At 65.3% G+C, this 48,323-nt stretch carries 46 protein-coding genes and 1 pseudogene; 16 read left to right on the forward strand and 31 right to left on the reverse strand.

Annotation, left to right across the window (positions count from 1 at the left end; all coding sequences use genetic code 11):
• Window positions 1-341 precede the first annotated feature (341 nt).
• The 5 genes from IEW15_RS16580 to IEW15_RS16600 are packed head-to-tail and all read right to left on the reverse strand — an operon-like array spanning window position 342 to window position 5,188.
• Complete coding sequence (locus tag IEW15_RS16580; protein ID WP_188579908.1) at window positions 342-1,292, reverse strand: IS481 family transposase; 951 nt, start codon at window positions 1,290-1,292, stop codon at window positions 342-344.
• A gap of 57 nt (window positions 1,293-1,349) precedes the next feature.
• Window positions 1,350-1,625, reverse strand: a complete 276-nt coding sequence (locus tag IEW15_RS25975) for a hypothetical protein (RefSeq protein WP_229708180.1) — start codon at window positions 1,623-1,625, stop codon at window positions 1,350-1,352.
• Window positions 1,612-2,940 carry a coiled-coil domain-containing protein gene (locus IEW15_RS16590; protein ID WP_188579909.1) on the reverse strand — a complete coding sequence of 443 codons (1,329 nt, stop codon included), beginning with the start codon at window positions 2,938-2,940 and terminating at the stop codon, window positions 1,612-1,614. The genes IEW15_RS25975 and IEW15_RS16590 overlap by 14 nt, the downstream gene beginning before the upstream one ends.
• The gene (locus IEW15_RS16595; protein ID WP_188579911.1) at window positions 2,941-3,762 is read right to left on the reverse strand and encodes a hypothetical protein; all 822 of its coding nucleotides are present in this window, start codon (window positions 3,760-3,762) and stop codon (window positions 2,941-2,943) included.
• Window positions 3,746-5,188: a hypothetical protein gene (locus IEW15_RS16600; RefSeq protein ID WP_188579913.1), complete on the reverse strand. Its 1,443-nt coding sequence runs from the start codon at window positions 5,186-5,188 to the stop codon at window positions 3,746-3,748. The genes IEW15_RS16595 and IEW15_RS16600 overlap by 17 nt, the downstream gene beginning before the upstream one ends.
• 697 nt (window positions 5,189-5,885) lie before the next feature.
• Here IEW15_RS16600 and IEW15_RS16605 point away from each other — a divergent pair.
• The 5 genes from IEW15_RS16605 to IEW15_RS16625 all read left to right on the forward strand — a co-directional run bounded on the left by IEW15_RS16605 (window position 5,886) and on the right by IEW15_RS16625 (window position 10,841).
• Window positions 5,886-6,674 (forward strand): ABC transporter ATP-binding protein, encoded by a 789-nt coding sequence (locus IEW15_RS16605; RefSeq protein ID WP_188579915.1) that lies wholly within the window; start codon window positions 5,886-5,888, stop codon window positions 6,672-6,674.
• 27 nt (window positions 6,675-6,701) lie between these two features.
• Window positions 6,702-7,418 carry an ABC transporter ATP-binding protein gene (locus IEW15_RS16610; RefSeq protein ID WP_188579917.1) on the forward strand — a complete coding sequence of 239 codons (717 nt, stop codon included), beginning with the start codon at window positions 6,702-6,704 and terminating at the stop codon, window positions 7,416-7,418.
• The gene (locus tag IEW15_RS16615) at window positions 7,415-8,278 is read left to right on the forward strand and encodes a branched-chain amino acid ABC transporter permease (RefSeq protein ID WP_188579919.1); all 864 of its coding nucleotides are present in this window, start codon (window positions 7,415-7,417) and stop codon (window positions 8,276-8,278) included. The genes IEW15_RS16610 and IEW15_RS16615 overlap by 4 nt, the downstream gene beginning before the upstream one ends.
• Window positions 8,278-9,258 (forward strand): branched-chain amino acid ABC transporter permease, encoded by a 981-nt coding sequence (locus IEW15_RS16620; protein WP_188579920.1) that lies wholly within the window; start codon window positions 8,278-8,280, stop codon window positions 9,256-9,258. The genes IEW15_RS16615 and IEW15_RS16620 overlap by 1 nt, the downstream gene beginning before the upstream one ends.
• Window positions 9,259-9,434: 176 nt before the next feature.
• Window positions 9,435-10,841, forward strand: a complete 1,407-nt coding sequence (locus tag IEW15_RS16625; RefSeq protein WP_188579922.1) for an SLC13 family permease — start codon at window positions 9,435-9,437, stop codon at window positions 10,839-10,841.
• A gap of 13 nt (window positions 10,842-10,854) precedes the next feature.
• Here IEW15_RS16625 and IEW15_RS16630 read toward each other — a convergent pair whose 3' ends face one another.
• Window positions 10,855-12,099 carry an RtcB family protein gene (locus tag IEW15_RS16630; protein WP_188579924.1) on the reverse strand — a complete coding sequence of 415 codons (1,245 nt, stop codon included), beginning with the start codon at window positions 12,097-12,099 and terminating at the stop codon, window positions 10,855-10,857.
• 225 nt (window positions 12,100-12,324) lie between these two features.
• On the opposite strand from IEW15_RS16630, the gene rtcR reads away from it, so the two are divergent.
• Both rtcR and IEW15_RS16640 read left to right on the forward strand, forming a co-directional pair.
• Entirely contained in the window at window positions 12,325-13,956 is a 1,632-nt protein-coding gene (gene rtcR, locus IEW15_RS16635) for an RNA repair transcriptional activator RtcR (RefSeq protein ID WP_188579926.1), read from the forward strand.
• Between the two features lie 113 nt (window positions 13,957-14,069).
• Window positions 14,070-14,924, forward strand: a complete 855-nt coding sequence (locus IEW15_RS16640; RefSeq protein ID WP_188579928.1) for a nucleotidyltransferase domain-containing protein — start codon at window positions 14,070-14,072, stop codon at window positions 14,922-14,924.
• On the opposite strand, the gene IEW15_RS16645 is transcribed toward IEW15_RS16640, so the two are convergent.
• Window positions 14,897-15,349, reverse strand: a complete 453-nt coding sequence (locus IEW15_RS16645) for an Rrf2 family transcriptional regulator (protein ID WP_188579930.1) — start codon at window positions 15,347-15,349, stop codon at window positions 14,897-14,899. The two genes, IEW15_RS16640 and IEW15_RS16645, sit on opposite strands and share 28 nt — an antisense overlap.
• Before the next feature lie 225 nt (window positions 15,350-15,574).
• Window positions 15,575-16,795 (reverse strand): ABC transporter substrate-binding protein, encoded by a 1,221-nt coding sequence (locus tag IEW15_RS16650; protein ID WP_188579932.1) that lies wholly within the window; start codon window positions 16,793-16,795, stop codon window positions 15,575-15,577.
• Between the two features lie 510 nt (window positions 16,796-17,305).
• Between IEW15_RS16650 and IEW15_RS16655 the strand changes: the two genes are divergently transcribed.
• Window positions 17,306-17,509 (forward strand): DUF1127 domain-containing protein, encoded by a 204-nt coding sequence (locus IEW15_RS16655; RefSeq protein ID WP_188579934.1) that lies wholly within the window; start codon window positions 17,306-17,308, stop codon window positions 17,507-17,509.
• A 463-nt stretch (window positions 17,510-17,972) separates the two neighbouring features.
• Here IEW15_RS16655 and IEW15_RS16660 read toward each other — a convergent pair whose 3' ends face one another.
• The 14 genes from IEW15_RS16660 to IEW15_RS16720 all read right to left on the reverse strand — a co-directional run bounded on the left by IEW15_RS16660 (window position 17,973) and on the right by IEW15_RS16720 (window position 35,581).
• Window positions 17,973-19,808, reverse strand: a complete 1,836-nt coding sequence (locus tag IEW15_RS16660; RefSeq protein WP_188579936.1) for an AMP-dependent synthetase/ligase — start codon at window positions 19,806-19,808, stop codon at window positions 17,973-17,975.
• The gene (locus IEW15_RS16665; protein WP_188579937.1) at window positions 19,805-20,677 is read right to left on the reverse strand and encodes an ABC transporter ATP-binding protein; all 873 of its coding nucleotides are present in this window, start codon (window positions 20,675-20,677) and stop codon (window positions 19,805-19,807) included. The genes IEW15_RS16660 and IEW15_RS16665 overlap by 4 nt, the downstream gene beginning before the upstream one ends.
• An 80-nt stretch (window positions 20,678-20,757) precedes the next feature.
• Window positions 20,758-21,984: an ABC transporter substrate-binding protein gene (locus IEW15_RS16670; protein WP_188579976.1), complete on the reverse strand. Its 1,227-nt coding sequence runs from the start codon at window positions 21,982-21,984 to the stop codon at window positions 20,758-20,760.
• A 93-nt stretch (window positions 21,985-22,077) separates the two neighbouring features.
• Complete coding sequence (locus IEW15_RS16675) at window positions 22,078-23,121, reverse strand: branched-chain amino acid ABC transporter permease (RefSeq protein WP_188579939.1); 1,044 nt, start codon at window positions 23,119-23,121, stop codon at window positions 22,078-22,080.
• Window positions 23,122-23,165: 44 nt separating this feature from the next.
• On the reverse strand, window positions 23,166-24,044 hold the full coding sequence (locus tag IEW15_RS16680) for a branched-chain amino acid ABC transporter permease (RefSeq protein WP_188579941.1): 879 nt from the start codon (window positions 24,042-24,044) through the stop codon (window positions 23,166-23,168).
• Between the two features lie 72 nt (window positions 24,045-24,116).
• Entirely contained in the window at window positions 24,117-24,932 is an 816-nt protein-coding gene (locus IEW15_RS16685) for an ABC transporter ATP-binding protein (RefSeq protein WP_188579943.1), read from the reverse strand.
• A 288-nt stretch (window positions 24,933-25,220) separates the two neighbouring features.
• The gene (locus IEW15_RS16690) at window positions 25,221-26,264 is read right to left on the reverse strand and encodes an MBL fold metallo-hydrolase (protein ID WP_188579945.1); all 1,044 of its coding nucleotides are present in this window, start codon (window positions 26,262-26,264) and stop codon (window positions 25,221-25,223) included.
• A gap of 310 nt (window positions 26,265-26,574) precedes the next feature.
• Window positions 26,575-28,371 (reverse strand): acyl-CoA dehydrogenase, encoded by a 1,797-nt coding sequence (locus IEW15_RS16695; protein ID WP_188579947.1) that lies wholly within the window; start codon window positions 28,369-28,371, stop codon window positions 26,575-26,577.
• Between the two features lie 465 nt (window positions 28,372-28,836).
• Window positions 28,837-29,253, reverse strand: coding sequence for a phasin family protein (locus IEW15_RS16700; RefSeq protein WP_188579949.1), 417 nt, complete (start codon window positions 29,251-29,253; stop codon window positions 28,837-28,839).
• Window positions 29,254-29,476: 223 nt separating this feature from the next.
• The gene (locus tag IEW15_RS16705; RefSeq protein WP_188579951.1) at window positions 29,477-31,423 is read right to left on the reverse strand and encodes an asparagine synthetase B family protein; all 1,947 of its coding nucleotides are present in this window, start codon (window positions 31,421-31,423) and stop codon (window positions 29,477-29,479) included.
• Window positions 31,424-31,616: 193 nt separating this feature from the next.
• Window positions 31,617-32,123 carry a DUF934 domain-containing protein gene (locus IEW15_RS16710; protein ID WP_188579953.1) on the reverse strand — a complete coding sequence of 169 codons (507 nt, stop codon included), beginning with the start codon at window positions 32,121-32,123 and terminating at the stop codon, window positions 31,617-31,619.
• Complete coding sequence (locus tag IEW15_RS16715; protein ID WP_188579955.1) at window positions 32,107-34,122, reverse strand: DUF2849 domain-containing protein; 2,016 nt, start codon at window positions 34,120-34,122, stop codon at window positions 32,107-32,109. Before IEW15_RS16715 ends, IEW15_RS16710 begins: the two co-directional genes overlap by 17 nt.
• Before the next feature lie 260 nt (window positions 34,123-34,382).
• Window positions 34,383-34,802 (reverse strand): adenylate/guanylate cyclase domain-containing protein, encoded by a 420-nt coding sequence (locus IEW15_RS25980; protein ID WP_229708182.1) that lies wholly within the window; start codon window positions 34,800-34,802, stop codon window positions 34,383-34,385.
• Window positions 34,796-35,581 carry a hypothetical protein gene (locus IEW15_RS16720; RefSeq protein ID WP_229708183.1) on the reverse strand — a complete coding sequence of 262 codons (786 nt, stop codon included), beginning with the start codon at window positions 35,579-35,581 and terminating at the stop codon, window positions 34,796-34,798. The genes IEW15_RS25980 and IEW15_RS16720 overlap by 7 nt, the downstream gene beginning before the upstream one ends.
• A 243-nt stretch (window positions 35,582-35,824) precedes the next feature.
• Here IEW15_RS16720 and IEW15_RS16725 point away from each other — a divergent pair, with 243 nt between their 5' ends.
• Window positions 35,825-37,591, forward strand: coding sequence for a hypothetical protein (locus IEW15_RS16725; protein ID WP_188579957.1), 1,767 nt, complete (start codon window positions 35,825-35,827; stop codon window positions 37,589-37,591).
• A gap of 104 nt (window positions 37,592-37,695) precedes the next feature.
• Window positions 37,696-38,022 carry a hypothetical protein gene (locus tag IEW15_RS16730; protein ID WP_229708184.1) on the forward strand — a complete coding sequence of 109 codons (327 nt, stop codon included), beginning with the start codon at window positions 37,696-37,698 and terminating at the stop codon, window positions 38,020-38,022.
• 33 nt (window positions 38,023-38,055) lie between these two features.
• On the opposite strand, the gene IEW15_RS16735 is transcribed toward IEW15_RS16730, so the two are convergent.
• Window positions 38,056-38,805, reverse strand: coding sequence for a maleate cis-trans isomerase family protein (locus IEW15_RS16735; protein ID WP_188579960.1), 750 nt, complete (start codon window positions 38,803-38,805; stop codon window positions 38,056-38,058).
• A gap of 185 nt (window positions 38,806-38,990) precedes the next feature.
• Here IEW15_RS16735 and IEW15_RS16740 point away from each other — a divergent pair, with 185 nt between their 5' ends.
• Entirely contained in the window at window positions 38,991-39,752 is a 762-nt protein-coding gene (locus IEW15_RS16740; protein ID WP_188579962.1) for a TetR/AcrR family transcriptional regulator, read from the forward strand.
• A 137-nt stretch (window positions 39,753-39,889) separates the two neighbouring features.
• On the opposite strand, the gene IEW15_RS16745 is transcribed toward IEW15_RS16740, so the two are convergent.
• The 8 genes from IEW15_RS16745 to IEW15_RS16780 form a co-directional block, all read right to left on the reverse strand.
• Window positions 39,890-40,150: a hypothetical protein gene (locus IEW15_RS16745; protein ID WP_188579964.1), complete on the reverse strand. Its 261-nt coding sequence runs from the start codon at window positions 40,148-40,150 to the stop codon at window positions 39,890-39,892.
• The gene (locus IEW15_RS16750; RefSeq protein ID WP_229708185.1) at window positions 40,150-40,854 is read right to left on the reverse strand and encodes a VOC family protein; all 705 of its coding nucleotides are present in this window, start codon (window positions 40,852-40,854) and stop codon (window positions 40,150-40,152) included. Before IEW15_RS16750 ends, IEW15_RS16745 begins: the two co-directional genes overlap by 1 nt.
• Before the next feature lie 25 nt (window positions 40,855-40,879).
• Entirely contained in the window at window positions 40,880-42,169 is a 1,290-nt protein-coding gene (locus IEW15_RS16755; RefSeq protein WP_188579966.1) for an alpha/beta fold hydrolase, read from the reverse strand.
• A gap of 5 nt (window positions 42,170-42,174) precedes the next feature.
• Window positions 42,175-42,648, reverse strand: coding sequence for an acyl-CoA thioesterase (locus tag IEW15_RS16760; protein WP_229708186.1), 474 nt, complete (start codon window positions 42,646-42,648; stop codon window positions 42,175-42,177).
• A 56-nt stretch (window positions 42,649-42,704) separates the two neighbouring features.
• The gene (locus IEW15_RS16765) at window positions 42,705-43,862 is read right to left on the reverse strand and encodes an FAD-dependent monooxygenase (protein WP_188579969.1); all 1,158 of its coding nucleotides are present in this window, start codon (window positions 43,860-43,862) and stop codon (window positions 42,705-42,707) included.
• Window positions 43,863-43,989: 127 nt separating this feature from the next.
• Window positions 43,990-45,672 carry an AMP-binding protein gene (locus IEW15_RS16770; RefSeq protein WP_188579970.1) on the reverse strand — a complete coding sequence of 561 codons (1,683 nt, stop codon included), beginning with the start codon at window positions 45,670-45,672 and terminating at the stop codon, window positions 43,990-43,992.
• 111 nt (window positions 45,673-45,783) lie between these two features.
• Window positions 45,784-45,957: a hypothetical protein gene (locus tag IEW15_RS16775; protein WP_188579971.1), complete on the reverse strand. Its 174-nt coding sequence runs from the start codon at window positions 45,955-45,957 to the stop codon at window positions 45,784-45,786.
• 3 nt (window positions 45,958-45,960) lie between these two features.
• The gene (locus IEW15_RS16780; protein ID WP_188579972.1) at window positions 45,961-46,485 is read right to left on the reverse strand and encodes a TetR/AcrR family transcriptional regulator; all 525 of its coding nucleotides are present in this window, start codon (window positions 46,483-46,485) and stop codon (window positions 45,961-45,963) included.
• A gap of 135 nt (window positions 46,486-46,620) precedes the next feature.
• On the opposite strand from IEW15_RS16780, the gene IEW15_RS16785 reads away from it, so the two are divergent.
• The 5 genes and pseudogenes from IEW15_RS16785 (at window position 46,621) to IEW15_RS16795 (ending at window position 48,315) form a co-directional block, all read left to right on the forward strand.
• On the forward strand, window positions 46,621-47,082 hold the full coding sequence (locus IEW15_RS16785; RefSeq protein WP_188579973.1) for a type 2 periplasmic-binding domain-containing protein: 462 nt from the start codon (window positions 46,621-46,623) through the stop codon (window positions 47,080-47,082).
• Window positions 46,980-47,249, forward strand: a pseudogene (locus IEW15_RS26775) (C4-dicarboxylate TRAP transporter substrate-binding protein); the annotation flags it as partial. The gene IEW15_RS16785 and the pseudogene IEW15_RS26775, both read left to right, overlap by 103 nt.
• Before the next feature lie 118 nt (window positions 47,250-47,367).
• Window positions 47,368-47,505, forward strand: a complete 138-nt coding sequence (locus tag IEW15_RS25985; protein WP_229708187.1) for a hypothetical protein — start codon at window positions 47,368-47,370, stop codon at window positions 47,503-47,505.
• A gap of 220 nt (window positions 47,506-47,725) precedes the next feature.
• Entirely contained in the window at window positions 47,726-48,004 is a 279-nt protein-coding gene (locus IEW15_RS25990) for a TRAP transporter small permease subunit (RefSeq protein ID WP_229708188.1), read from the forward strand.
• The gene (locus IEW15_RS16795; RefSeq protein ID WP_188579975.1) at window positions 48,001-48,315 is read left to right on the forward strand and encodes a hypothetical protein; all 315 of its coding nucleotides are present in this window, start codon (window positions 48,001-48,003) and stop codon (window positions 48,313-48,315) included. Before IEW15_RS25990 ends, IEW15_RS16795 begins: the two co-directional genes overlap by 4 nt.
• Window positions 48,316-48,323: the final 8 nt, after the last annotated feature.

The raw sequence follows: 48,323 nt of genomic DNA on the forward strand, positions 1-48,323 counted from the left end.
CACCTCACCCGAGGGAATCAGCCCCGCAGCGCGGGGGCAAGCGGACATCGACAGGGTTGGAGCCCATTCTGCAACAGGCTCAACAATGGCAACCAACCCTCCGGCAGGCGACGGACACCGGAATGGTGCAGTCCGCGACCGATCTCAGGTCTATAATCCACGAACTGCGACCTGGACCAAGCGGGACACCGATACCGGGCGCTTCATGGACGGCAAACGCGACGGCACCCCATTCAAGGGGGTTCGTAAAGAGAAGTGAAGACAGCCCGCCAGCTCCGCGCAGAAGCGGAGTTGGCGGGCTTTTTTTCCCATCTGGCACGCAAACGCTCGCGGTTCCAAGGTTAGGTGTTTGGTCCCGGCATTTGATGGTGCGGGTTTAGGTTGAAGCGATCTGGCTCGGTTGTCCGGCATTTGCAGATGTACTCGTATGGCGTGAGCCCGCGGAGGATCTTCAATCGACGCTCATAATTGTAGGCGTCGATGAAGTCGTGGAGGTGAGCGGTCAGTTGGGCATGGCTGTCGTAATGGTAGCGTTTGACGGTCGCCTCTTTGATGGTCCGGTTCATGCGTTCGACCTGACCGTTGGTCCACGGGTGCTTCACCTTGGTTAGGCGATGCTCGATGCCATGTTCGTCGCAGACCCGATCGAAGATATGGTGGAAGGCGTATTTATGGTGCGCCATATTGGTGAACTGGATGCCATTATCGGTCAGCACCGTGTGGATCGCATAGGGGATCGCTTCGATCAGGTTGCGCAGGAACTGGGCAGCGATCACCTTGCCGGCTTTCTCGTGCAGCTCGACAAAGGCGAACTTGCTGGTTCGGTCGATCGCGACGAACAGGCGCAACTTGCCCTCGGCGGTCTGCACTTCGGCGATGTCGATGTGGAAGTAGCCGATCGGATAGGTCTTGAACTTCCGCTTCGGCTCCTTGTCTCCAGTGACTTCGGGCAATCGGCTGATCCCGTGCCGTTGCAGGCAGCGATGCAGGGACGAGCGGGTCAGGTGCGGGATCGTCGCCTGCAGGGCGTAGAGGCAGTCATCCAGTGGTAGCAGCGTGTGCTTGCGGAAGGCGACGATGATCGCTTCCTCCTCGATGCTCAGCACCGTCGAATGAGCATCTTTCGGGCCCGTCGGCAGATCCTTGACCGCCGTGCGCTTCTTCCACTTGGCAACTGTCTTCTGGTTGATGCCATAGCGCTTCGCCAGCACCCTCAGGCTCTCTTGACTATGTTGTATCGCTCGATGGACTGCCGCTGTCGTGCGGGCGCTCCCGTGTAAAATTTGTCCCATAGTGCATCCTTCCATTCCTGGCTGAATAATGCACCATCAAATGCCGGGACCAAACATCTAGGTCATCACCTGCGCCTCGGCCAGCAGACGCTCGCGCTCGATCCGCGCCACGGCCAGATCGTCGCGCATCCGGGCGATGGTGCGGGCATCACGCGCGAACACCGCCGATGCCACGATGATCAGGCAGAACACCAGCAGCAGCATGATCTCGGCCATGGTGAGGCCAAGCACGATGCCACGGCGATAGGATGCGGCATTGCCCCGCACCCCACCATCGGATGGGCCGCCATCGGCTGGGCCACCATGGGAGAAGCCGGCATCACTGCGCCGCATCGTCGGCGGCCCTTTCGGCCTGCAATGCATCCAACTGTCCGCGCACGCTCTGGATGGTTTCGAACATGGCGACCGTCTCGGCCGACTGGCTGTCGGCCCGCGCCGCCAGCGCCACCACGCGCTGCGACGTCGCCTGCATCACCGCGGCCACCTCGCGCAGCAGGGCGTCACGCGCATCGTCGCGGGCGGCGTCGCGCACCCGATCGGCGGCCGTGGTGGCAGCCAGCCCCGACACCGCGCCCATGATGCGTGCGGCCTCAGCCTCGTGGCGGTGGGCCTGGGTCTCGCTTTGCGTATTCAGGGCGCTCAACGCCGCGGCGGTCTGGCCCAATGTGGCCTCCAGCCGGCTCATCAGCGCATCGCGGGCCTCGTCGCGCCGGGCGACATCCGCATCACGGGCGGCGGTCTGGGCGTCGCTGCGTGCCAGAACCGTCGCCAGTGCCTCGGTGTTCTCGCGCGTGCTGGCGCCGACCGACCGGGCAGCGGCGGCAAGCGCCTCCACCGCCGGCTCAAGCCGGATCTGGATCACCTGTTCCGGTGTCTGCATCGCGGTCAGCCGCTCGGCGGTCGCGGCAAGCGACGACGACACCCGTCCGGCATTGGCCGACAGCCCGTCGGTATCATCGGCCAGCTTGCGCGCGGCACCCCCCAGCGTGTCGGACACCCGGGTGGTCAGAGTGTCGAGTGTGGCACGCGACGATTGCGAGGCGGCCTCCAGCGGCTGGGCCACGCGCTGGCTGGTCTCGGTAATCTCGGCCAGCAGGCGTTCGGAAACCGTGCGGGTGGTGGTGAGGATCTCGTCGAAGCCTTCCGCCATCACCTGTTCGGTGGCACGGCGGAAATGCGACAACTCGCGCACCGTGTCGTCGAGTTCGCGGCGCAGCCGGCGCGCGGCGTTGGACATCTCGATGCGCGCCACATGCTCCACCTCCACGGGATCCGGCCGCATCTGGTTGAACATCACCCGCAGCAGCACCCCGGCGATGGTCGAGCCCAGAGCGATGCCGAAATTGCGGATGATGTCGTCGGCCGAGCCATCGGCCGTGAACTGATAGAGCGACACGCCAAGACTGGTGAGCGTGAACAGGAAGCCCATGTAATACAGGTTGTCGCCCGCCTGATCGCTGCGCAGCCGCAGCCGCCGGAAGGCCATCAGACAGCCGGCATAGATCAGCATCATCGCGACCGGCAGGCCGGTCACTGGAACCGGCCCCAGCATCAGCAGCTTGGCCGTGCCGATGAAGCCCATGCCGGCGATCACGAACAGCCCGAAAACGACCGGACCGGTCAGGGTCTCGGCGCGATGCTCCGCCATTCACCCGGCTCCTTGCAATTTGCGCGCCCGCGTGAAACTGCCGCCATTCTCGCTCACCCATCGGGCCCAGAACTCGACATGGGCAACGCTGTCGATCCGTGCCGTCGCCCGTTCCAGATAGAACAGAGTCACCGCAGCACCGTTCAGATCGGTGCGATAGCGGCGATGGGCCGGAGAGGCCGCAAAGCGGCTAAACGACAGATCGCCGCGATACTGTGAATAAGATGGCGTGTTCTCGATCATGTCCGATACCACGACCAGGGTCTTGGGCAGATCCTTCACCGCCCGGCCGGTGAAACTGTCGACAGCAATCTGCTGGATGGCCGCCATGATCGGCGAGACCGCGCCCTCGACCGGCGCCAATCCCTCGTCGAGTGCCTCGGCAAGCGGCGTCTCGAACGCGGCGACCCAGCGCTTGCGGGCCATGGCCGGATTGGCTGTCCACTCATCCAGGCCACTGCCGTCACCCGGATTGCAGCGGCTGAACAGCAACCGGCTTTCGGCCGCCTCCGGCATCAGAACCCGCAGATCCACCCGGCTATGTTCCGGGGCGGTGGTGGCGAGGTCCGACAGATGCGCCAGCACCTCGCGCCGGGTGAGGTCGGGCAGCGGGTCGGAACTGTCGATCAGGATCACGGTGATCGCCCGCGGCCCATCGACCGGGCACAGGGTCACCGGGTCCAGATCGGGCTGCGGCGTGCTGGTCGCCCAGAGATAGGCGCCGCCCCCCAGGATTCCGCATACCGCCAGGGTCACCACGGCAAGCCAGATCAGGCCGCCGACATCACGGGCGGCGCCACGCCGTCTACGCCGCCGTGCCATCCTCGGCCTCCCGCACCAGGGTATCGAGCTGGCGGTATTTCTCCACGGCCTGCGCGAAGGCATCGTTGATCTCGACGATGCCCGCCTCCAGCACCTGCTGGGCACTGCGGATCGCCGCGTTCAGCGCCTCGCGGTCGGTCTCGTCCAGCCTTGAGATCGTGGCCGGGATGCGCTGAAGCCCTATGCCCTCGGAAAACCGTGGTGGCGGCGCTGTCGTGCGCGCCGCCTGATTGGCGCCGCGATAGATCCGGAGCAGAGCGGTGCCGGCGGCATCCAGGGTCACCTGCGACTGTTCGAACAGGTTTTGCAGGCGCTGGCGGTTGGCGATGATGGCGTCGTAATCCTTGCGCCGCTCCGACAGGTCGCGGCTCACCTCGCCCAGCGTCTCGGTATAGTCCTTGCGGATGTCGTCGAGGGTGTCGATCAGGGCGATCTTGCGGCTGGTATAGGCGGCGCGGGCCGCATCCAGCCGGGTCTGCACGCCGGCATAGCCCGGATAGGGGTCGCGGAACTGCCAGCCATCGGCAAAGGCCAGCACCGAAAAAAGCAGGCCGATGCCGAACAGGATCCACGACTGGATGTCGGCCATCACCAACGGCGCCTCGACCAGCCGCCGCATCACCTCGCGCCCGGCATCATCGGCCAGCACCTCCGCCGCTTCCCGGTAATGGGCCAGGGCCAGATTGATCACTGTCGCAAGCATCACATACAGCAGCAACGCCAGAATGCCGATGCCTTTGATGACGCCGTGGCGATGCGCAAGGCAAGACACGCCCCAATAGGCCAGTGCGAAGGCGACACCGATATTGAGTGCCGCGAAGAAGAATGCTTGCGAGGCGCCACCAAGCAGCCCCGCCTGATTGCCGACCGCCAAAAAGCTGCCATTGGCGATCGTCTCGATCAGCAGCAGCAGCACGATAACGGCAATCGACAGGCTGTGACGCAGGGGGGTGTGCACCCGCGCCACCCGTTTCAATCCGTGGCGGGATCGGAAGTCGTCGCGCTCGGCCTCGGTCTCGCGCAGATGCCGGCGCAGACCGTGAAGCTCGTCCAGCCCCTTCGCCGCCTCGGCGCGGAATTCCGACAGACATTCCGGCGCGGCCATCCGGATCTCGTTGAAGCGGTCCTCGAAAGCCAATCCGGCCAGCCGCTCGGAATAAGTGTGAAGCTGTTCCTCATAGATTTCATAGGCGCGGTTGTTCTGGGCGTTCACCTCTTCCGCCACCCGCGCTTCCATGTCGTCGGGGACCAGGCTGTCTGTCGGTGGCTGCTCCGCCGCCCCTCGCGCCCGCCCTTCGGCCTCCAGCCGCATTTCGGTGGCGACACGGGTCACGTCCAGTGCCGGAAAGACCTGCAGCGAGGGTCGATTGACATGCACCGGTCGGTGCAGGGTGCCGGTCAAACGGCTCAGTGCCGACTTCAGCATGTATGACAGCCCATCGTTGCCATAAAGGAGACCTGTGCAGCACCCGGCAACCCGGTGGCGAATGCGCTTCAGCGCTGCATTATATGTCGGCGAATTCGCCGCGATACAGCAATCTTAAGTCGCATGTTATGACATATATTTCATGTTATGGATGTGGACGTGACGGTCGAAAGGCCGGCTCTGCCCTGCATGCGGCGGTCGGCGCCGTGCCTGCCCCCACAGGATGATCGCAATGAGAAGCTGCGCTTCGGTATACCAATTCTTGAACAAAGTGAGGTCGAAGGACGGTCTGCCGGCGCACAAAATTTCTTTTGCGGTGCACAACGGCATGATTCTGATCCACCGCCCAGACCGCGACATGCCCCTCTGAAATAAACAGGACGCAAACTGCCGCCTGAATTGGCGAAACATGCGGCCGAAACCTCGGAATCGATGTCGAACGCAGGGCGCTGGTTTCGGTGTTGCCACCACGCGGCGGTTTGGTTACTTAGGTCCGAAGCCTTCCAGGGAGGGCACGGATCGGCCCGGTGCTGGGGGGAAATGATGCACCGCAAGCCTGTCCGATCATGTAACGGCTGGACGCGCGAAACCTGAGCGCGCAGCATTCCATCAGGGGCAACCGTCGCCCGCCGTCCGGCCCCCGCGGGACGATGCGGCGACATGCGGCCAACTTCGACATATGGAAGCGATGTCGGCCTTGATTTCCGTACAAAACCTCGTGAAGCGCTTCGGGGGCCTTGCGGCCGTCGATGACTGCTCGCTCGACGTGCCGAAAGGTTCCGTGACCGGCCTGATCGGGCCCAATGGTGCCGGCAAGAGCACGCTGTTCAACATCATCGCCGGTGCGCTGCCGCCGACCAGCGGCCGCGTGCTGCTGGAAGGCCGCGACATCACCGGCATGAAGCCGCACCGGCTGTTCGACATGGGCGTGGTGCGCACCTTCCAGATCCCGCATGAGCTGGGCCGGATGACGGTGCTCGAAAACCTGATGATGGTGCCGCCGGATCAGGCGGGCGAAAGCCTGATCGCCGCCTGGACCGCCTGGGGCCGGGTGAAGCGACAGGATGCCGTTATCCGCCGCAAGGCGATGGAGGTGCTCGACGTCCTGGAGATCACTCATGTTGCCGGCGAGCTGGCGGCCAACCTGTCCGGCGGGCAGAAGAAGCTGTTGGAACTGGGCCGCACCATGATGGTCGACGACTGCAAGCTGGTGCTGCTGGATGAACCGGGCGCCGGTGTCAACCGCACCCTGCTGGTCAAGCTGGCCGATGTCATCCGCACGCTCAACCGCGAGCGCGGCATGACCTTCTGCATCATCGAGCATGACATGGACCTGGTGGCGGAACTGTGCGATCCGGTGATCGTGATGGCGCAGGGCACCGTGCTGACCCAGGGGACCATGGCCGAGATCCGCGCCAACCAGACGGTTCTGGATGCGTATCTGGGATCGGCCGGTGATCCGGAAGCCTTCCGCCGCAAGGCGTGACGCACACGCAGTCGAACGAGGAACAGAATGGCTCTGCTCGAAGTCGAGGGCGTCCGCGGCGGCTATGGCGAAGTGGACATCCTGAACGGCATCAACATGCGGGTGGATGAGGGCGAGATCGTCGTCATCATCGGCCCCAACGGTGCCGGCAAGTCGACGGCCATGAAGGCGGTGTTTGGCCTGGTGAAGATCCGCCAGGGCCATGTCCGCTTTCAGGGCACCGATATCACCAATCTGCGGCCCGACCGCATCGTCCATCACGGCATGTGCTATGTGCCGCAGGAGAACAATGTTTTCCCGACCCTGACGGTTCAGGAAAACCTGGAAATGGGCGCCTTCATCCGCCGTGATGATTTCCGCCCCACCATGGAGCGGATCTATGACCTGTTCCCGGTGATGCGCGAGAAGCGCCGCCAGCCAGCGGGATCGCTGTCGGGCGGCCAGCGCCAGATGGTGGCGATGGGCCGGGCGCTGATGCTGGAACCCAAGCTGCTGCTGCTGGACGAACCGACCGCGGGCCTGGCGCCGGCGGTCATCGATCAGATGTTCCAGAACATCATCAAAATCAACAAACTGGGCGTCGGCATCCTGATGGTCGAGCAGAACGCCAAGCAGGCTCTGGCCATGTCGCATCGCGGCTATGTTCTGGTCCAGGGCCGCGACCGCTTCACCGACACCGGGTCGGCCTTGCTCGATAATCGCGAGGTGGCCGAGATGTTCCTGGGCGGAGGTCAGGCAGAATGACCGATCTTATTCAGCTCACCATCTATGGCATTGTTCTGGGCAGCATCTTCGCGCTGGGCGCGGTGGGCCTGTCGCTGATCTATGCCATCCTGCGCTTTCCACATTTCGCCCATGGCGACTTCATGACGCTGGGTGCCTATCTCTCATTGGGCATTGTCACCACCTTCGGCGTGCCGCCGATCATCGCCCTGCCCTTCGGCGCCGCTGGCGCGGTTCTGTTCGCGATCGCCATCGACCAGACCATCTATCGCCGGCTGCGCAAGACCCAGCCGGTCATCCTGCTGATCTCGTCGGTGGGCACCGCCCTGATCCTGCGGGCGCTGTTGCAGATGGTGTTCGGCTCGGAAACCCAGGTCTATCAGTCGGGCATCCAGATGCCCTATCGCTTCGGCGATTTCCGGATCAAGCCGGCGCATTTCATGATCGTCGGCGTTGCCGCGGCCCTGGTGCTGGCGCTGCATCTGTTCCTGCAGAAGACCCGGGTCGGCAAGGCGATGCGCGCGATGAGCGACAATCGCGATCTGGCGCAGGTCACCGGCATCTCGGTCGACCGGATCGTGGTCTGGACCTGGGGCATCGGCATCGCGCTGGCGGCCACCGCCGGCGTGCTGCTTGGCATGGACACCCGCCTGCACCCGACCATGGGCTGGAACATCCTGCTGCCGGTGTTCGCGGCCGCCATTCTGGGCGGCATCGGCAGCCCTTACGGCGCCATCGCCGGCGGGCTGGTGATCGGCATCGTGCAGGAATGGTCGACCACCTTCATATCGCCGGCCTATAAGCCGGCGGTCGCCTTCGCCATCATGGTTCTGATGCTGCTGGTCCGCCCGACCGGCCTGTTCGCGGGGAGGAAGGTCTGATGGAAATGGGGGGCCTTACCACCTATGCGGTGTTTTTCCTCACCTCGGTTGGTATCTATGCCATCGTCTGTCTGGCGCTCAACGTGCAGTGGGGGCTGTCGGGACAGTTCAATTTCGGCATCGTCGCCTTCTATGCGCTGGGCGCCTATACCTCGGCGATCCTGACCGGCCCGCCCAGCAGCACCTATCTGGGCGGTTTCGGGTTGCCACTGCCGATCGGGCTGATCGGGGGCATGATCGTGGCCGGGCTGCTCGGCCTGTTCATCGGGCTGATCTGTCTCAATCTACGCGCCGATTATCTGGCCATCGCCACCATCGGCATCGCCGAGATCGTTCGCCTGTTCCTGAAGAACGAGGCCTGGCTGACCAATGGCGTGCGCGGCGTGCCGGGCATTCCGCGGCCATTCTTCAACAGCGGCTATTTCGAGTTGGGCTATCTGGCACTGGTTCTGGTGCTGGTGGTGGTGGTCTATCTGCTGATCGAACGCGCCCGCCTGTCGCCCTGGGGCCGGGTGCTGCGGGCGATCCGCGAGAATGAGGACACGGCAGCGGCCGCCGGCAAGAACGTCGTCGGCTTCCGCATCCAGGCCTTCGTGTTCGGTGCGGCGCTGATGGGGCTGGCCGGCGGGCTCTATGCCCATTTCATTGGCTTCATCAGCTCGGAAGCCTTTATGCCCGAGGTCGGCACCTTCCTGGTCTGGGTGATGCTGATCGCCGGCGGCAGCGGCAACAATCGCGGTGCCATCCTTGGCGCCTTCGCGATCTGGGTGTTGTGGTCGGGCAGCGAGTTCATCATCAGCCAGGTTCTGCCGGCCAGCCTGACGACCCAGGCCGGCGCGCTGCGTCTGCTGCTGATCGGCGTGCTGTTGCAGGTGATCCTGCTGACCCGCCCCGCCGGTCTGCTGTCGGAAGAAGGCTTGTATCGTCGCGGCCGGACCGCGCAGGCGGACCCGAAATCGCACCGCCGCATGGTGCGCTGACCGGATACCTGATCAAGAAAGCCGGGAACGGGGATGGCGATCGTGCCATCCCCGTTCCTGTTTCGGGATGCGCACCGACCGCTGCGCATCCCTGCCATGGCATACCGGCGTTTGCAGGCAGCACCGGAACCGGAAATCCTATGGTCTCGCAGTTCCGCACGGAGACCGAGACCTTGATGCCCGCCGCTTCAGCCCGCCATCCGCGTCTGCCCGCCATCATCGCCGGCCTGTTGTTGATCGCATCGTTGAGCGTGCGCGCGCTGCCGGAACTGGGCCTGCATCCCGGCGGGCTGACGGCAGAGGCGGCCACCGCCGCCGCGCTGGTGGTGGCGACGCTGGGGCTGTGGGCAACCGGGCTGCTGCCTGAAGCGGTCACCGCTCTCGGCTTCTTCACCATTGCGATGCTCACCGGGCTGGCACCGCCCGAGGTGGTGTTCTCAGGGCTCACCTCCTCGGCCTTCTGGCTGATCTTCTCAGGGCTGGTGATCGGGGTCGCGGTGCGCCAGAGCGGGCTCGGCGCCTATATCGCCGGCCATCTGGCCCGGCGGGTGGGCGGTACCTATCGCGGCGCATTGATCGGCTGCCTGATCTTCGGGCTGGTCATGGCCTTCCTGATGCCCTCGGCCATGGGCCGGATCGTGTTGATCCTGCCGGTTCTGGCCGCTCTGGGCGAGCATCTGGGCTTCACGGCCGGCACGCGCCGCCACACCGGCCTGATGCTGGCGGGCGTGATCGGCACCTTCCTGCCCTCTTTCACCATCCTGCCCGCGAATGTGCCCAACAATGTGATGGTCGGCATCATCGAGGCGGCATCAGGGCCGGTGCCGACGTTCTCGTCCTATCTGGTGACGAATTTTCCGGTGCTCGGGCTGTTGAAGACGGTCGTGCTGGCGGGTGTGCTGCTGGCGCTCTATGGCCGCGACCGGGTGGCAATGGCCGGCCGACCGGCAACGCCGGAGCCGATGACGAGGGCGCAGCGCCGGTTGGCGGGCCTGCTGTGTCTGGCGCTGTGCTTCTGGATGACCGACGCGCTGCACCACATCTCGCCGGCCTGGATCAGCATGACGGTGGCGGTGATCTGCCTGATCCCGCGATCGGGCTTCCTGCCGCCGCGTGCCCTGCAGACGCTGAACATGGAGCCGGTGTTCTATGCGGCCGGCATCATCGGCCTCGGGGCGCTGATCGTCCATGCCGGGCTCGGCGGCTGGCTGGCCGGCGTGCTGCTGGATGCGGCCGGGCTGGTGCCGGGTGAGGCGATCGGCAATTTCGCCCGGATGAGCGGGCTTGCAACTGCGATCGCCTTTGCAACCACCCTGTCCGGCGTGCCGGCGGTCCTCACGCCGCTCACCAGCGATCTCAGCGCCGCCACCGGGCTCAGCCCCGCCGCCATTCTGGCGGCCCAGGTCGCCGGATTCTCCACCGTCGTTCTGCCCTATCAGGCGCCACCACTGATGATGGCGATCCTGATCGGGCCGCTGCCGGCGCGGGATGTGGCGCGGCTGTGCCTGATCACCGCCGCCATCACCATCCTGATCCTGTGGCCGTTGCAGGCCTTGTGGCTGCGCCTGATCGGCGTGATCTGACAGGCGGGGCCCCTCACCCCTTCACGCACACCACCTGCTTCAGCGTGTGGACGATCTCGACCAGGTCGGCCTGAGCCGCCATCACCGCGTCGATATCCTTGTAGGCACGCGGAGTTTCGTCCAGAACCCCGGCATCCTTGCGGCATTCGACACCGGCGGTGTCGCGCAGATGATCATCCAGCGTGAAGCGACGGTGAGCCTCGGTCCGCGACATCACCCGTCCGGCACCATGCGCGCACGAGCAGAAGCTGTCGGCATTGCCGCGCCCGCGGACGATGAAGGATTTCGCCCCCATCGATCCGGGGATGATGCCCATCACACCCTCGGCCGCCCGCACCGCACCCTTGCGCGTCACCAGCACCTCCTGGCCGAAATGCCGCTCACGCGCCACATAGTTGTGGTGGCAGTTCACCGCTTCCAGATGCGCCGTGAACGGTCGATCGAACACCTGGCGTGCGGCCGCGATCGCGTGGGTCATCATCACCGCGCGGTTCGCCATGGCGAAGCGCTGCGCCCAGTCCACCGCCTGCACATAATCGTCGAAATGCTCGGTGCCCTCGGCCAGATAGGCCAGATCGGCATCGGGCAGGTTGATGAAGAACCGCTCCATCTCGCGCCGGGCCAGGGCGATGAAATGGGTGCCGATCATGTTGCCCACGCCGCGCGATCCGGAATGGAGCATGAACCAGACCCGGTCGGCTTCATCCAGGCACATTTCCAGAAAATGATTGCCGGTGCCGAGCGTGCCCAGATGCACCAGCGCATTGGCCTTGGCGAGCGCCGGATGACGATCGGTGATCCGGTCGAAATCCGGTGCCAGATCCGCCCAGGCACGGGTGGCGGCCTCAGGCGGCACCGCCCAGGATCCCGTATCGCGCTTGCCGCGCCCGACACGGCGGCCATGCGGCACGGCCTGCTCCAGCGCCGTGCGCAACGGCGCCAGCGTGTCCGGCAGATCGGCCGCGGTCAACGAGCTGCGCACCGCCATCATGCCGCAGCCGATATCCACCCCCACTGCCGCCGGAATGATCGCGCCCCGGGTCGGGATCACCGATCCGATGGTCGATCCCTTGCCGAAATGGACGTCGGGCATCACCGCCAGCCATTTGTAGATGAAGGGCAGCGAGGCCGTGTTCAGCAGTTGCTGCATCGGCAGCTCGGCCACCGGCACGCCCCGGGTCCACATCTTCACCGGTGCGGCACCGGCATGGCGCGCGGGTTCATAAACCTGGCTCAACAGATCATAGCTGCCGCTCATGGTTCTGATCCTTCTGGTCGGGCGGCTGCCCGGTGGTCGTCTCAAGAGGTGTCAACAGGGCCGGCTTTGCCAGAAGCGTGCCGGTTCAGGCCCGACCGCGCGCGCTACGCCATAACGCCTTGTTCCGACATCTATAAACAGCAGCCGCATGCATCGGGCTTGCATCCTGTGTTGGCCGCGTGAATTATCTTTCTATCTCGTTGCTTATCCTATGGGATCATCGCAATGGCCAAGCGCCGCGTCGCTCTGGGTTTTGTCGGCACAACGCTGGATGCCGGCCGCATGCCTGCCCGCTGGAAGCGATGGCGACCGACCATCTCGCTCTGCCAGCAGGCGGCCGCCATCGGGCTCGATCGGCTGGAACTGATCCATGACACCCATTCGCAGGGTCTGTATCAGCAATTGGCCAGTGACATCGCCGAGGTGGCACCGGCTTTGACCCTGCGCCCGCATCTGATATCGCTGACCAACCCGTGGGATCTGGAAGAGGTTTATGCGGCTCTGCATGATTTCGCGCGCCGCTATCCATTCGATACCGAGACGGAAGACTATCTGATCAACATCACCACCGGCACTCATGTGATGCAGATCTGCTGGTTCCTGCTGGTCGAGGCTCGCTACATTCCGGCAAAGCTGTTGCAGATCTCGCCGCCCCGGGCGCGTGATCGTGACGACAGCCCCGGCAGCCACACCATCGTGGATATCGACCTGTCGCGCTATGACCGGATCGCCACACGCTTCCGCGCCGAGGAAGCCGAGGGCGTGTCGGTCCTGAAAGCCGGTATCGAAACGCGCAATGCCGCGTTCAACCAATTGATCGACCGCATCGAACAGGTGGCGATCCGGTCGTCGGCACCCGTGCTGCTGACCGGCCCGACTGGTGCCGGCAAATCACAACTCGCCCGGCGGATCTATGCGCTGAAGAAGGCCCGCCGGCAGATCGCGGGGCCGCTGGTCGAGGTGAACTGTGCCACGCTGCGCGGCGACGCGGCGATGTCGGCCCTGTTCGGGCATGTCCGCGGCGCCTTCACCGGGGCCATCACCGACCGCTCCGGCCTGCTGAAAGCCGCCGACGGCGGTGTGCTGTTTCTGGACGAAATCGGCGAACTGGGCCTGGACGAACAGGCCATGATCCTGCGCGCGGTCGAAGATCGCCGCTTCCTGCCGGTCGGCAGTGATCGCGAGGTGGAAAGCCGGTTCCAACTGATCGCCGGCACCAATCGCGATCTTGGCCAGGCAGTGCGTGCCGGCCGTTTCCGGGATGACCTGCTGGCCCGGATCAATCTGTGGAGCGTCGATCTGCCGGCCCTGCGCGCGCGCCCTGAAGACATCGACCCGAATATCGATGTCGAGTTGCGCCGCCATGCCGAGCGCGAGGGCCGGCAGGTGTCGTTCAATCGCGAGGCGCGGCAGCGCTATCTGGCCTTCGCAACCGCCCCCACAGCACTCTGGCCCGGTAATTTCCGCGATCTCGGCGCCTCGATCACCCGCATGGCAACACTGGCCCCATCAGGGCGGATCACCGAAGCCGTGGTGATCGAGGAAATCGCGCGGCTGGCCAGCCAATGGCGGGCAGCCGCGCCGCCTGCCCCGGCCGATGATCTGTCGGCCGTGCTCGATGCCGGGCGGCTGGCCATGATCGACCCGTTCGACCGGGTGCAGCTTGCCGAGGTGGTGCGGGTCTGCCGGACCGCACCGAGCTTGAGCGCCGCCGGCCGGATGCTGTTTCCCGTCTCCCGCGCCGCCAGGACCGCGCCCAATGACGCCGACCGGCTGCGCAAATATCTGGCGCGCTTCGGCCTGGACTGGGCGGCGATCAAGGCTGCCACGCCGGGCGTCGAAGACGGCGCGCCATAACTCACGGGTGCCGTCACTAGCGGGCGTTTCATGCGGACATCGCCACTGTGGCTGGTCCGCGACCGGAGGTTGGGGCATGCTGGCGGCCCGTATTCACCAGTCGGAGGTCTGCAATGTCGTTGCGCCAGATCGCCCCGGACATGGACCCCGTCATTGTCGGTCAGATCGACCGGCGACTGGACGCTCTGTGCAGCGATCATCGGGTGACCATTCCGCTCGCCATCGAAAGCGGCAGCCGGGCCTGGGGCTTTCCATCACCCGACAGCGACTATGACTGCCGCTTCGTCTATGTCCGCAGCCTCGACCAGTATCTGACGCCCTGGCCGCCCCGCGACGTGATCGAAACCCCGCTGGATGCGATTTTCGACGTCAATGGCTGGGATCTGGGCAAGGCCCTGCACCTGTTGGTGAAGGGCAATGCGGTGATCCTGGAATGGCTGATGTCACCGGTGATCTATCGCGGCGACAACCGGTTCCGGCAGGCCTTTCTCGATCTCGCCGAACGTCATGCCAACCCGGCCCTGATCGCCCGCCACTATCTGCATCTGGGTGAACACCAGCGTGCCACGGCCTTTGGCGATGGCCGATCGGTGCCGCAGAAGAAGATCTTCTATGCGCTGCGGCCGGCCATGGCGCTCAGATGGCTGCGCCTGCATCCGCAGGCACAGTTCCCACCGATGCAGTTCCAGACCCTGATGTCGGAAGGCGAGGTGCCGGCAGAGGTCAGGGCAGTGGCAGAGGCGCTGCTGGCGCGCAAGACGGTCAGCCATGAGCTAGGCAGCGCGCCGCTCGATCCGGTGATCGGTGCCTTCATCGACAGCGAATTCACGCGCGCGCGGACATATTTTCCCGGCGAGCGCGTCGCCATGCCGGCAGAGGCTAAAGAGGATGCGGCGGCATTCTTCCACGCCACGGTGCTGAGCCAGACCCCTGCCCTGGCTCACGCCGCATCAATGGCCGGCACCTGAAGCCGCAGCAGGGCCGCGAGATCGCAGCGCGGCCGGATCAGATCGGCCAGGGTATAGCGGTCCATATGGGCAAAGAACGCCTCTTCCGCCTCGGCCAGCGCGCCCCGCAGGGTGCAGGCGGGCAGGATCGCGCAATGGCCACCCGGCTCGAAACACTCAAGCAGGCTGCTGTCCCGTTCCGTCTCGCGCAGCACCTGCCCCACGCGGATATCGGCCGGCAGGCGGGCCAGCCTGAGCCCGCCGCCCTTGCCGCGCACGGTCTCCAGATAGCCCAGCCGGCCAAGCTGGTGGACCACCTTCATCAGATGATTGCGCGAGATGCCATAGGCCTCGGCAATCTGGCCGATGGTCACCAGCGGCCCCGGTGCCACCCCCACAAAGATCAGGCTGCGCAGCGCATAGTCGGAAAACGTGGTCAGACGCATGACAATCGGAGCCTTCGACGGCGGGACAGGCCGGCGCGAAACACGACGGTACATCTTCAAGAGACGGTGCATCTTTAAGATATATCGCTGATGCCTGTCTGTGTAGGCCAGCCGACCCCTAAATGCATGAAAACGGCAGCCGGTTCGCACCGGCTGCCGTTTTCGTCGGACCGCAGGCCCCGATATGCCGGAACCGGCATGCCGGGCTTGTCGGATTGTCGATGGTCAGAGCTTGGGCTCGACGATCTCGCGCGTCTCGACCGTGCCGTTCTTGAACTCATAGATCGCGAAGGTGCCGGACACGTCGCCCGCGGCATCGAAATCGAGCGAACCCGATGCGCCGACATAGTCGATGTCCTTGCCCTCCTTGATCAGCGCCACCGCCTTCTGCCACTCACCCGGCATCACCTTCTCGCCCGGCGCATTGGCGACCTCGCGCAGCGCGTCGCGGATCTTGGTGCCATCGGTCGAACCGGCCTTCTCCATGGCCAGCGCCAGGACATAGACCGCATCATAGGTGGTGTCGATATAGGGCTTCGGCGGCAGTTCCTTGTACTTCGCCTCATAGGCCTCGCGGAACAGCTTGGCGGCCGGGCTGTCGGCCAGGGCTTCCGGCGCGATGCCGACCGTGTCCTTCAGATACTCCTCGCCGATCGCCGCCGACATCTCGGGCGCCTTCAGGCCATCGGAGAACACGAACTTGCTGAACAGGCCCTCTTCCAGCGCCTGCCGCACGACCGTGGTGCCATTCTCAGGATAGGCAATCAGCACCAGAGCCTCGGCGCCATCCTTCGATGCATTGGTCAGCTCGCCGCGATAGGATGCGCTGCCAGCCTCGAAGGCCAGCGTAGCCGCGACCTTGCCGCCATTCTTCTCGAAGGTCTTGGTGAACTCTTCCGCCAGACCCTGGCCATAGTCGTTGTTGATGTACATGATCGACACGGTCTTGTAGCCCTCATCGGCTGCAAGCTTGCCCATCACGGTACCCTGAAGGGCATCGGACGGCACCGAGCGGAACATGAAGTCCTTGTCGTCCAGCGAGGTGATCACCGGCGAGGTCGACGCCGGCGAAATCTGCGGCACCGACCGCGTGGCGGAGACAGTGGTCGCCACCGGAATGCTGACGCCCGACGACAACGCGCCGACCAGGCCGTTCACACCCGCCACCGACACCAGCCGCTGGGCGGCATCAACGCCCGCCTGGGCATTGGTCTGGGTGTCGGCGACCTCAAGGCCGAGCTTGCCGCCAAGCAGGCCGCCCTGGCTGTTGATCTCTTCCAGCGCCAGCTCGGCACCGGTGACCGAGGCCACGCCATAGGCCTGCAGGTCGCCAGTCAGCGGCATAAGGGCGCCGATCTTGCCCCCGGCCGCCCAGGCCGGTGCCGCGGCGACGATCATCGTGGCTGCAACGGCCGCCGTGGCGGTCCGGATCGGATTGAGCTTCATCGCTTCCCCATCTCTCGTATTTTGGTTGCGATCGTCATTGTGATCGGAACCGGGTGGCCGGCATGTCCGACACCGCATCACCATATGAGTGCCGCAGTGTCCGCAGCCCATTGATGCCGCCGGTCCGACAGCCATGAACCACGCACGCCCGCACCCGTCACCATCTCCTCATGGCGGGTGCCGGCGCGCCTCCCCGGTTCCGGCTGGCCTCATTATGCACGGCACATGCCCGCTCCCAAAGCCCGATCACTCGCCGCAGGCACGATGGACGGGCCGTGCAGATCGCGCACGGGTCTGGTGCCATGCAGAAGCTGCATTGTTGCAGTGCGAAATAGACCCCTCCCGGAACCGATCGATCAGGCGTATCTCTAGCTCATCGAAACGATACGACGCGCCGCCGACGAGGCGCCCCGACCGAGCCCCCAGCAACCGCGACCGGCCCCCGCCGGCACGCGACCGGTCGAGAGGCATCACTCGGACGATGACGGCGCAACCAAGGAGACCAAAGTCATGACCGCCTTCATTCCCGGCGTCATCTCGCTCAAGAACCTGATCGCCCGGACGGTCCGGTGGCGCCTGGAGCGTCGGACCTATGCCGAGCTGAAGTCGCTCGACGACCGCATGCTGGCCGATATCGGCATCTCGCGTGGCGAGATCCGCTCGGTCGCCTCGCATGGCCGCCATGGCCATGAGGCCGCCGGCTTCGGCGCCTGACCGGCAGACCTGTCTCCGATCGGCCCGCTGCCTGGTCGGAGACACGGCAAGTTTCGCGTCGAAAGGCTGCCCTCCCTCGGCCCGACGACGCGCCTAACTGAAGCGCTTCCCCCGCTTCAGACGACCGGAGCCCTCCGCCGCCCTCCCTCGGTATAGGGCTCCAACACCAGGACGGTGTCTGCTGCGCCTCGCCCCCTGCCCTCCCTCAGGGGCACGAGAGCTGCGCGACACCAGACGACGGAGCCGGTTGATCCCCACTTGCGATCCCCCGGCGATGCTCTGAACGACGGCCCGGCCGCCCTCCCTCGGCCCGCCCGTCGGCCCCCTCCCCAGGGGCATTGCGTCGCTGCCGCAAGCCAACCGGACCCCGCATGAACGGCCCCGACGCCTCCCCCGTCGGGGCCGTTTTTTTGTCTAGCATCCCCCCTCGACGGCGCAGATCGCATCAGGTGCCGGCGCCAGATCAGGCATACAGGCCCTCGATGGTGTCGGCATATTTCCGATAGACATTGCTGCGCCGGATTTTCATCGTCGCCGTGACCTCGTCGTCATCGTGGTCCAGTTCCTTGGTCAGCAGATGGAAGCGGCGAACATGCGAGACCGGCGCCAGACCGGCATTGGCGCGGGCCACTTCCTGCTCCACCAGCGCCCGCACACGCGGGTTCTCGGCCAGCGACCGGAAGGTGGTGTAGGCGATGCCCTGTTCCTCGGCCCAGCGCGCGACCGTGTCGTAATCGATCTGGATCAGCGCCGAGACGAATTTACGCCGATCGCCGATGACCACGCATTCCTTCAGATAGGGGCTGGATTTGACCGCGTTCTCGATCTCGGTCGGCGACAGGTTCTTGCCGCCGGCGGTGATCATGATGTCCTTGATCCGGTCGACGATGCGGATGTGGCCGTCGACCTCCTCGCCGACATCGCCGGTATGCAGCCAGCCATCGCGGATCGTATCGCGGGTCGCCGCCTCGTTCTTGTAATAGCCGGCAAAGACCGATCCGCCGCGCACCAGGATTTCACTGGTGGCCGGATCGAGCTTCACCTCCACCCCGTCGACCGCCGTGCCGACCGTGCCGGGGCGCGGATCCTCGGGCAACTGCCCCAGCGCCACCCCGGCGGTTTCGGTCTGGCCATAAACCTCGACCAGCGGCACGCCGATCGCCCGGAAGAAACGCAGGATGTCGGTTGAAATCGGTGCCGCACCGGTCAGGGCGATATGCGTGCGCCGCAGCCCGATGAAATTCAGCAGGGCACGATAGACCAGCAGATACCAGATCTGGAACCGCAGCCGTTCGGCCGAGGTCCACTGCCGGCGCGGCTTGTAGGCCAACGCCATGCCATCGGCAAGCGCGCGGTCATAGAGCGCTTTGCGCCATCCCCCGGTCTCGGCCATCTTGATATGGATGGCGGCATGCAGCTTTTCCCAGATCCGCGGCACGCCCATGAAGAAGGTTGGCGCCACTTCCCGCAAATCCGACTGCACCGTGCGCAGGCTTTCGCCAAAGGAAATCAGGCTGCCCAGATAGACCGGCGCGAAATTGGTCATCGCCTGTTCCGCCACATGACACAGCGGCAGATAGCTCAGGCTCGATGCCGCGCGGTCCAGCGACAGCCGCGCGATCAGCCCCGGCACAACGTGAACGATGTTGCGCCAGGTGATCACCGCGCCCTTGGGCTTGCCGGTCGAGCCCGAGGTGTAGATCATCAGTGCCGTGTCATCCAGCGTCTGGGCATCCAGCAGCCGGTCGGCCCGTTCGGGCTCGGCCGCGTGGCGTTCGGCACCCAGTCGCTCGACCTCGTCGAACGGGATCAGGTCGGGGTGGTCATAGGCCTTCAGCCCGCGCATATCGACGACCACGATCCGGCGCAGCCGCGGCAGGTCCGCCCGGCAGTCCAGCACCTTGTCGGCCTGTTCCTGGTCTTCCACCACCACCACGTCGACATCGGCATGGGCCAGAACGTAGGCGACCTCATTGGCCGGGCTGGTCGGATAGACCCCGACCGTGACCGCATGAATGATGCCGGCACCCATCTGGGCGATCACCCATTCGGCGCGGTTTTCCGACAGCACGCCGACATGGCCGCCCGCCGTCACCCCCAGCGCCTCCAGCCCCAGGCCAAAGGCGCGGGCACGCTCGAAATAGCCCGACCAGGTGATCGGCTGCCAGATGCCGAAATCCTTCTGGCGGATCGCCAGTGCCGACGGCCGGTGGCGCGCATGTTCGCGCAGCATCTGCGGCATGGTCAGAACCGGCACCGCCATGGTTTCCGGCTTGCGCGCCTGCTCCCGTTCGGTCATGACAGCCACCGTTTGCGCCGCTTGTAATGCTTGATGTCCCGGAACGACCGGCCGGCACCGTCCTCGCCACCATGGCCCAGATAGAATTCCTGGACGTCCTGGTTGGCTGCAAGCTCGGCCGGCGTACCGTCGATGACCACCCGGCCGCTTTCCATGATGTAGGCGTAATCGGCAACCGCCAGCGCGATCGCGGCGTTCTGCTCCACCAGCAGCACGGCCGTCCCGCGCTCGCGGTTGATCCGCAGCACGATCGAGAAGATCTCCTCCACCACCATCGGCGCCAGACCCAGCGACGGCTCGTCCAGCATGATCAGTTGCGGATCAGCAACCAGGGCGCGGCCAATGGCCAGCATCTGCTGTTCGCCACCCGACAGATAGCCGGCCAGCCCCTTGCGGCGTTCCTTCAGCCGCGGGAAATAGCCATAAACCATCTCGATCGGATCGCCCGCATCGCCACCGGACGCGCGCCGGCCGCCTTTACGGGCATAGGTCGCGGCGGTCAGGTTCTCCTCGACCGTCAGATCCTCGAACACCCGCCGGCCCTCCATCACATGGAACAGGCCATCATGCACCAGGCTGTCGGGCGCCCGCCCCCAGGCCTCATGGCCACGAAACCGGATATGGCCGGCGGTCAGCCCGCCATTCTCCAGCCGGATCAAGCCGGACACGGTCTTGAGGGTCGTCGACTTGCCGGCCCCGTTGGCGCCAAGCAGGGCCACGATCGCGCCGGGTGCAACCCGGATCGACAGACCGCGCAGCACCTGGACCGTGTGATTATAGACGACCTCGATATTCTCGATGTCGAGCAGCGGCGGCGCGTGATCCCCTGCCTTGCCTGCGGGATCTGAACGGGATGCGGCAATGGTCATCGGGCGGACTTCCAGATCGGGGGCCGGCGGTCCTGGCGCCCAGACAAGGCATCACGACCACCGGCGGATGATGGCGACACTCAGGTCAACGCGATCCAGTCCGAGGCCGGGACATAGCGCTTTTCCGAGAACTTGACCTGATAGATCCGGCCGACCGGCACCGAATGGCCCTTCAGCGACACCGGCAGGCCCATGATGCCGCCGGTATCCCAGCCCTCGATGCTCTCCAATGCCGCCTTCATGGCCTTGGCCGACATGTCGCCGCCGGCAGCCAACGTGCGGCGGGCGATCTCGGTGAAGAGCATGCCGGTAAACCAGCTCGCGACATAGGGTACCGGCCGATAGGTCACGTCCGGCGCGACCTTCCTGGTATAGGCGCGCATGGCATCCAGATTGGGTCCGTTGGCGTCACTGTCATAATAGTTGTAAGGCATAACCCCCATGAAGCCGTCGGATGGCTCGCCGACCTGATCGATCAGCAGTTTGTCCATGGTGTAATAGGTGCCCATGAACTTGGTCTTCAGGCCCATCTGCTTCATCTGGACGATGAATTCATTGATCGGTGACAGCACATAACCGTGGAAGATCACATAATCAGGCCGCGACCGCCGCAGCTTCAACACCTCGGCCGACACGTCCACGCTGCCCGGCTTGGTGACGATCTCGTCGACCAGTTCCAGCCCCAGCGTCTTGATCCGCGCCTTGGCCGACGCGATCGGATCGCGGCCGAACTCGGTGTCGCTATAGACCAGCGCGACCTTGGGTGCCGCACCACCGCTCGCCTCGGCCTTGATATATTCCAGCAGGATGCCGACCTGCTCGGCATAACTGGGGCCGGCAATGAAATGATAGGGGTAGCGCTGCGGATCGGCCAGTTCCGAGGCGAAACTCGCCCCCGACATCACCGTGCTGCCAAGCTGGTTCAGCTCCGACGCGATCGCTTTCTCGAAGCCGGTGCTGTCGCCGAAATAGAATTGCGGCTTATGGGCGGCGGTGATCTTCTTGAATGCCGCCACCGACACATCGACCTTATAGCCGGTGTCCTCCATGACATAGCGGACCTTGCGGCCGTCGATGCCGCCATTCTCGTTCAACCATTCGACATAATCGTTCAGGCCCTGATGACCGGCGATGCCGGCGAAGGCGAACACGCCGGTCATCGGCAGCGAGCCGCCGATCACGATCTCGTCGGCCGCCAGCGCGATCCGGGGACCGAAGCCGGTCTTCAGCGCCAGGCCCAGCGCCGCCGCCGCCCCACCATATTTCAGCACGTCACGCCGCGAGGCGGCCCCCTGAACCGTGCTCATGATCCTGCTCATGATGTGTCTCCTCCCAAAGCGCCACCGGTTCGTGCCGGCGGTCGTGCATGCATGTCGTTGCCGTGGTCCGCCGTCCCGACATCAGGTCCGGAATGGCCACAGATGGAAGAACCGTCTGAGCCGGCGCCACATTTCGGCCAGCCCATGGGGTTCGAAGATCAGGAACAGCACGATCAGCAGGCCGAACACCACCTCGCGCATCGGCGACAGCACCACCGGCGCCTGCGGATAGAACGGTGTCACTGCCGAGGTGATGAAGCGCAGCGCCTCAGGCACCAGGGTCATGAAGATCGCGCCCAGAATGCCGCCCATGATCGTGCCCATGCCACCGACGATGATCGCCGCCAGAAAGAAGATCGACATGGTCAGCGGAAAGCTCTCAGGCGTCACCACCCGGAAGAAATAGGCGAACAGCCCGCCGGCGACACCGGCATAGAACGAGCTGAGCGCGAAGGCATAGAGCTTCCAGCGCAGCAGATCGATGCCCAGCACCTCGGCCGAGATGTCGCGGTCGCGGATGGCGATGAAGGCGCGCCCCACCCGGGTGCGGAACAGGTTGCGTGCGCCCATGCAGGCCAGCACCGCCAGCGCCATGATCAGCCAGTACATGTCCCGGTCGCGGTCGAGCACATAGCCGAACAGCGATGCCGGCGGAATGCTGATGCCGCCGATGCCGCCGGTGACCGGATCCCAATGCGCGAACACGAAATGCAGGATGACGCTGGCGGCCAGGGTGGCGATCGCCAGATACAGACCCTTGACCCTGAGCGATGGCAGGCCGACCAGCACGCCGAAGGCCGCCGATGCGAGCCCGGCCAGCGGCAGCGTGAAGATGAACGGCACCCCCCAGCGGCTGGCAAGCACCGCCACGGTATAGCCGCCAAGCCCCATGAAGGCGGCCTGCCCCAGCGAGATCTGGCCGGTGAAGCCGGTCAGGATGTTCAGCCCGGTGGCGCTGATCACGTTGATCGCGACCAGACAGGCCAGATAGATCGTGTAGTCATTGCCGATCAACGGGAACGCCGCGATCAGAACCAGCAGGGCCGTGAACCACGCCCGGCGTACCGGCGTGTCCAGGATCTGCTCGTCGGCGATATAGCTGGTCTTGGCGTCACCGATACGCATCGCGGGTCATGTCTCCGGTGGCGTGGCGCGAGGGCATCGACCCTCTACAGCCGTTCGATCTCGCGGGTGCCGAACAGGCCATAGGGGCGCGCGATCAGGATCAGGGCCAGCAGCGAGAAGGTGGCGAGCTGGCGGTATTCGCCGCCCAGATAGGTGCCGGCGATGGTTTCGAACCAGCCGACGAACAACCCGCCGATCAGCGCCCCCAATATGCTGTCCAGCCCGCCCAGGATCACGATCACCAGGATCGACAGCCCGACCACGCCCATCTGCGGGCTGAGGCCGCCGCTGGCCGCGACCAGTATCCCTGAAATGGCTGCCGCGAAGGCCCCGGCGATCCAGGCCGCCGAGAACACCTTCGGCACCGCGATGCCCATGGAATATGCCGCCGCCTGATCGGATGCCGTGGCCCTGAGCGCCACGCCCCCGCGCGAGAAGCGGAAATACAGCAGATAGATGGCGATCACGCAGGCGGCGATGATAAAGGCCCAGGCCGATTTGGGCGCCACATACATCTCGCCGATGAACAGCGGTTCGCCGGGCAGGAAATCGGGTAGCAATTGCGGATCGGCGGTCCACAGCATCTCGGCCAGCCCGATCAGCACACTGGCGATGCCGATCGTGACCATCACCACCGAAATCGGGTTCTCACCCAGCATGGGTCGGATCGCCACCCGCTCGATCACCCCGCCCAGCAGCGAGCCGCCGATCACCGCCAGCGGCAGCGACACATACCATGGCCAGTCCAGCAGGCCGGCGAAGGTCAGGAACAGATAGGCCGAGATCATCATCATTTCGCCCACGGCGAAGTTGATGACCCGCGTCGCCTTGTAGATGATCACGAACCCGAGCGCGATCAGCGCATACAGCCCGCCGGTCGCCAGCCCTGCAAGGCTGACCTCCCCGAAGAACAGCCAATCCAACGGCCGCCTCCCCTCTCGCGCATGGAAATCCGCCACTGTGCCAATGGCGATGGTCGCCGGGTCGCCGCCGGATCAGGCGGCTTCCTGTCCCGCCATCAATCGTTCCCGCATCTGGCCGACATCGCCGGCGCCCAGATAGGCACGGATCACCTCAGGATCGCCCTGGACATCGGCGGGGCGCCCTGCCGCGATCTGCCGGCCGAAATTCAGCACCACGACATGATCGGAGATATCCATCACCAGGCTCATATCGTGTTCGACCATCAGCACGGTGACGCCCCATTCATCCTTCACGTCCAGGATGAAGCGGGCCATGTCCTCGCGTTCCTCGCGGTTCATGCCGGCCACCGGTTCGTCCAGCATCAGCACCGATGGCCGCATCGCCAGGGCACGCGCCAGTTCCACCCGCTTCTGAAGGCCGTATGGCAGGGCGCCGACCGGCAGACCGCGGATATGGTCGATTTCCAGGAAATCGATGATCCGCTCCTCGACCTCGCGCCGCAGCCGTGCTTCCTCGGCGCGGGCGCGGCCGCGATAGATCAGCGCGTCCACCAGCCCGGTCTTCAGATGCACATGTGCGCCGAGTTTGATGTTGTCGAGCACGGTCATGCCGCGGAACAAGGCGATATTCTGGAAGGTGCGAGCCAGGCCCAGCGCCGCGCGGGCCGGCGGCTTCAGCCGGCTGATGTCGCGGCCACGATACCGCACGCGCCCGCTATCGGGCTTGTAGAACCCCGATATCGCGTTGAACAGCGAGGTCTTGCCCGCGCCGTTCGGGCCGATCACCGTCGTGATCGAGCCTTCTTCGACGGTCAGCGATACATCGGTCAGGGCAGCCACGCCGCCGAATTTCAATCCGATGCCCTCAACCTCCAGGACAGCGGTCATGATCGGCACCGGCAGCCGGACGGATGCGCCGGACGCACCTCACCCGCCCCTGCGGCATGCCTCTCGGCATGTCGTCGCGTGCAGTCGTTCACCGGTAATGTCTCCCTCCCTCACGGGGCGGTCTTTGTTATTTTCGGAACCGCTCCCGTGTCTTCAGGCTAGGAAACTGTCGCAGCCGCGTCAATCCCGTTTACCCACGGGTAGAAAATTTCCATGTCGTCGAACGTATCAATGATCATGATCTTCGGGCGCCGGCGCGGCGCGGAAGCGCGTGCCGGCGCCGCCCGATCAGCGCCGCACGAACCGCCAGATACCGTCCGTCCCGATCTCACGACGGATCAACCCCTGGTGAACCAGGTTGTTGATATGGGCCAGCGCCTCGCCGGTGGCGAAGACCAGTTGCTGTGCATCCAGAGTCCGGTTGCCGAACAGCAGCGGGAAGGTGTCGCGTACCGTCATCGGTCGCTCACCGCAGGCGGTCAGGATGGCATCCAGCCGGTCGCGGTGATGGGCCGCCAGGGCGTTCACCCGGAAATGCAGGCCATGGAACGGCGCGTCATGCGATGGCAGAACCAGCGTGTCTTCGGGAAGCTCCAGGAATTGCGGCATGTCGGCCAGGAACATGGCCAGCGGATCGCCATCGGGTTCGGCCGGCCAGACCGCAATATTGGGGCTGATCCGCGGCAGAACCTGATCGCCTGAAATCAGCACCCGGCGCGCCGGCGAATACAGCGACACATGCTCGACCGCATGGCCCCGGCCGATCAGCAGCTGCCAGTCATCGCCGGCCATGCGCAATGGCGTGTCACGCGACATGCGGGTGAAGCTCTGCGGCAGTTCAGACACACCCTTGCGATAGCCGCTGGTGCGGCCGTGAATGCCCTCGATCTCGTCAGGCGTCAGACCCGCTTTCTGATAATAGGCAAGCCTGGCGTCGTGGTTGCCCGAGGCGACCTCGTACCAGACCGACCGCGCCATCAGCCATTCGCCAAGCGAGGCATGGAACCGCGCACCGGGCCAGCGGCGCACCATCCAGCCGGCAAGTCCCATATGGTCGGGATGGAAATGGGTGACCACGACCCGGGTGACCGGACGTCCCTGAAGCGTGGCCTCGAAGACCTGTTCCCACATATCGGTGGTCATGCGGGTGTTGATGCCGGTATCGACGACGGCCCAGCCGTCCTCGCCTTCATCCACCAGCCACAGATTGATGTGGTTGAGCGCAAATGGCAGCGGCATCCGGACCCAATAGATGCCTGGTGCGACTTCTAGACTGTGTCCCGGCTCCGGGCGGGTGTCGAGGGGATAGACAATCCCGGCGGCACGATCCATGATTTTGCCTTTCCTAGCATCACCTCCCCCTCTTGCGAATACGATCGGCAGGCCCTGCGGCCATGCCTTGCCGGCGGATCCGCGCCTCTGCGGGTGCGTGGTCCTGCCGACTGGCTTCCGGAGCGAGCGGCTCGTTGACAATGGCCGCCATCTGGTCCGGTGGTGCAAGCCTCCGCCCTGAAGGGGGCCTGCGTCAACATGTCAGCAATCCTGACCGATCAGATCAGGGCGGCCCCCATGCCGGGGGCCGCCACTGTCCGATGTCCGATCGCCGTTCAGATCTGGTCCGTCTTGCCGTCCGCCCGGATGATCAGGCCGCGAACTGTTCGGGGCTCAGCGCCATCATGCTGGCCGAACCAGCCTTGACCGACCGGCCGAGGCCGGCCGCCTGCGGCAGCACCTGCTCGGCATAGAAGCGGGCGGTGACCAGTTTGGCCTCAAGGAAGGACGCGTCATCGGCACCCTCTTCCAGCCCGCGCAGGGCAGCACCCGCCGACAATGCCAGCATCCAGCCACCACACACCGTGCCCATCAGCCGCAGATAGGCGGTGGCGCCCGACAGCACCGCCTGGGCATCGTTGCCCGACTGCGCGATCAGCCAGTCGGTGGCGTCATCGGCGGCCGCCGCCGCCTCGGCCAGCGCCGCCGCGATCACCTGGGCATCGTCGCCACGTGCGGCCCCCATAGTTTCGGCCACGGCCTTGATCTCGGCCACCAGCGCCTTGATCGAGGTGCCCTGATCCATCGACAGCTTGCGGCCGACAAGATCCATGGCCTGAATGCCGTTGGTGCCTTCATAGATCAGGCAGATCCGGGCATCGCGCATGTGCTGTGCGGCGCCGGTCTCCTCGATATAGCCCATGCCGCCATGGATCTGAACGCCGGTCGAGGCGAGCTCGAAGCCAAGATCGGTCGACCAGCCCTTCACGATCGGGATCAGCACCTCGACGCGACGCTGGGCGATCCGGCGATCTTCCGCCTCAGGGGCATGGCGCGACCGGTCGATCATCGCGGCCGTGTACAGGCCCAGCGCCCGCATCGCCTCGGTCTGCGACTTCATCAGCATCAGATTGCGGCGCACATCCGGGTGATGGATCAGGGGCGCGGCGCCCTCCTCGCCGGGCGCGCGGCCCTGGCGGCGGTCCTGGGCATAGGCCAGGGCCTGCTGATAGGCACGCTCGGCAATCGCATAGCCCTGGATACCCACATTCAGGCGGGCATTGTTCATCATCGTGAACATGTATTGCAGGCCGCGGTTTTCCTCGCCGATCAGAAAGCCGGTGGCGCCGTCATTGTCGCCGAACTGCATCACCGCGGTCGGGCTGCCATGGATGCCCAGCTTGTGCTCAAGGCTGGCGCAGCGCAGATCATTGCGCTGTCCAAGGCTGCCATCGGCGTTGACCAGGAATTTGGGCACGATGAACAGCGAGATGCCCTTCACACCCGCCGGGGCATCCGGCGTGCGCGCCAGCACCAGATGGATGATGTTGTCGGTCAGGTCGTGCTCACCATAGGTGATGAAGATCTTGGTGCCGGTGATGGCATAGCTGCCGTCATCACGCCTGACCGCCTTGGACCGCAGCAGCGCCAGATCAGAGCCGGCCTGCGGCTCGGTCAGGCACATCGTACCGGTCCAGTCGCCCGAGATCAGCTTCTCAAGATAGGTCTGCTTCTGCGCGTCGGAACCATGCGCGGTCAGCGCCTCGACGGCACCAATGGTCAGCAGCGGGCACAGCCCCCACGCCATGTTGGCCGAATTCCACATCTCCGCGCAGGCCGACGCCACCGCCATCGGCAGCCCCTGGCCGCCGAATTCCGGCTCGAACGGCACGGAATTCCAGCCGCCATCGACGAACTGTCGATAGGCGTCGCGCCAGCCTTCCGGCGTGCGGACCACGCCGTTCTCGATCGTCGATCCGGTCTGATCACCGGTGCGGTTCAGCGGAGCGATCACGCCACCCGCCAGCTTCCCCGCTTCTTCCAGGATCGCATCCACGGTGTCGGGTGTCGCGGCATCACAGCCGGGAAGCTGCGACAGACCTTCGATGTCGACGATCTCGCGCATCACGAAGCGCATGTCGCGGATGGGAGCGGTGTAACCGTACATGATGTCCTCAGGTCTCAAGGGCCGTGTTGACGTCGTAGGCCTTGTATAAGTCGTTGAACACGAGCGGGCGTGTTCGGGGCTGTCGGATGCGGCGGCGGCCAGGGCGCAGCGCTGCCAATCGACCGCCGGTTGGCATGTACCAAGGATCACGATCTGGCGCGATCCATGGCAAATGCAAACCATCGGCCCGAAAAGCAAACGCTCGTTTGGCCCCCGTCCACCATCCGGGGCCGCTTGAAGGACCCCGGCAGCCCGACCCGGCCCCTTTGATGCGACCGCCGCCTGCCCCGCCCGACCGGCAGGGACAGGCCGCTTTCGCCTTGGATTATAGCACCGGCCGCTCGCCTCTGCAGGACATAACTTGTCCCCTGCCACGCCAATCGACGACCGATCGTGACAAAACAGGCGCCGGATCGGTATCCGGCGCCCTGCATCAAGCTCGTCATGTGGTGGGTATGGCGGCGATCATGCAGCCGGGGCCGGCGCCTCCGGTTCAGGATCGGTCACAACCGCTGCCGCCATGCCGACAGGCCGGGCGATCGCCTGCACCATCTCGGCGGCAATCACCGACAGGCGCGTGGCCTCGTCCATATAGTCGCGCACGGCGGCCTGGGCACTGCGTCCGGTCAGATCCACCACATCACTCGGTGTGCGGCATGCCACCAGTTGCTTCTGGCAGTCCACGTCATCGGCCAGTCGGCGCGCCACGAAGGCACCATACTCGTGAACCATACGGCCAGCGGCCGACGCCAACGCGCGGTTCATGACCATCCAGCTTTCAAACGCCGCACGATTCACACCGAGCAGAGTATCGAAAGACACGGGCGGCATCAGCTTCGTCGCCTGTGGCATGTCCGTGGTCTGGAACGGCATTGCGATCATGTTGATCTGTCCTCCAACCAAGGCCACCGGAACCCGTCATGGCCGGATGGCCATGGCTCCGGGACAAGAAAGAAGCATGGACGATCTGCCACACCTGATCCTTGATATGGATCAATATCATAGACGTGGCTGCGCACGAAGTCACGCCGCCCCTTGGCGCTCAGACGGCTACCCGCTGACGGCCATGGGCAGGCAAGGGGGAGGATCAGCCGGCTGTGCGCGGTCAGTTCACCCGCGATGCGCGCCGGACGAAATCTCCCACGGCGGCGCCACGCAGCAGGCTGAGGCGATAGCTTTCAACCGCGCCCCTGGCCGTGGCCAGATCCGTGGTGGGCAGTGCCGCCACCAGCCGGTCCAGACGGTCGACATCCAACACCTCGCGGGCAAGCGGGGTTCGCTTGATCGCCTCGGCCATGTCGGCGATGCCGCCTGCATCCGCTTTCACCGCCTCGTACCAGTCTGCCGCCTGGTAGCCGCGGCGGTCTTCGTCCAGCAGCGGCGCCGGCAGGCGATCGGCCAGCGCCGTCCGTGCCAGCCGGCGCGCCACGCCATTGCGCTGGAACTGTTCCGTCGGCACCGAAAGACAATACTCCAGCAGATCGACATCACTGGTCGGGTCGCGACTGTCCAGCCCCCAGGCGGCCAGAACACCTTTGTAGAAATTGCCCCCGTCCACGCGCCGCAAGACCATCATCCGCATGGCGACACCATCCGTCCACGGACGGTATCCCAGATCGAAATCCGCGCCGCGTGCCATCTCCTCGGCCATCCCGATTCTGGCCGGATTGATCAGCGTCACATGATCGAGCGCGACCTCCTGCCGCGCGAGACGACGCAGACCTTGCCAAGCCGATCGCGGCATCATCGGGCCAATGGTATTAAACAGTGCGCCGCGCCAGCGCCAGCGCCCACGGCGGACACTCGCGCGCATCTCACGGAACAGGGTGAGGTAGCGGCGCTGCGACAGCAGTTCCTGATACAGCGTGTCGCCATTATAGCTGAGCCCCATATTGCCCATCTGGCCCGACAGAAGGATCCGATCGCCCGCAGCCTGGGCCAGATCGTTGATCCGGTTCATCCAGACGTGATTGCAGGGGTTCAGGATGGGCCGGTCACAGAACTGGAAGCCGAAATCGATCCGCTTAAGCGGCGAGGTTCCGATGGAGGGAACCAGAACATGATTGATGTTGGGATAAAGCGCCGCGACGCTTGCAGCCAACGGCCCCTCATCGGCATACCGACCGCGCGCCACCTTGCCTTGAAAGCCGGGTCTTGGCACCGAGGTGTATGCCGTGACCCGGCCATTGCGCGCCGCCATCTGCCGCGCCGCCGTCGCGGTCACCGCGGCGCTGTCGAAGCCGGAGCTCAGATGTGAGGTCACGCTGCCACCAGCACCCCTCAGGCATGCCGCGGTCGCCCGGTCCAGATGATGGCGCAGGCCTTCGGCATAGGCCTCATGGCTCGGCAGCTTCAACATCTCCGGTGCCGGATTCCAGTATCGCCGCGCCGTAAGACCATCGGCCGTCACCACCACCACATGGCCGCACTCGACCCGCTCGACGCCCTCGAAGAACGACGCGGTGCCGTTTTCGGGCAACAGGGCCACGAACCCGGTCATACGGGTCATGTCGGGTGCCTGCACCATATCAGGCAGGGCCAGAAGCCCTTTCGGCATGCTGGCGACGGCAAAGAAGCCGCGGCCATTGCGGCGGCCGCGATGATAATGCAGCGGGCGCTGCCCCAGAGGATCACGCGCCAGCACCAGCCGCCGGTTCACCGCATCCCAGACCACGATCGCGAAGGCGCCGCGCAGCCGGTGCACGCACTCCACATCCCAGCGCTCGAACGCCGCAAGCAGCACATCCGCATCGGACAGCACCCGCAGACGGTCGGCGGTGATGTCCAGCGCCCGGGCCAGATCTTCGCGATTGTCCAGCCGCAGATCGGCAATCAGGGTGAACCGCCCGCCGGCGCCCTCCAGCGGCTGACGGTCGTGGGCGTCTTCCGACAACAGCCGGTTCAGACGGATGCCCAATGTCGCCTGATCGTCGCCCCAGTCGCTGTCCGCCACGCCCGGCGCATACATCGCCTGGGCGGAAAGCATGCGATGGCAGGCATCATCACCATCGGTGTTGCCGTCGACCTGCCAATAGCCCGCCAGAGCCGTCATGACGCCCCGCCAATGTGGGCGAGGCCGTTGAAGACGGCGGAGGGGCAGGCCTGAAGCTTATGGCAGATGAATCGTGACGTCATGGACAGGGACACACCGGAGTTGGACGCAGACAGCGCGGATGATAGCCCAATCATCCGCGCTGCAACATGCCTGTGTGTCAAAGGGAGCAACCGCGACCTCGCCGGCCGCGTCAGCCTTCGGCCGCGCGTGGCACCAGCCGCCGGAACAGCTGAACCGGGCGTGCCGGGGCGGCGCCGTGTGGTTGGATCTCCAGGATCTCGGACCAGCGCGCGACCGGCCGGTCATCAGGTGCCTGCACCGTGGTGAAGCCGCATTCCAGCAGCATCGAGAACTGATCGGGCAACACATGGCCCGTCGCCCTGATCTCGCCGTCGAAGCCCCTGTGCTCACGCAGGCTGCGGGCGATCGTGAAACCGCGACCATCGCGGAATTTGGGGAAATCGATGGCCACCAGATCGAGCATCGCCAGATGCGGAACCAGGGCGTCCAGCCGGTCGCTCGATGCCAGTGACACCCCCCGTGCCTGCTCGTCGCCGGCAAGCTCCGGCGCCGGACCGCGCGCGGCCACGAACCGCGCCAGCGGCAGAATCGTCGACGTCCCGGTCACCACCTCGCCGGCCCCGACCGTCTGCCAGACGTCGACGATCGGCAGGCCCTTGTCATTTACCAGGGGCATAGAGCGCCTCCTTGAACGGTGCGATGCCAAGACGGCGATAGGTGTCGACAAAGGCCTCGCCGGGGTCGCGGCGGGCGACATAGACGTTCAGAATGGTTTCCACCGCATCGACCACGTCTTCATAAGACACCGACGGCCCGATGATGGTGCCGACCGCCGCATGGTCGTCGGCCGCACCGCCCAGCGTGATCTGATAGGCCTCCACGCCGGCGCGGTCCAGCCCCAGAATGCCGATATTGCCGATGTGATGATGACCGCAGGCATTGATGCAGCCCGAGATGTTCAGCGTCACTTTGCCGATGTCATGCTGCCGGTCCATATCGGCGAAGCGTTCGGCGATCCGCTGGGCCACGGGGATGGACCGTGCCGTGGCCAGCGCGCAGTAATCCATGCCCGGGCAGGCGATGATGTCGCTCACCAGACCGATATTGGCCGTCTCCAACCCGCTGCCGGCCAGCGACTGCCACAGCGCATACAGGTCATCCAGGCGGACATGGGGCAGAACCAGATTCTGTTCATGGGCCACCCGCACTTCGCCAAAGGAATAGCGGTCGGCCAGATCCGCCACCAGATCCATCTGCGCATCGGTGGCATCGCCCGGAATGCCACCCACCGGCTTCAGCGACAGCACGGCCGAGACATAGCCCGGCTGCTTGTGCGGATGGGTGTTGGTGCGCACCCAGGCGGCGAAGCCGGCATCACCGGCGCGAGCCGCCTCGAAACGGTCGGAGACCGCGGGCAGGCTCTGGAAGTCGGGTGCCACGAACCGCCGGGCGATCGCCTCGACCACCTCGGGCTCCAGACGATAGGCATCCGGGTCCATGGCGGCGAATTCCTCTTCCACCATGGCGATGAAACGCTCGGGCCTGGTCTCGCGGACCAGGATCTTGATCCGGGCCTTGTAGAGATTATCCCGGCGGCCCAAGGCGTTATAGACCCGCAGGATCGCTTCCATATAGCGCAGGAAATCCGGCACCGCCAGCCAGTCGCGGACCTTGGTCGCCACAATCGGCGTGCGGCCGAGGCCGCCGCCGGCATGGATCTCGAAGCCGACCTCGCCCGCCTCGTTGCGCCGAGCCAGAACGCCGATGTCATGCAGGCGCACGGCGGCGCGATCATTCGGGCTGCCGGTGATCGCGATCTTGAACTTGCGCGGCAGGAAGGTGAATTCCGGATGGTCGGTCGACCACTGGCGCAGGATTTCGGCATAGACCCGGGGGTCGACCACCTCGTCGTCGGCGGCACCCGCGAACTGGTCGGTGGTCACGTTGCGGATGCAGTTGCCGCTGGTCTGGATGGCGTGGATATCGGCATCGGCCAGCACCTCCAGAATATCCGGCGTGTCGACCAGTTTCGGCCAGTTGAACTGAATGTTCTGGCGCGTGGTGAAATGGCCATAGCCTTTGTCATAGACCCGCGCCACATAGGCGAGCTGCCGCATCTGGTCGGAACTCAACACGCCGTAAGGCACCGCCACCCGCAGCATATAGCCATGGAGCTGAAGATAGAGTCCGTTCATCAGGCGGAAGATCTTGAATTCCTCTTCCGTCAGTTCGCCGGCGATCCGCCGTTCCACCTGCCGGCGGAACACGGCCGCGCGATCCTTCAGGAAGTCGCGGTCCTCGATGTCATAATTATAGATGCCGGCATTGGCCCGGCGGCGCGGATGCGGCGCCGCCGAAACCGGCGGCACCGGCGGTTCGGGGCGGTCGCCGCTCTGCTTGCCAAGGTCGCTGCGCACGCTCGGCCCCAGCGTGCGGATATGCTCGCGGCGGGTCAGTGGCGTGCGGGTCTGGTCGTCCAGGCGCACCGGTGCCTCGGCCACCGCCACGACAATCTGGCGCTTTTCGCCCTCAGCCGCCTGCCGACGCGCAGCGTCGAGCGCCGCATCGTCGAATACGGCGGCACCATCGACCCGTTCCACCCAGTCGCCGGCTTCGTTCAGCCAGACGGCAACACCATCGGTCAGACGGTTGGCGGAAATGACACTCAAGCTCATGACCCGAACTCCTGCTCACCACCAATCAGCCGGCCATGGGGACGGCGGCGATGGTGAAGGGGCAATTCGCCGTGATCAGTGTTGTTTCACGGCATAATCCACACACGAGCATCATATATACGGGGATGCCGGGCAATTGCAACACGTACCCTTGTGAATAAAGATGATACTGCCATCGCTGTCGTGGCAATAGCCGCGAGGGTTGGATGGCCTGCCCCGGTCCTCCCTTCATGGTGGACATCACAGAAGAACGGGGGGCGTCAGCGGGTGTCGGGGGTATACAGATGCTGGGCGCCATCGACGCCGCGCAGCGCGAAACGGCCGACGGAGGCGACAGGATGGCGGTCGCGGTCCAAAGCCTCGACGAAGGCCTCCGACAGCAGCAATGGCCGGTCGACCGACCGACACATGGCGGCGATGCGGGCAACCTCGTTCACGGCTGGGCCGACGGCGGTGAAGTCCAGCCGGTCGGGGCCACCGATATTGCCATAGAACACCGGGCCCGCATGCAGAGCCAGATAGAGCCCGGTGGAGGGCAGCCCTTCGGCGCCACGGCGCGCCGCCACTCCCTGCAGGCCATCAGATGCCTCAGCCGCGGCAGTCAATGCCCGGATGGCGGCGGACGGGCGGTCTCCGGCCGCGAACAGCGCCAGGATGCCGTCGCCCATGAACTTCAGCACGTCGCCGCCCTGGGCGTGGATCGCGGCACCACCGGCTCGACATGGTCGTTCAGGAACGGGATCACCTGATCCGGCGGCATGGCGCCACTGATCCGCGTCCAGTCGCGCAGATCGCTGAACCACAGCACCGCATCCATCCGATCGGCCACACCGCGCATGATCCGCCCGGCCATCACCTGCGCGCCGGCATCGCGGCCCAGATAGGTTCGGGCGATCGTATGGCCGATGCCAGCCAGTGATGCGCTGCGGATCGCCAGCGCCAGAGACGGGGTCAACGACAGGATGGCAGCAACGTGGCGATCGTCGAAACCGCCATCTGCGCGCGTCGTCCACGATATGTAGACGCAATCCATACCGCCCACACCGATCCCGTCCAGGCCGGTGCCGCCGAAGCGTTCGATCACCGCCAGATAGCCGGTATGCCCTTCAGCGCGCAGCCCGGCCAGATAATTGAACTCCGTATCTGTCGCCGGTGTCAGGCGCCGCAACAGAACCCGGTTGCCGCTGCGATCCAGATGGCTGAAAGGGCTGGCTTCCCAGCCGGCGACATCATAATCGCGACCATAGGCGATCGGCGCCATGTCGGGCTCGTCGTGCCGCCACAGGAAGGCATGGCCTTCCAGAATGGGATGCAGCGTATCGGAGACAAGGGTGATGCCGGCAAGCGGCAGGCCCGCCGCAGCCAGCCGCGCGCCGACGCCCGACAGCAGCCCCTGCTCGTCCAGCCCCGCGAGCCCGGCGTCAATGATCCAGCCGCGTATCGGTTCAAGTCCGGTCATATTGTCCTGCACTGCCATGTCTGCGCCGCACGTGCGCCGCCTGCCTCCCTCACATCATACGCCCCTGATCCGGTCGATGCCCGGTCGGAATAGCACACGCGTCAGCGAAATGCTGATGGCAAAATTATCAACTTTTAGATGAACATCCTGTACACCCGTGATGTAATTGTGACCGAGGATTGTCCCAGAATAGGCCCCTTAAGGAGATGCGCGATGAAACGCCATCCGTTGCGGACGGGCGCCATGCCCCTGATCGTTGTTGCAACCATGCTGGCACCGGCGCTGGCCGCGGACGCGCCGCCCGACGAGGCCAGCCGGCAGGCCCTGTTCCAGGGCCTGAACCTGAGCGTATCGCCCACGCCGCCCACGGATATACCGGGCGGTGCCGGCAGTGCCGGGCTGGTGGATGCCAGCGCCTTCGCCTGGCAGGAATTCATCGCCCTGAACTGGCCGGCGCTGCGACGGAACGGCCAGGTGGTTCGTGATCAGCCCGATCCGCAGGCGGTGTTCGGCAGCCCCGGTTCCGGTCCGCTGGTCTGGGAGACATTCCGCCACAAGGTGGAAATCTTCCCCGGCAGCAATTCGCCATCCGATCCGCCACATGGTTACAACAGCGGCACGCAGGGCGATCCGCATGGCTACAGCGCACCGCCGGTCTATGTCTATTCGCCGGCGATCTATCCCAATGGCGGCCAGGTCGGTGCCTGCCCCGGCCAGCCGGCGGTGGCACAGGCGCCCTGGATCAACCTGGACGAAACCAGCGAGATCGGCCTGACCAACATGTATGCCGGTGTGCTGAACAACGTGGCACCATCGGTCTCCAACTCCGCGCCGCCGCAATTCCGCTATCTGGCCAAGGCCAACAGCGCCGAATACAATTACGTTGTCGATCAGAAGCTTTGGTACGCCGGCACGAATACCCCGCTGCAGGCCCGCATCGACGCCTGGGAGGCCGGTATCTCCGCCGGCATTCCGGCCGATCCGGGCAGTGTCGTCACCCTGCCCGCCGGCACCATCGAAGTGAAGTCGGCATGGCGCATGCTGGCGCCAGGCGAGGATGCCAGCCGCTATCACACCAACACGGTCCGCTATTACGAAGCCGACGCCGCGGGCGTGCCCTGCTATTGGCAGGCGGAATGGGCCCTGGCGGCGCTGCACATCATCCAGAAAACCCCCTCGGCCCCCTACTTCATTTTCGCGACCTTCGAGCAGGCCGACAACATCGTGCAACCCGACGGCACGCCGATCGAGAATGCCGCGGGTGCCATGGTGCAGCAGCCGGTCGGCGCCACACCGACCACACCGTATCTGTACTATCAGGATCGGGCCAATAACCCGATCGTGGTGCCGAACTTCAACGTCTATTGTAACAACACCGGCAGTCGCCTGTTCTACCACGAGATTCCGGCGGCGGGTGATTTTCAGGGCACGCCGGTCGGCGGCAATATCTGCGTCAACAAACGCTATGAACCGATCCCTTACGAGATCCAGCAGATCAACACCATCTTCCAGAACCAGATCCGGGACTACAACACCAGCAATGGCCTCAGCACCTCGCCCTGGCTGAACTACAAGCTGATCAGCGTTCAGGCCGTGCCGTTCAACAAATCCGACATCGTCACCACCTTCAACAGCACCCGCCAGCGCGGCAGCTATTACCAGGCCAACATCGTGGTCGAGACCGACTACACCCTTCAGCAGTTCAGCGGCCGCATCGCCGACGACAATGCACCGACCGACTATCCCAAAGGCGGCAACCAGCCGAACTTCCAGAATGTGTACCTGCCGGAGGGGAACAGCTTCAAGACCTATCAGATGGGCGGCTGCATGGGTTGCCACGGCAATGCCCAACTCGGCGGCACCGATTTCAGCTTCCTGTTCGGCGGCAACACGCTCAGCGCCAAGCCGGACCTGCCCGATCCGGATGACGCCGTCGAGGCCCGCGCATTCTATCGTGCCCGGCTGAGCGACCTGCTGTCGCTGCCGGCCCAAGGCACCGCCGCGAAGTGACAGATATGTTCCACCATGTTCCACACCATGCCGGCGGTGTATGATCAGGCATCCAAAGGCATGGAGGTCTTCCGGTGGCTCGCCGACCGCTGTTCCTGCGCCTGATGCTGATGACCCGTCGGGACCGCCACGGCGCCACCGACGGGGCTGCCGATGCAATCGCAGCGGCCGGCGGCTGGGTGGACGATCATCATCAGTACTCGAACAAGATGACGACGCTGCGCTTCACCGTGCCGGCACATGGCCTGCTCGCCCTCCGCGACGGCCTGTCCAACCGGGACCTCGCGCTGGCCGATGCCGCAACCGCCGACCTGGATCGCCTCGCCGCTGACCCTGCCATGGCAGATCGCGAGATTTCTGCCACCCTCCAGATGACGTTCATCCATGCCGAGCCGGATCTGCGTCTCGACATCCCTGCCGTGCCCGGCTGAACCGGCCGGTCTGGTGACCGGGGCTCGCCCCCCTCAGGCTGTCATCAGTCCGGCCGTCAGCGTGCCGGGTTCATAGCCCAGACGCCGCAACATGGTCCGTGCCGTGCATTCGGCGGTGGAGGTGACAGGCTTGCCCAGCTTGCGGCCGGCCGCCGCCAGCACGCCGAAACTCGGCATCTGGACACAGGCCGACATGACGACGCAGTCGGCACCGTCGGTTTCGAGGTCATCGAGGGCGGTAAGCAGGCGGTCGCCCGGAATGCGGCCCACCTCCTGATTGTCGGTCACGCCGAAATTCCGGTAGTCGATGACCTCGATCCCCTCGGCCGCGACATAGTCGGCGACGATCTTCGCCAGCCCGTCGGCATAGGGCATCAGCAGCGACACGCGCCGGTACCCCATCTGCGCCAGTTCCGCACAGAGGGCGCCGGCAGAGGTGACGACCGGAAACGGCCGGCCATTCTCCGCCGCAATGGCACCGAGCGCCGCTTCCGAACGGCGGTGATAGCCCTGCCCCATCGCCATGATCGCGACCAAGCAGGCATAGCCCGCGACATCGATCGGGGCATCCGACAGCTCGGCGGCACAGCGCCGGCTGTCGGCATCCATCGCCGCCAGTTCGTCCATCGCCACATGCTTCATGCGCATGCGCGAGGCGTGGAAGGTGAAGCCGACATCCTCACGGGCCTGTGCCCAACCGTTCAGAAAGGCGGGGATCTCGGTTTCCATGGTGGTGTTGGAACTGGGCACGATCTGCCCGATCCGGTGGATTCTTGGGGTCATCGGTGATCCTCTGGGTTCGTGTGGCGATGATCGCGGCGGTTGTGGATCGCATCGAGGCTACATTCACATGCGTCAAATAATCAACGATATCGTATAATTTTTGACGATGCCGCCGGAATGCGATGCGCATATACGGCCCGGCGTGATAGGAAAGAGGCAGTGATCGGCAAAGGAGAGCGAGGCGCATGGCCAGATCGGCGAAGGTCGGGACGATCGGAATGCCGGCGTTACAGGAAACGGAGGCAGCCGACAGTCCCCGCGACATGCGCAAGGGACTGATCGAAAAGCAGATCATGGAACAGGCCTGCATCCTGTTCGCCCGCAAGGGCTTCGATGGCACCACATTGACCGATGTCGCCGACGCCGTCGGTCTGACCCGGGCCGCGATCTACTATTATTTCCGCAACAAGGAAGCGCTGCTCGAAGCCATCGTGGTCGAGGCGACAGCCGCGCCGCTGGCGGCAAGCGCCGCATGGCGCAAGACCGCGCCCGAAGATCCGGTCGACCGCCTGCGCAGCTTTGTCGATATGCGGGTGCGCGGCATCCTCTCGCACCCGCTCAGGATGCGGATGATCGATGTCACCGAGGCCATATTGCCGCCCGAGATGGCCGAGCGGCATATCGAGGCCAAGCGGCGGGTGCTGGCCGAATACCGCGCCATACTGCGCGACGGCATGGAACAGGGCGTGTTCAGGGCACAGGATCAGCGTGTGGCCGCCCTCGCCATCATCGGCATGGTCAACTGGACGGTGCATTGGTATACGCCGGGCCGCGGCGCCGATATTCCTGCGGTCGCGCGCCAGATCGCCGACATGGCCGTGCAGGCCGTCATCTCGCCACGCGCCGGACGAAGCCAGATCGCGGACCCGAAGGCGGCACTTGCGGCACTGCGGGAGGATGTCGAGCAACTCGCCCTACTCATGGCGGCCGATCGCGGCGAGGCGTGACCCTCGCCCGGCGATGAGGCCACGCCGGACCCGGATCGAGGCGGGAACAAGGATGCGCCCGGCCGGGAGGACGCCGGGCGCACCAGTCTGACCAGATCGCCGCCGGTCAAGGGGAGAGGCAGGCAGGCGACCGGACATCAGAGCGGACGGTTGGTACCGATGACGGTCACGGTGTCGCGCCCCCAGTCGGCGACCTCGCCATCGAGCCCGCCGGTGAACATCCCGTACCAGAGGGCCGGCTTCATTCCCAGGGTCTTGCGTTCGAAGGTCATCGGACCGTCGGTCTCGATCAGCCAGTACCCCTTGCGGGTGTCGGAGACGCGATAACCGTCGCGGCCGCGCGATGTCTCGACCAGCGGCCTGAATTCGGGCACATCCACCACATAAAGACGGGGCATCACGCGTCCTCCAGCCAGGCGTCGACCAGCGCGGCCTTGCGCCGCCACACCGCATCGATATCGGTCATCCGCGTGCCGGAGGCGCGGGCCGCATCCTCAAGGTCGATGGCGGCACGCAGTGTCAGCTCGGCATCCTGCCCGTCGATCCGCTCCACATCGCGCAGCCGCAATGTCACTTCCAGCGGATAACCGTTGGGATCCAGGAAATAGATCGACTCGATGCCCTCATGCTGGGTATAGGGCGAGACGGCGATGCCCCGGGCCTCCAGCGTCTCCTTCCACCGCTCCAGTTCCTGGCGGTTCTCCACACCCCATGCGGTATGGGTGGCGGCATAGAAATAATGGTCTTCCGACAGGTATTTCTCGGGCCGTTCGGTGCCGATATAGTAGAAGAAGGCAATCGTCGCGCCGTTGCCGGCATCGAAGAAGAAGTGCAGGAAGTCGGGATGTCCGGGCTGTCCCCAGCCGCGGGCGCTGATGGTGTGGATCAGCGGCAGGCCCAGAATGTCGCGATAGAAGGTCACCGTCTCGCGCAGTTTCCAGGTCGGGCGCGCGGTATGATCGACACCATGCAGGCGGAGCCGCACCCCGTCGTCGGCAGCAGGCTTCAGGGCCGCGACATCGATGCCATCGGTCCGGTATGCGCGGTTCGTCGAGAAGGCCGTCTCCTGACGTGCCTTCTTGTGGATGAGATCAGCGGTCATCTGAACGGTCCTCTTATGGGCGGGGTCAGGCAAAGCCCTTTTCAGACAGCCAGGCCGCGATGGCATCGCCGGCCACGACCTGTCCGTTGGGCTGGTCCGGATCGATGGCGCGTCCATGATGGTTGCCGTGGACGCGCAGCCTTGACTTGTCCGCAGCGCCGATCAGGCCGAACAGGTATTCGGCATCGGCAGGGAACACACTGTTGTCACCGGTGTATTCGACCATCAGCACCGGCTGGCGGATGTCCGGCGCACATGCCGCCATCGAGGCCTTGGTGGAAAAGGCCGACCAGTTCGACAGCCAGCTTTCGGGCGTGCAGACGCGCCCGAAGCCGATCGAGCCGTAATTGCTGACCGTCTGGTTCGCCCCCCAGAGCGTGCCATAGGCACGATCCGACGGATCGAGCGAGAGGTCGAAGCAGCGCGGATCGGCATCGGTGCGCCAGACCTGGAAGATCGGCGAGAACGCGGCCATGACCTCATCCGCACGGCCCCCGCCCGATTTGGCCGCAGCACGTGCCCGGGCCTTGCGGGCCAGCAACGCCGTCGCCTTCTCGTCGATGCGACGCACCCGTGCCGCCTGTGCCGCGCGATAGCGCTCAAGGAATTCGGGCGTGTAGCTGGCCGATTGGGGGGCCGGGCGAAATCCGTTCGCGGCCGAGAACGGGTCGAGCGCCGGGTCGACCGAAAACGGATCGTCCTCGTCAGTGACAGAGGGGTCGATGCAGGCCAGCATCAAGGCCCCCTGGCCCAGATGCGACGAGACCAGGATCACGCCCTCGGGCGCCGGCATCGTCGCGCGGTGCAGGCCGGTCGGCCGGCCACCGGAGGAGCGGGCGACCCGCGCCGCGGGCTCCAGCGCCGCCTGCTGACAATAGAAGGCGGCAAGCGGTCCGCCGCCTGAGATGCCGAGCAGGACGGACTGCCCGAACCCGGCCGTGCTGCGCAGAAACGCCTGGCCGGCCGCCATGTCGTGCAGCGCGGTCTCGTGCTCCAGCCTGAGATCATTGCCGGGCGCGCGCGACCCTTGCACCCAGACCGCGACCCCGGCCGCCAGCAGATCCGGCACGATGTACTGGGTAACGCCGATCTCCCGCGGATGCATCAGGCAGACGACGCTGCGCTCGCCACCGCGGCGGAACAGGAAACCGGTCACCGGCGCGCCGTCAGCGGTGGTGAGGGCATGGGCGGTCATGGTGGTGCCGGCGGGCAACCGGTCCGGATCCCATTTGGTGCCGTGCAGGCCGGCGGTCGTGGTCGCCTGCCGGATCACGGGCGCCCCGGCATGGGGGGCGGCGGTCGTCTGGTCGGTCATGGAGATCATCCCTTCGCGAACCGCGTGACGGGGGAAAGCCGCTGTAGAATCTGAGGCGGCGGCCCCGAATGCGCGGCCTGATCTTCAAGCGCGGCGCGCAGTTCAGGCGCCACATCCACGCCAATGGTGCGATCGTCCGGAGACACATGGATGGATGTGACCCTGCCGATGAAGACCGGGCGGCCGTCATCCACCCGCCGTGCCGCCGCCAGCAGATGCACCGTGCGGGTGCCGATCCCGCCCGGATGGATCTCGATGTCGAAGACGTCGCCGGGCCAGAGCGGACCAAGGAACTCGATCTCGAGTCCCTTTCCCGGCGCCCGGTGCTGAACGCCCGCCGGCAGGGCCGGCTGCACCACGTGCTGCCCGAAGAGCTGGCAGGCATCGAGCATGTAGAGCGGAAACTTCCCGGCATAGACCACGCCGGCCGGGTCGCAATCCGACCAGCGCACGCAACGGCGCACCGTGAAGGGCCGCATCGACACGACCCCCTCCTGCGGCGGCGGCAGACCGGACGAGCCGTCGGATGCCGCCGTCATGCGCTTAGCCCCAGCGCGATGTTGTGCGCGTGGCGCGGCACGATGTGGCGGGCATAGAATTCCGGCGCATAGGCCTTCAACCGCTCGTCATCGACCCGGCCGGTCCGAGTGAGGAAATCATGGACGAAGCTGACCAGGTCGGTCTGCATCGCACCGCGGACGTCTTCGTACCACGCATAGCTTCGGGCGGTCGCATCGGTGAACAGATCGCGCACCGGCTTGCGCGCGGCGACGAAACGGTCCAGAGCCTCGGCCACGGGGCCGCCGTCGACGAGCGCGTCATGCAGGGCCACGGCGTCGTCCATGGCAAGCCGCGTGCCCGAGCCGATCGAGAAATGCGCGACACGCAGGGCGTCGCCGATCAGAACTGCCCGGCCGTCGGTCCAGCGCTCGGCGACCCTGGCATCGAAACGCCGCCAGACCGACTTGTTCTCAAGCAGCCGCCCCCCGTCGAGCACGTCGGCATAGATGTGCTCGATCAACGCCTTGCGCTGGGCATCGGTCATGCGGTCCAGGCCACACGCCGTCCAGGTCTGCGCATCACATTCGGCAACGAATGTGCTCAGACCCGGGGCATAGGTGTAGTAGTGGGCGATGAAGCAGCCGCCGCGATGATAGCGGAAGATCAGCGCATTCGGCTTCAGTGCCCGGTCGACGCCGTACCAGGCAAAGCGGTTGTCAAGCTGCTGTGTTCTGACAGGAAAGGCCTCTGGCCAGATCCCGCGGACCACCGAGTTGGCCCCGTCGGCACCCACGATCAGGTCATAGCCGTCCAGATCCCCGGCGCGTTCGACACGCCGATCATGAACCACCTGCACGCCGACATCGGCGCAGAGGCGGCCGAGGATCTGCAACAGGGTCAGCCGCGCGATCGCGCCAGAATTGCCCGGGTAGTCCAGCAGCAGCGCCTCGCCGTTCAGCCCGATCTTCTGCGTGCTTGAGAACACCATGGCCTTGGTGAGGGCGTCGACGCTTTCGGGATCCACCTCTCGCAGACGATCCCGCGCGGGACCGGCCAGCACCACACCGAAGCCATAGGTCGCGTCGCGCGCGTTCTGCTCAAACACCCGAACCTCGGCGCCCGGCCGGCTGCGCTTGATCAGCCGGGCGAAGAACAGGCCGGAGGGTCCGCCACCAACAATGGCGATCTTCATAGTCTGGAGCTCCTTCACTCTCGCACGGGCATTGGCATCGGCACTCTCGTGCCGGCACTTTTGCGCTGGCACTTTTGCACTGGCACATTTGAGCTGGCACATTTGAGCTGGCATTCTGGCGCCGGAATCAGGCGGATACGGCGCCGAGCGCACGCTCTGCCCTCAAGATCGCCGCGATGCGTTCAACCAGCAGGGGTTTCGATGGCTTGCCCGATCCGGTCAACGGAAAGTCGGCCACGACTTCGATCCGTTCGGGCCATTTGAACTTGGCCATGCCGCGGGCTTCGAGGTACGCGCCAAGCTGTCGCACGTCCGGCACCGGGACACCGGGAGCCGCGATCACGACCGCGCACATCCGCTCGCCATAGACCGGGTCGGGCATCGGTACACAAAGCACCGCACCAATCGCCGGATGGTCGAGCAGGACACGTTCGACTTCGGAACAGTTGATCTTCTCGCCGCCGCGGCTGACGACGTCCTTCACCCGGCCGTCGAAGGTGAGATGCAGCACGCCGTCGATGCGGCGAATGCTCATCAGATCACCGGACCTGACATAGCCGTCGGCGGTGAAGGCGTCGCGGTTGCGCTCTTCGGCATCATAATAGCCCCGGGTGGAACTGGGCCCGCGGAAGACCATCTCGCCGATCACACCGTCGGCCAGCGGCTCGCCGGTTTCCGGATCCTGAATACGGATGTCTGTATGGGGGTCGATCGGCCGGCCAACTGTATCGGACAGGATGTCGAGGGGATCGCCGATGGTGCTGTAGCAGATGATCCCCTCGGTCATACCATAGAGGGTGACGGCGGAAGCGCCGGTCTTCTCGGCCAGCGGGCGCGCGAAGCCGGCGGCGATCTGTACCGCCCGGCGCAGATCGTCCATGGAAAGCAGCTGCTGCGCCATCAGCCGGTACATCAGCGGTGGCGGTACCGCCATCAGGGTCGGCCGGCGGCTGCGGATCAGGGCAGCCATAGCCTCAGGCGTGGGCGTGGGCAGGCAGACCACCTCGCCGCCCTCCCAGAATGTCGACCCCCAGTAGCACACGATAGGCGCGTTGTGCATCATCGGCGCGGCCGAAAACGACACCGTCTCGTGACTCAGCCGGTGGAACGCCCCCGCCGCCCGGATCTGCCACAGATACTCGTTGTGGAAACGCGGGATGATCTTCGGGATACCGCTGGTGCCGCCTGAAAGCTGGAACACCGCGACCTGGGCGGGGTCGCGCTCCACACCGGCGATCCGGCTGCGGGCCGCGGCCGCATCGATCCCGGCGACAAGCGTCTGCAGCGCATGGAAGCCCGGACGGTCCTCTGTCTCGCCGCGGGCGACGATCACATGTTCAAGGCCCGGCACCGCCTGACGCATCTCGTCGGCGAACCGGGCGAAATCGAATTTCGGATCGTCGGTGCAGATGACATGGGCACGGGCACCCGAATGACGCGCCAGATAGCCGATCTCGTGCGCGCGGTGTGCGGTGAGGGTGCAAACCGGGATCACGCCGGCCTTGAGGCAGGCGAACAGGCAGAGCACCAGTTCGCGGCTGTTGGACATCTGGAAAATGGCCCGATCGAGCGGCTGCAACCCGATCCCCAGCAGGGCGGCACCCAGCCGTGTCGCCAGATCATCGACCTCGCCATGGGTCCAGGTACCGTCGGGATCGGTCAGCGCCGGCCGTGCGGCATGGCGCTCGGCGATCCGCTCATAGGCCTCGGGCATGGTCACATCATCGAATATCCCCAGCGCCTCGTGTCGAGCGACGTCATCCCCGGACGGATAGACGACGCCCGCGATGGGGGTCCGGACGATGGGCATGGTTTCCTCCCCTCCTTATTCGTTGAGGAGACCATAGCGCCGCCCGATCGCCTCGAACAACAATTTCGTCAATTATTCTTCATTATCGTAAAATCTTCCTGGCGCGAGGGCTCAGAGCATCTGCTCCAGCCGCCCGATATGCTGGCGCAGGCCGTCGAGCACAGCATCGACCGTGCCGGCCGCGGCACTGTCGCGATCGAGCCTGAGCGATCGTACCGCCATCTCGCCCATGGCCTCGGCCAGTTCGGCCGCATCCGGCGGGCGCGACGCGTCGTGCCACCGCACCGTTCAGGCAGCCATGCCGATCACCGCCAGCGCCGCGACCCGATCGTCGACCGGCCGGAAGACGCCGGCCAGCACACCGTCACGGATGATCCGGCGGCAATTGTTGAGATAGCGGCGTTTCGAGGCGGCATGGCGTGCGGCAAGGGCCGGCGGCAGGGCCGCCTCGGTCACCGCCATCATCCGCATGAGCACCTGACGGCCCAGAATGCCCGTGACATGGCGGCGGACCACGTCGCGCAATTGCGCCTCCGGACCCGCCGTCGACAACCGGGACTGCGCCAGCCAGATCTCGATCGGCCGCTCCGATACCTCGGCGACGATCGCCTCAAGCAGCGCCTCCTTGTTCTCGAAATAATAGTAGATGGCGGCCCGGCTCAACCCGACCGCATCGGCGATGTCGGTCAGGCTGGTGCCGGCAAAACCCTTGCGGGCGAACAGGATGCACGCCTTGTCCTTGATCTCGCGTTCAAGCAGTGCCTTGCGGCGCTCGCGGCCCATGCCCGGTTCGTTTCCATCCGTTCCGCTCATCCGTATCTCCCGCCCGTTCTCTGGGGAATCCACCGCGTCTGTCGTCGTGGCTGTTGACATTCCCGCAGATTTTAAACGAGATAGTTAAAAATTCCACGCAAACGTAAAAACGTGGGCATGACGGGAGAAACGAACATGATGGGCACATACAGGCACCACCGCATGACTGCGGCGGTCGTCGCCGGCCTTACCCTTGCGTCAGCGCTGCCTGCCCTTGCGGTGCCGGCAGCGGCGGCAGGCCAGACACTCACCTACAGCGATTACGGCACCGCGCGTGGCGTTCAGGGCATCGCCCTCACCAAATTCGCCGAACAGTTGCAGGACATGACGGATGGCGACCTCAAGCTCCGCATCACCTTTGGCGGCGCGCTGATCGCGCTGCGCGATGTTCTGCGCGGCGTCGGCGACGGTGTTGCGGATATGGCACCGTCATCGCGGTCAGCACGCCCATCGAACTGTTCAACTTCCGGGCCGCCGACCTCAATGGTCGCAAGGTGCGGGCCAACCCGCCGCATTCGCTGGCCTTCGAAGCCTTCGGTGCGATCCCGGTCTCGGTTGCCTTCACCGATGTCTATCAGTCGCTCAATCGCGGGCTGATCGACTGCGCCCAGACCTATATTCCGGCCACCATTCCGTTTCGCCATTTCGAGGTGGCCAAGCACGTGACCATCCTCGATTTCGGCCAGAATCCGGGCTTCGGCGCCGGGATGAACGAGCGCAGTTTCCAGCGCCTGCCGGCCGACCGGCAGGCAATGCTGCTCGAAGCCGCAAGCGACCTGTCGACCGCCAGCACGCGCATCAACGTCGAGACCACCGCCTCCGCAGCTCGAAGCGGCCTATGGCGTCACCTTCCACACCCTTTCGGCGGACGACCACGCGCGGTTGCTCGACGCCGGCAAGATCACTGTCGATGCCTTTCTCGACAAGGGCGATCCTGCCGTGCTCGAACAGTTCCAGGCCCTTCAGGCGACCTATCAGGCGGAATTCGAGCGGGAGGGGTATCCGTGGGCGCGCAAGTAAGGGCGGTTGCGCGACCCGTGCCCTGGGTCTTCGCCGCCGAAAAGGTGCTGGGCGCGATCAGCGTCGCGGCACTCTGCTTCTGCGTGCTCTATATCGGTATCGCCGTGGCCGGCACGCTGGCAGGCCTGGTGCCCCCGGACGAAGACCTGCTGGTGGCGGAGGCCGATGGTTCATCATCGCCTTCCTGCCGCAATGGCTGCTGGTCCGGCGGCGTCGCCATGTGGCCGTCGACGCACTGGCGCGGCTGGCGCCACGATCCGTGCAGCGGGGGCTGGATGTCCTGGCGTCCCTGTGCGGCGTCGCCGCCTATGGTGTCCTTGGCTGGGCGGCCTGGATCGCCTTCGACCGCGCCTGGCTGAGCGGCTCGCTCTATATCGGCGAGCTGGAACTCATGGCCTGGCCCGGACGCCTGCTGGTGGTCCTGGGGCTCGCGGGCGGGCTCGCCGCCTGCCTGCTTGATCTCGTGCGCAGGCTGACCAGCGGGGAGGAAAACGAATGACTCCGGCCTATGCCATGGGGGCCACCCTCATCACCGTGCTCGGTCTCGTGGGTCTGCGCGTGCCGATCGCCTTCGCGCTGATCCTGGGCGCCGTCACCGGGCTTCTGTTCATCTATGGCTGGTATCCGGGCGAGGCCTTCGATCCCGAGGCCGCCCTCCGGCCGATGATGTCGGTGCTGGCCGATGTGCCCTTCCAGTTCGTCCATAGCTATGAGTTGAGCACCATCCCGCTCTATCAGGCTGCGGAAAAATCCTTCCCTCATTTTATCCGGCGTGATTCGATCGCGTGGAGCTTTGTTAGGGGGAGATGATGCGGGGC

This window comes from Tistrella bauzanensis (genome assembly GCF_014636235.1).
Taxonomy (GTDB): Bacteria; Pseudomonadota; Alphaproteobacteria; order Tistrellales; family Tistrellaceae; genus Tistrella; species Tistrella bauzanensis.

Bases quoted from the DNA above. Each gene is read 5' to 3' on its own strand.
- IEW15_RS16580 (WP_188579908.1), bottom strand. From the start codon at position 1,292: ATGGGACAAATTTTACACGGGAGCGCCCGCACGACAGCGGCAGTCCAT.
- IEW15_RS25975 (WP_229708180.1), bottom strand. From the start codon at position 1,625: ATGCGGCGCAGTGATGCCGGCTTCTCCCATGGTGGCCCAGCCGATGGC.
- IEW15_RS16590 (WP_188579909.1), bottom strand. From the start codon at position 2,940: ATGGCGGAGCATCGCGCCGAGACCCTGACCGGTCCGGTCGTTTTCGGG.
- IEW15_RS16595 (WP_188579911.1), bottom strand. From the start codon at position 3,762: ATGGCACGGCGGCGTAGACGGCGTGGCGCCGCCCGTGATGTCGGCGGC.
- IEW15_RS16600 (WP_188579913.1), bottom strand. From the start codon at position 5,188: ATGCTGAAGTCGGCACTGAGCCGTTTGACCGGCACCCTGCACCGACCG.
- IEW15_RS16610 (WP_188579917.1), top strand. From the start codon at position 6,702: ATGGCTCTGCTCGAAGTCGAGGGCGTCCGCGGCGGCTATGGCGAAGTG.
- IEW15_RS16615 (WP_188579919.1), top strand. From the start codon at position 7,415: ATGACCGATCTTATTCAGCTCACCATCTATGGCATTGTTCTGGGCAGC.
- IEW15_RS16620 (WP_188579920.1), top strand. From the start codon at position 8,278: ATGGAAATGGGGGGCCTTACCACCTATGCGGTGTTTTTCCTCACCTCG.
- IEW15_RS16625 (WP_188579922.1), top strand. From the start codon at position 9,435: ATGCCCGCCGCTTCAGCCCGCCATCCGCGTCTGCCCGCCATCATCGCC.
- IEW15_RS16630 (WP_188579924.1), bottom strand. From the start codon at position 12,099: ATGAGCGGCAGCTATGATCTGTTGAGCCAGGTTTATGAACCCGCGCGC.
- rtcR (WP_188579926.1), top strand. From the start codon at position 12,325: ATGGCCAAGCGCCGCGTCGCTCTGGGTTTTGTCGGCACAACGCTGGAT.
- IEW15_RS16640 (WP_188579928.1), top strand. From the start codon at position 14,070: ATGTCGTTGCGCCAGATCGCCCCGGACATGGACCCCGTCATTGTCGGT.
- IEW15_RS16645 (WP_188579930.1), bottom strand. From the start codon at position 15,349: ATGCGTCTGACCACGTTTTCCGACTATGCGCTGCGCAGCCTGATCTTT.
- IEW15_RS16650 (WP_188579932.1), bottom strand. From the start codon at position 16,795: ATGAAGCTCAATCCGATCCGGACCGCCACGGCGGCCGTTGCAGCCACG.
- IEW15_RS16655 (WP_188579934.1), top strand. From the start codon at position 17,306: ATGACCGCCTTCATTCCCGGCGTCATCTCGCTCAAGAACCTGATCGCC.
- IEW15_RS16660 (WP_188579936.1), bottom strand. From the start codon at position 19,808: ATGACCGAACGGGAGCAGGCGCGCAAGCCGGAAACCATGGCGGTGCCG.
- IEW15_RS16665 (WP_188579937.1), bottom strand. From the start codon at position 20,677: ATGACCATTGCCGCATCCCGTTCAGATCCCGCAGGCAAGGCAGGGGAT.
- IEW15_RS16670 (WP_188579976.1), bottom strand. From the start codon at position 21,984: ATGAGCACGGTTCAGGGGGCCGCCTCGCGGCGTGACGTGCTGAAATAT.
- IEW15_RS16675 (WP_188579939.1), bottom strand. From the start codon at position 23,121: ATGCGTATCGGTGACGCCAAGACCAGCTATATCGCCGACGAGCAGATC.
- IEW15_RS16685 (WP_188579943.1), bottom strand. From the start codon at position 24,932: ATGACCGCTGTCCTGGAGGTTGAGGGCATCGGATTGAAATTCGGCGGC.
- IEW15_RS16690 (WP_188579945.1), bottom strand. From the start codon at position 26,264: ATGGATCGTGCCGCCGGGATTGTCTATCCCCTCGACACCCGCCCGGAG.
- IEW15_RS16695 (WP_188579947.1), bottom strand. From the start codon at position 28,371: ATGTACGGTTACACCGCTCCCATCCGCGACATGCGCTTCGTGATGCGC.
- IEW15_RS16700 (WP_188579949.1), bottom strand. From the start codon at position 29,253: ATGATCGCAATGCCGTTCCAGACCACGGACATGCCACAGGCGACGAAG.
- IEW15_RS16705 (WP_188579951.1), bottom strand. From the start codon at position 31,423: ATGACGGCTCTGGCGGGCTATTGGCAGGTCGACGGCAACACCGATGGT.
- IEW15_RS16710 (WP_188579953.1), bottom strand. From the start codon at position 32,123: ATGCCCCTGGTAAATGACAAGGGCCTGCCGATCGTCGACGTCTGGCAG.
- IEW15_RS16715 (WP_188579955.1), bottom strand. From the start codon at position 34,122: ATGAGCTTGAGTGTCATTTCCGCCAACCGTCTGACCGATGGTGTTGCC.
- IEW15_RS16720 (WP_229708183.1), bottom strand. From the start codon at position 35,581: ATGACCGGACTTGAACCGATACGCGGCTGGATCATTGACGCCGGGCTC.
- IEW15_RS16725 (WP_188579957.1), top strand. From the start codon at position 35,825: ATGCCCCTGATCGTTGTTGCAACCATGCTGGCACCGGCGCTGGCCGCG.
- IEW15_RS16730 (WP_229708184.1), top strand. From the start codon at position 37,696: ATGCTGATGACCCGTCGGGACCGCCACGGCGCCACCGACGGGGCTGCC.
- IEW15_RS16735 (WP_188579960.1), bottom strand. From the start codon at position 38,805: ATGACCCCAAGAATCCACCGGATCGGGCAGATCGTGCCCAGTTCCAAC.
- IEW15_RS16740 (WP_188579962.1), top strand. From the start codon at position 38,991: ATGGCCAGATCGGCGAAGGTCGGGACGATCGGAATGCCGGCGTTACAG.
- IEW15_RS16745 (WP_188579964.1), bottom strand. From the start codon at position 40,150: ATGCCCCGTCTTTATGTGGTGGATGTGCCCGAATTCAGGCCGCTGGTC.
- IEW15_RS16750 (WP_229708185.1), bottom strand. From the start codon at position 40,854: ATGACCGCTGATCTCATCCACAAGAAGGCACGTCAGGAGACGGCCTTC.
- IEW15_RS16755 (WP_188579966.1), bottom strand. From the start codon at position 42,169: ATGACCGACCAGACGACCGCCGCCCCCCATGCCGGGGCGCCCGTGATC.
- IEW15_RS16760 (WP_229708186.1), bottom strand. From the start codon at position 42,648: ATGCGGCCCTTCACGGTGCGCCGTTGCGTGCGCTGGTCGGATTGCGAC.
- IEW15_RS16765 (WP_188579969.1), bottom strand. From the start codon at position 43,862: ATGAAGATCGCCATTGTTGGTGGCGGACCCTCCGGCCTGTTCTTCGCC.
- IEW15_RS16770 (WP_188579970.1), bottom strand. From the start codon at position 45,672: ATGCCCATCGTCCGGACCCCCATCGCGGGCGTCGTCTATCCGTCCGGG.
- IEW15_RS16780 (WP_188579972.1), bottom strand. From the start codon at position 46,485: ATGAGCGGAACGGATGGAAACGAACCGGGCATGGGCCGCGAGCGCCGC.
- IEW15_RS16785 (WP_188579973.1), top strand. From the start codon at position 46,621: ATGATGGGCACATACAGGCACCACCGCATGACTGCGGCGGTCGTCGCC.
- IEW15_RS16795 (WP_188579975.1), top strand. From the start codon at position 48,001: ATGACTCCGGCCTATGCCATGGGGGCCACCCTCATCACCGTGCTCGGT.